53 protein-coding genes (2 of these 53 cut by a window edge) are annotated in these 57,671 nt (G+C 55.3%); 23 read left to right on the plus strand and 30 right to left on the minus strand.

Annotated elements, in window-relative coordinates; all coding sequences use genetic code 11:
- Both kdpA and kdpF read right to left on the minus strand, forming a co-directional pair.
- Window positions 1–600: the start of a potassium-transporting ATPase subunit KdpA gene (gene kdpA, locus FX984_RS22085; protein ID WP_146475742.1), read on the minus strand. Its footprint begins 1,095 nt before the window's first position; the window shows 600 of its 1,695 coding nt (coding positions 1–600); the start codon lies at window positions 598–600; its stop codon lies off the left edge, out of view.
- Between the two features lie 9 nt (window positions 601–609).
- Window positions 610–699 carry a K(+)-transporting ATPase subunit F gene (gene kdpF / locus FX984_RS22090; RefSeq protein ID WP_003218754.1) on the minus strand — a complete coding sequence of 30 codons (90 nt, stop codon included), beginning with the start codon at window positions 697–699 and terminating at the stop codon, window positions 610–612.
- A 412-nt stretch (window positions 700–1,111) separates the two neighbouring features.
- Between kdpF and eat the strand changes: the two genes are divergently transcribed.
- Both eat and FX984_RS22100 read left to right on the plus strand, forming a co-directional pair.
- The gene (gene eat / locus FX984_RS22095; protein ID WP_027604147.1) at window positions 1,112–2,476 is read left to right on the plus strand and encodes an ethanolamine permease; all 1,365 of its coding nucleotides are present in this window, start codon (window positions 1,112–1,114) and stop codon (window positions 2,474–2,476) included.
- A 110-nt stretch (window positions 2,477–2,586) separates the two neighbouring features.
- Window positions 2,587–2,754 (plus strand): DUF2897 family protein, encoded by a 168-nt coding sequence (locus FX984_RS22100; protein WP_003172675.1) that lies wholly within the window; start codon window positions 2,587–2,589, stop codon window positions 2,752–2,754.
- Window positions 2,755–2,760: 6 nt separating this feature from the next.
- On the opposite strand, the gene FX984_RS22105 is transcribed toward FX984_RS22100, so the two are convergent.
- Together FX984_RS22105 and FX984_RS22110 are read right to left on the minus strand one after the other, a co-directional pair.
- A complete protein-coding gene (locus FX984_RS22105; protein WP_027604148.1) occupies window positions 2,761–3,609 on the minus strand; it encodes an urea carboxylase-associated family protein in 849 nt (282 codons plus the stop codon).
- 15 nt (window positions 3,610–3,624) lie between these two features.
- Window positions 3,625–4,269 carry a GntR family transcriptional regulator gene (locus tag FX984_RS22110; RefSeq protein WP_146475743.1) on the minus strand — a complete coding sequence of 215 codons (645 nt, stop codon included), beginning with the start codon at window positions 4,267–4,269 and terminating at the stop codon, window positions 3,625–3,627.
- Window positions 4,270–4,400: 131 nt separating this feature from the next.
- Here FX984_RS22110 and FX984_RS22115 point away from each other — a divergent pair, with 131 nt between their 5' ends.
- Window positions 4,401–4,979, plus strand: coding sequence for a TetR/AcrR family transcriptional regulator (locus tag FX984_RS22115; protein WP_146475744.1), 579 nt, complete (start codon window positions 4,401–4,403; stop codon window positions 4,977–4,979).
- Window positions 4,980–4,996: 17 nt separating this feature from the next.
- Here FX984_RS22115 and FX984_RS22120 read toward each other — a convergent pair whose 3' ends face one another.
- Window positions 4,997–5,329 carry a ComEA family DNA-binding protein gene (locus tag FX984_RS22120; protein ID WP_027604151.1) on the minus strand — a complete coding sequence of 111 codons (333 nt, stop codon included), beginning with the start codon at window positions 5,327–5,329 and terminating at the stop codon, window positions 4,997–4,999.
- Window positions 5,330–5,853: 524 nt separating this feature from the next.
- Here FX984_RS22120 and FX984_RS22125 point away from each other — a divergent pair.
- The 12 genes from FX984_RS22125 to FX984_RS22180 are packed head-to-tail and all read left to right on the plus strand — an operon-like array spanning window position 5,854 to window position 19,111.
- Window positions 5,854–7,284: a mannose-1-phosphate guanylyltransferase/mannose-6-phosphate isomerase gene (locus FX984_RS22125; RefSeq protein ID WP_065947437.1), complete on the plus strand. Its 1,431-nt coding sequence runs from the start codon at window positions 5,854–5,856 to the stop codon at window positions 7,282–7,284.
- Window positions 7,277–8,362 carry a GDP-mannose 4,6-dehydratase gene (gene gmd, locus FX984_RS22130; protein WP_065947436.1) on the plus strand — a complete coding sequence of 362 codons (1,086 nt, stop codon included), beginning with the start codon at window positions 7,277–7,279 and terminating at the stop codon, window positions 8,360–8,362. The genes FX984_RS22125 and gmd overlap by 8 nt, the downstream gene beginning before the upstream one ends.
- A gap of 20 nt (window positions 8,363–8,382) precedes the next feature.
- Complete coding sequence (locus FX984_RS22135) at window positions 8,383–9,312, plus strand: GDP-L-fucose synthase family protein (protein WP_098480028.1); 930 nt, start codon at window positions 8,383–8,385, stop codon at window positions 9,310–9,312.
- Window positions 9,309–10,481 carry a DegT/DnrJ/EryC1/StrS family aminotransferase gene (locus tag FX984_RS22140; RefSeq protein WP_146475745.1) on the plus strand — a complete coding sequence of 391 codons (1,173 nt, stop codon included), beginning with the start codon at window positions 9,309–9,311 and terminating at the stop codon, window positions 10,479–10,481. Before FX984_RS22135 ends, FX984_RS22140 begins: the two co-directional genes overlap by 4 nt.
- The gene (locus tag FX984_RS22145) at window positions 10,481–11,092 is read left to right on the plus strand and encodes a CatB-related O-acetyltransferase (RefSeq protein ID WP_146475746.1); all 612 of its coding nucleotides are present in this window, start codon (window positions 10,481–10,483) and stop codon (window positions 11,090–11,092) included. Before FX984_RS22140 ends, FX984_RS22145 begins: the two co-directional genes overlap by 1 nt.
- Entirely contained in the window at window positions 11,089–12,099 is a 1,011-nt protein-coding gene (locus tag FX984_RS22150) for a glycosyltransferase family 10 domain-containing protein (RefSeq protein WP_146475747.1), read from the plus strand. Before FX984_RS22145 ends, FX984_RS22150 begins: the two co-directional genes overlap by 4 nt.
- On the plus strand, window positions 12,089–13,540 hold the full coding sequence (locus tag FX984_RS22155; protein ID WP_146475748.1) for a lipopolysaccharide biosynthesis protein: 1,452 nt from the start codon (window positions 12,089–12,091) through the stop codon (window positions 13,538–13,540). Before FX984_RS22150 ends, FX984_RS22155 begins: the two co-directional genes overlap by 11 nt.
- A 1-nt stretch (window position 13,541) precedes the next feature.
- On the plus strand, window positions 13,542–14,408 hold the full coding sequence (locus tag FX984_RS22160; RefSeq protein ID WP_154905360.1) for an alpha-1,2-fucosyltransferase: 867 nt from the start codon (window positions 13,542–13,544) through the stop codon (window positions 14,406–14,408).
- A complete protein-coding gene (locus FX984_RS22165; protein ID WP_146475750.1) occupies window positions 14,405–15,361 on the plus strand; it encodes an NAD-dependent epimerase/dehydratase family protein in 957 nt (318 codons plus the stop codon). The genes FX984_RS22160 and FX984_RS22165 overlap by 4 nt, the downstream gene beginning before the upstream one ends.
- The gene (locus tag FX984_RS22170) at window positions 15,351–16,412 is read left to right on the plus strand and encodes a glycosyltransferase family 2 protein (protein WP_146475751.1); all 1,062 of its coding nucleotides are present in this window, start codon (window positions 15,351–15,353) and stop codon (window positions 16,410–16,412) included. Before FX984_RS22165 ends, FX984_RS22170 begins: the two co-directional genes overlap by 11 nt.
- A 32-nt stretch (window positions 16,413–16,444) precedes the next feature.
- Window positions 16,445–17,887: a hypothetical protein gene (locus FX984_RS22175; protein WP_146475752.1), complete on the plus strand. Its 1,443-nt coding sequence runs from the start codon at window positions 16,445–16,447 to the stop codon at window positions 17,885–17,887.
- Window positions 17,888–17,926: 39 nt separating this feature from the next.
- Window positions 17,927–19,111: a glycosyltransferase family 4 protein gene (locus FX984_RS22180; protein ID WP_146475753.1), complete on the plus strand. Its 1,185-nt coding sequence runs from the start codon at window positions 17,927–17,929 to the stop codon at window positions 19,109–19,111.
- A gap of 35 nt (window positions 19,112–19,146) precedes the next feature.
- On the opposite strand, the gene FX984_RS22185 is transcribed toward FX984_RS22180, so the two are convergent.
- The 17 genes from FX984_RS22185 to mtnA form a co-directional block, all read right to left on the minus strand.
- The gene (locus FX984_RS22185) at window positions 19,147–21,147 is read right to left on the minus strand and encodes a polysaccharide biosynthesis protein (RefSeq protein WP_065947430.1); all 2,001 of its coding nucleotides are present in this window, start codon (window positions 21,145–21,147) and stop codon (window positions 19,147–19,149) included.
- Between the two features lie 90 nt (window positions 21,148–21,237).
- Window positions 21,238–22,254 carry an MraY family glycosyltransferase gene (locus FX984_RS22190; RefSeq protein WP_146475754.1) on the minus strand — a complete coding sequence of 339 codons (1,017 nt, stop codon included), beginning with the start codon at window positions 22,252–22,254 and terminating at the stop codon, window positions 21,238–21,240.
- 101 nt (window positions 22,255–22,355) lie between these two features.
- Window positions 22,356–23,318 (minus strand): UDP-glucose 4-epimerase family protein, encoded by a 963-nt coding sequence (locus FX984_RS22195; protein ID WP_065947428.1) that lies wholly within the window; start codon window positions 23,316–23,318, stop codon window positions 22,356–22,358.
- Window positions 23,315–24,514, minus strand: coding sequence for a glycosyltransferase family 4 protein (locus FX984_RS22200; RefSeq protein ID WP_083221176.1), 1,200 nt, complete (start codon window positions 24,512–24,514; stop codon window positions 23,315–23,317). The genes FX984_RS22195 and FX984_RS22200 overlap by 4 nt, the downstream gene beginning before the upstream one ends.
- Window positions 24,515–24,583: 69 nt before the next feature.
- Window positions 24,584–25,714 (minus strand): UDP-N-acetyl glucosamine 2-epimerase, encoded by a 1,131-nt coding sequence (locus FX984_RS22205; protein ID WP_065947426.1) that lies wholly within the window; start codon window positions 25,712–25,714, stop codon window positions 24,584–24,586.
- A gap of 67 nt (window positions 25,715–25,781) precedes the next feature.
- Window positions 25,782–26,900, minus strand: coding sequence for a UDP-2-acetamido-2,6-beta-L-arabino-hexul-4-ose reductase (gene wbjC, locus FX984_RS22210; RefSeq protein ID WP_065947425.1), 1,119 nt, complete (start codon window positions 26,898–26,900; stop codon window positions 25,782–25,784).
- Window positions 26,901–26,903: 3 nt separating this feature from the next.
- Window positions 26,904–27,938 carry a polysaccharide biosynthesis protein gene (locus FX984_RS22215; protein ID WP_065947424.1) on the minus strand — a complete coding sequence of 345 codons (1,035 nt, stop codon included), beginning with the start codon at window positions 27,936–27,938 and terminating at the stop codon, window positions 26,904–26,906.
- A gap of 664 nt (window positions 27,939–28,602) precedes the next feature.
- Window positions 28,603–28,899 (minus strand): integration host factor subunit beta, encoded by a 297-nt coding sequence (ihfB, locus tag FX984_RS22225; protein ID WP_003218804.1) that lies wholly within the window; start codon window positions 28,897–28,899, stop codon window positions 28,603–28,605.
- A 131-nt stretch (window positions 28,900–29,030) separates the two neighbouring features.
- Complete coding sequence (locus FX984_RS22230) at window positions 29,031–29,315, minus strand: hypothetical protein (protein ID WP_027604176.1); 285 nt, start codon at window positions 29,313–29,315, stop codon at window positions 29,031–29,033.
- 151 nt (window positions 29,316–29,466) lie between these two features.
- Window positions 29,467–31,152, minus strand: a complete 1,686-nt coding sequence (gene rpsA, locus FX984_RS22235) for a 30S ribosomal protein S1 (RefSeq protein WP_027604177.1) — start codon at window positions 31,150–31,152, stop codon at window positions 29,467–29,469.
- Window positions 31,153–31,272: 120 nt separating this feature from the next.
- Window positions 31,273–31,962 carry a (d)CMP kinase gene (gene cmk, locus FX984_RS22240; protein WP_003172653.1) on the minus strand — a complete coding sequence of 230 codons (690 nt, stop codon included), beginning with the start codon at window positions 31,960–31,962 and terminating at the stop codon, window positions 31,273–31,275.
- Window positions 31,959–34,169 (minus strand): bifunctional prephenate dehydrogenase/3-phosphoshikimate 1-carboxyvinyltransferase, encoded by a 2,211-nt coding sequence (locus tag FX984_RS22245; protein ID WP_249776266.1) that lies wholly within the window; start codon window positions 34,167–34,169, stop codon window positions 31,959–31,961. The genes cmk and FX984_RS22245 overlap by 4 nt, the downstream gene beginning before the upstream one ends.
- 28 nt (window positions 34,170–34,197) lie before the next feature.
- Window positions 34,198–35,310 (minus strand): histidinol-phosphate transaminase, encoded by a 1,113-nt coding sequence (gene hisC / locus FX984_RS22250; protein ID WP_146475756.1) that lies wholly within the window; start codon window positions 35,308–35,310, stop codon window positions 34,198–34,200.
- Between the two features lie 9 nt (window positions 35,311–35,319).
- Window positions 35,320–36,414 carry a prephenate dehydratase gene (gene pheA / locus FX984_RS22255; RefSeq protein WP_003172650.1) on the minus strand — a complete coding sequence of 365 codons (1,095 nt, stop codon included), beginning with the start codon at window positions 36,412–36,414 and terminating at the stop codon, window positions 35,320–35,322.
- The gene (gene serC / locus FX984_RS22260) at window positions 36,414–37,499 is read right to left on the minus strand and encodes a 3-phosphoserine/phosphohydroxythreonine transaminase (RefSeq protein ID WP_146475757.1); all 1,086 of its coding nucleotides are present in this window, start codon (window positions 37,497–37,499) and stop codon (window positions 36,414–36,416) included. Before serC ends, pheA begins: the two co-directional genes overlap by 1 nt.
- A gap of 110 nt (window positions 37,500–37,609) precedes the next feature.
- On the minus strand, window positions 37,610–40,264 hold the full coding sequence (gene gyrA / locus FX984_RS22265; protein ID WP_092359021.1) for a DNA gyrase subunit A: 2,655 nt from the start codon (window positions 40,262–40,264) through the stop codon (window positions 37,610–37,612).
- A gap of 421 nt (window positions 40,265–40,685) precedes the next feature.
- Window positions 40,686–41,756 carry an S-methyl-5-thioribose-1-phosphate isomerase gene (gene mtnA / locus FX984_RS22270; RefSeq protein ID WP_146475758.1) on the minus strand — a complete coding sequence of 357 codons (1,071 nt, stop codon included), beginning with the start codon at window positions 41,754–41,756 and terminating at the stop codon, window positions 40,686–40,688.
- A 109-nt stretch (window positions 41,757–41,865) separates the two neighbouring features.
- Here mtnA and FX984_RS22275 point away from each other — a divergent pair, with 109 nt between their 5' ends.
- The 4 genes from FX984_RS22275 (at window position 41,866) to FX984_RS22290 (ending at window position 45,565) form a co-directional block, all read left to right on the plus strand.
- Window positions 41,866–43,197: a TRZ/ATZ family hydrolase gene (locus FX984_RS22275; RefSeq protein WP_074844549.1), complete on the plus strand. Its 1,332-nt coding sequence runs from the start codon at window positions 41,866–41,868 to the stop codon at window positions 43,195–43,197.
- 64 nt (window positions 43,198–43,261) lie between these two features.
- On the plus strand, window positions 43,262–43,960 hold the full coding sequence (gene ubiG / locus FX984_RS22280; RefSeq protein ID WP_003172645.1) for a bifunctional 2-polyprenyl-6-hydroxyphenol methylase/3-demethylubiquinol 3-O-methyltransferase UbiG: 699 nt from the start codon (window positions 43,262–43,264) through the stop codon (window positions 43,958–43,960).
- Window positions 43,961–43,964: 4 nt separating this feature from the next.
- The gene (mupP, locus tag FX984_RS22285) at window positions 43,965–44,636 is read left to right on the plus strand and encodes an N-acetylmuramic acid 6-phosphate phosphatase MupP (RefSeq protein ID WP_027604184.1); all 672 of its coding nucleotides are present in this window, start codon (window positions 43,965–43,967) and stop codon (window positions 44,634–44,636) included.
- 188 nt (window positions 44,637–44,824) lie between these two features.
- Complete coding sequence (locus FX984_RS22290; protein ID WP_027604185.1) at window positions 44,825–45,565, plus strand: YciK family oxidoreductase; 741 nt, start codon at window positions 44,825–44,827, stop codon at window positions 45,563–45,565.
- A gap of 121 nt (window positions 45,566–45,686) precedes the next feature.
- On the opposite strand, the gene FX984_RS22295 is transcribed toward FX984_RS22290, so the two are convergent.
- From FX984_RS22295 to FX984_RS22320, 6 genes are read right to left on the minus strand one after another with little or no spacing between them, the layout of a single operon-like run.
- Window positions 45,687–47,201, minus strand: a complete 1,515-nt coding sequence (locus FX984_RS22295; RefSeq protein ID WP_065939299.1) for an ABC transporter substrate-binding protein — start codon at window positions 47,199–47,201, stop codon at window positions 45,687–45,689.
- Between the two features lie 41 nt (window positions 47,202–47,242).
- The gene (locus tag FX984_RS22300) at window positions 47,243–48,202 is read right to left on the minus strand and encodes an ABC transporter ATP-binding protein (RefSeq protein ID WP_146475759.1); all 960 of its coding nucleotides are present in this window, start codon (window positions 48,200–48,202) and stop codon (window positions 47,243–47,245) included.
- Complete coding sequence (locus tag FX984_RS22305; RefSeq protein WP_146475760.1) at window positions 48,199–49,155, minus strand: ABC transporter ATP-binding protein; 957 nt, start codon at window positions 49,153–49,155, stop codon at window positions 48,199–48,201. The genes FX984_RS22300 and FX984_RS22305 overlap by 4 nt, the downstream gene beginning before the upstream one ends.
- Window positions 49,152–50,009, minus strand: coding sequence for an ABC transporter permease (locus FX984_RS22310; RefSeq protein WP_146475761.1), 858 nt, complete (start codon window positions 50,007–50,009; stop codon window positions 49,152–49,154). The genes FX984_RS22305 and FX984_RS22310 overlap by 4 nt, the downstream gene beginning before the upstream one ends.
- Entirely contained in the window at window positions 50,006–50,953 is a 948-nt protein-coding gene (locus tag FX984_RS22315) for an ABC transporter permease (protein ID WP_146475762.1), read from the minus strand. The genes FX984_RS22310 and FX984_RS22315 overlap by 4 nt, the downstream gene beginning before the upstream one ends.
- Before the next feature lie 3 nt (window positions 50,954–50,956).
- Entirely contained in the window at window positions 50,957–51,844 is an 888-nt protein-coding gene (locus tag FX984_RS22320; protein ID WP_027604191.1) for a proline iminopeptidase-family hydrolase, read from the minus strand.
- Between the two features lie 183 nt (window positions 51,845–52,027).
- On the opposite strand from FX984_RS22320, the gene FX984_RS22325 reads away from it, so the two are divergent.
- The gene (locus FX984_RS22325; RefSeq protein ID WP_027604192.1) at window positions 52,028–52,792 is read left to right on the plus strand and encodes a LuxR family transcriptional regulator; all 765 of its coding nucleotides are present in this window, start codon (window positions 52,028–52,030) and stop codon (window positions 52,790–52,792) included.
- A gap of 92 nt (window positions 52,793–52,884) precedes the next feature.
- A complete protein-coding gene (locus FX984_RS22330) occupies window positions 52,885–53,817 on the plus strand; it encodes a proline iminopeptidase-family hydrolase (RefSeq protein WP_065928127.1) in 933 nt (310 codons plus the stop codon).
- Window positions 53,818–53,856: 39 nt separating this feature from the next.
- Here FX984_RS22330 and FX984_RS22335 read toward each other — a convergent pair whose 3' ends face one another.
- Window positions 53,857–55,359, minus strand: a complete 1,503-nt coding sequence (locus tag FX984_RS22335; protein ID WP_154905361.1) for a nucleobase:cation symporter-2 family protein — start codon at window positions 55,357–55,359, stop codon at window positions 53,857–53,859.
- Window positions 55,360–55,518: 159 nt separating this feature from the next.
- Between FX984_RS22335 and FX984_RS22340 the strand changes: the two genes are divergently transcribed.
- Window positions 55,519–56,352, plus strand: coding sequence for a nucleoside-binding protein (locus FX984_RS22340; RefSeq protein WP_092359010.1), 834 nt, complete (start codon window positions 55,519–55,521; stop codon window positions 56,350–56,352).
- Here the strand turns inward: FX984_RS22340 and punC are convergent.
- Window positions 56,349–57,533 carry a purine nucleoside transporter PunC gene (gene punC / locus FX984_RS22345; protein WP_146475763.1) on the minus strand — a complete coding sequence of 395 codons (1,185 nt, stop codon included), beginning with the start codon at window positions 57,531–57,533 and terminating at the stop codon, window positions 56,349–56,351. The two genes, FX984_RS22340 and punC, sit on opposite strands and share 4 nt — an antisense overlap.
- A gap of 122 nt (window positions 57,534–57,655) precedes the next feature.
- Between punC and punR the strand changes: the two genes are divergently transcribed.
- Window positions 57,656–57,671: the start of a DNA-binding transcriptional activator PunR gene (gene punR, locus FX984_RS22350; protein ID WP_146475764.1), read on the plus strand. It continues 905 nt past the right edge of the window; the window shows 16 of its 921 coding nt (coding positions 1–16); its start codon is at window positions 57,656–57,658; its stop codon lies off the right edge, out of view.

Here is a 57,671-nt window from a genome sequence, read left to right on the forward strand (position 1 = left end):
TTGCGGCACGCCCTGCCATACCAGGAACAGCGCCAGCACCAGGCACAACGGCAGCAGGCCGTAGAGCGTGGCGCGGGTCATGTCGACCCAGAAGTTACCCAGGGTCCTGGCGGATTTGCGCCCGATCCCACGGCACAGCGCGACCAGGACGGCCAGGCCGGTGGCCGCACTGACGAAGTTCTGCACGGTCAGGCCAGCCATCTGGCTGAGGTAGCTCAGGGACGCCTCACCGCTGTAGGACTGCCAGTTGGTGTTGGTCATGAAACTGACCGCGGTATTAAAGGCCAGGGTCCATTCCTGGCCCGGCAATTTCTGCGGGTTCAGTGGGAGATAGTCCTGGAACAGCAGGATCGCGAACAACAGCAAAAAGCCCGCGAGGTTGAACGCGAGCAAGGCCAGCATGTATTTCTGCCAGCTTTGTTCCTGATGTTCATCCACCCCCGACAGGCGATAACAGGCTTTTTCGACAGGCCCCAGCACCGGGCTCAGCCACGTGCGCTGGCCTTCCATCACCTTGTAGTAGAACCGCCCCAGGAACGGCGCCGGCACCAGTACCACGGCAAAGAAGGCAATGATCAGCCAATAGTCATAACTGTGCATGGCCAGCTCCTAGTTCCGATCCGCGCGTAACAGCGCAACCAGCAGATAAATGAACAGCGCCACGGCCAATAGCAGTGACACCCCGTCCAGAACGCTCATGGAAGTCTCTCCGTTTAGCGGCGAGTGCCGCGTGTGGGGCAATTGTCCGCAGGAGTGGCGTAAAGGAACGAGAGCGACGGGGTGGGCGGGGCGTAAAGATGGCGTAAAGAGTGGGTTTATGCGGGGTTTACAGGGGGGTATTTGGTGTCTGGGCGGGCGCTATCGGGAGCAAGTCCCCTCCCACACTTGACCGCGTTGTCATGCCGAGCGCCAGTCAACCTATGGCAGGGGGCTTGCTCCCGATAGCGCCGGCACCGTCACCGCCGCACCTAACTGGTGCGACGCCGGCAAATTTCAAACGCCAAACCATCCCCCACACGACAGTTGCGCCGCTTTACGACAATCATTCTCAGGCTGGCATGGCCGCTGCAACACCTTGAATCATTCCAAACCGTTCAGGGAGCGCAGCACAATGAACACACAACTCAAACCCACCTTGGGCACCCTGCATTTATGGGGCATTGCCGTCGGGCTGGTGATTTCCGGGGAATACTTCGGCTGGAGCTACGGCTGGGGCGTGGCCGGGACCTTGGGCTTCCTGGTGACCTCGCTGATGGTCGCCGCGATGTACACCTGCTTTATCTTCAGTTTCACCGAGCTGACTACCGCCATTCCTCACGCAGGCGGGCCGTTTGCCTACAGTCGTCGCGCCTTTGGGGAGAAAGGCGGCTTGATCGCAGGCCTCGCCACCCTGATCGAATTTGTCTTCGCCCCGCCTGCCATCGCCCTGGCGATCGGCGCGTATCTGAATGTGCAGTTCCCGGCCCTGGACCCCAAGCATGCGGCCGTCGGTGCCTACATCGTGTTCATGGGGCTGAATATTCTCGGCGTAAAACTCGCCGCGACCTTCGAGCTGGTGGTGTGCGTGCTCGCCGTCGCCGAGCTGCTGGTGTTCATGGGTGTGGTCGCGCCCGCGTTCAGCTTCAGCAACTTTGCCCTGAACGGTTGGGCCGGTTCCGATACCTTCGGCGCCCCGGCGATTGCCGGGATGTTTGCGGCGATTCCGTTTGCCATCTGGTTCTTCCTGGCCATCGAAGGCGCGGCCATGGCGGCCGAGGAAGCGAAAGATCCGAAGCGCACCATTCCAAAGGCCTACATCAGCGGCATCCTGACCCTGGTGATCCTGGCCATGGGCGTGATGTTCTTCGCCGGCGGCGTGGGCGACTGGCGCACCCTGTCGAACATCAACGATCCACTGCCGCAGGCGATGAAAACCGTGGTGGGCGACAACTCCGGCTGGCTGCACATGCTGGTCTGGATCGGCCTGTTCGGCCTGGTGGCGAGCTTCCACGGCATTATCCTGGGCTACTCGCGCCAGTTCTTCGCCCTGGCCCGCGCCGGTTACCTGCCCTCCTTCCTCGCCAAATTATCGCGTTTTCAGACACCACACCGGGCAATCATCGCCGGTGGCGTGGTCGGCATCGCCGCCATCTACAGCGATGGCCTGATCAACCTGGGCGGCATGACATTGACCGCGGCGATGATCACCATGGCGGTGTTCGGTGCCATTGTGATGTACATCATGAGCATGCTCAGCCTGTTCAAACTGCGTAAGACCGAACCGCTGCTGGAACGTACCTTCCGCGCGCCGGGTTATCCGATCGTGCCCGGCATTGCGCTGGCGCTGGCCGTGGTCTGCCTGGTGGCCATGGCGTGGTTCAACACGCTGATCGGGCTGATCTTCCTCGGCTTTATGGCCGTGGGTTTCATCTACTTCCAAATGACCGCACAGGATCGTGCCGATGCACCGGCAGACGCAATGTTGACCGGGCTCTAAGGTTTCGAGGCAGAACGGGCCTACACTGAACTACTCAGAAAGCCCGTCACTCAAAGTAGTTATTGCCGTGGGAAAATTCTCCGACGGTAATCTGCCTCAAGGAGAGCCTTATGCCGTGGTATGCGTGGTTGATTATGGTGGTTGCGATCGGGTCGATCGTCGGAGGGCTGATGATGCTGCGTGACAGCGCCAACAAGGTGGAACTCACCGACGAACAACGCAAACGCGTGGCCGAACGCAACGCCCAGGCGGATGCCAAGGACGCGCAGGACCGCTAGGACCGCTTACTCCCAATCCGCCTTGGCAATCTGCAACCCGTGCTGCCCTTTATAGGCAGCACGCTCCGGCTGGCTCCAGCCGTCCAGCAACTCGTCCTCCAGCCGATAGATCTCAACCCCCAGCGGACGGCACACCGTCAGCGGGTCCTGCGCATCCGGCCCCCACATCGGCAGCGACAAATCCCCGCCCGGGCACGTCGACAGCGCGCAGAGCAAATCAATCTCGGCAAAGAACTCCAGGTAATCGCCCTTCTGCGCCGGGCAGGCTTTCATGAAATACATGTCGTCGTGATTGAGGCCCGTGCACTGGAAAATATTCAGCACGTCATGCACGTCGAATTCCGTCAGACCGTGGGGTAATACCGCGCGGGTCAGGTTGGAGTGGCAATGGTGATGGAAGTCCTCGCCGGTGAGCATGCGGTTCACATAGGGATCGCACCGCGTCCCCAGCAAGTCATGCAGACGCCCGCCGTGCTCATCGATGCCGTAACTGGCCAGGCTGTCATCGGTGATGGTCACCAGTGGCCTTAGAAATGGCAGATTCGACCATAGCCGGTCATGAGTGCTCACATGCGCCCCCTGCAACTGACGGGTACGTGCAGCCCAAAGACGTTCGCGGGGGTCATTGGCGTTCCACACATTGAAGTCCCCCACCTGCGGGCCCACGGGCGTGGTGACACGAAACACATGCCCGGCGGGCACCTTCCACGCCCTGCCCGTGCGAATCGGCACCTCGAACTGCTCGATCAAGCTGCGCTGATCTTTTCGGTCACGAATGCGCTCGTAAAATGCCGCGTCGACCTGCAACGCCGAACCCTTGCTGACCTGATAAGCGGCCGGATAGTCTTTGTACATGATGCAGATCCTCGATCAGGGGTGGGTAAACAGGGCCAAGGACAGGCGTTCCGAATCATCCAGGTACAGGCTCATCGCCTCCCCTGCCGCCGGTTTGTCCTGCTCGACAAGCCATTGATAAATCTCACGGTCACGCTCCAGCCAGGGCGACTGGAAACGTTGCTCATCAGGCGCGGCGCAAAACACCAGGCGCAACTGGGCGATGACCTGGGCAAAAAACTCATCGAACAACGGGCTGCCCATCAACCCGACGATGTGCTGATGGAACAGCAAACTGTGGGTGGCCACCGCACGCCAATCCTCGCGCTCACGGGCCAGGGTGGTGGCGTCAATGGCGTTTTGCAGGCGCTCGGATTGCTCGGGCGTCAAGGCCTCGCTTCCGGCGATGGCCTGCAACTCCAGGGTACGGCGGACTACAAACAGGTCGCGGACTTCCTCCCGCTCCAACCGCCGCACCATGACGCCCTTGTTACGCACATAACGGGTCAACCCCTCCTGCCCCAAACGGTGCAAGGCTTCGCGAATCGTATTGCGCGACGCACTGTAGGCCTTGACCAGGTCCACCTCGACCAATGCCACGCCTGGCAATAACCGCCCCGCAATAATGTCGGCACGCAACTCCAGGGCAATCTGGTCGGCTAAAGACAAACTGAGCGTCATGACCACCTCACGATTGTTGAACAATCTTCCGTCTAGATGTAATCACATTTCATGCCAACGCCCTGCATGCCGACGAGTGTGTAAAAAAGGTCAAGTTGGTTAAAATGCCCGCCTGTAACCGAGGCTGCCCCATGCGTTATTCACAAAACCACAAAGCCCAAACCCACCAACGCATCATCAAGGAAGCCTCTGCGCGCTTTCGCCGCGACGGCATCGACGCCACCGGCCTGCAGCCACTGATGAAAGCCTTGAACCTGACCCATGGCGGCTTTTACGCGCATTTCAAATCCAAGGGCGAACTGGTGGAGACAGCCCTGCAGGCGGCCGCCGCAGACCTGGGCGCCCATTGCGACATGCTGTTCAGCCAGGAGCAGCCGCTGGGCGCGTTTATCGACAGTTACCTGTCGGAATGGCACCTGACCTCCCCGGACCAGGGCTGCCCGCTGCCAACGATGTGTTCAGAACTGGGGCTCCGAGGCCAGCCCAGTGCGACTACAGACCAGGTACTCAACGCAAGGCTCAAGCAAATAGAAACGGCATTGGGAGAGGAGCGTTGCGATGCAGAGAGCCTGGTGATGATGTCGACACTGGTGGGCGCATTGGTACTGGCCAGGAGTGTTGAAGACCCTCAATTGGCAAGACAGATCATGGCCGTGGTGCGCGAACGCCTGAAAACGCAGAACCCGGAGGGCAAAAAGGCCGATCAATGACCGGCCTCCTGGATGAATCAGTTGATGGCCAGCCTATCGCGATTCTTCTCCAGCAGCGCCTTGCCAATCCCCTTCACTTCCAACAACTCATCCACCGCCGTGAACGGACCATTGCTTTCGCGATAGGCGATGATCGCCTGGGCTTTAGCGGCACCGATACCGAAGAGGTCACGACGCAGGGTTTCGGCGTCGGCGGTGTTCAGGTTGACCTTGGTGGACTGCTCGACCTTGGTCATCTGGGCGGTGATAGGGGTTGGAGCTTCGGGTTTGATGGACGGGGCTGCGGTGGTGGTGACTGAAAGGGTCGTGAGGAAGGCGAAGATTAGGGAGGTGAGGTAGGTGTTTTGCATTGGTGACGCTCCATGACAGTGTGAGAGAAAAGCAGCTTTCCGAGGCTGCTTTTCTAACTTAGGTGACTACAGAGCCATGTCAAAAATGACGAGGTTACAAAGTATGTGATGGCTAGGGTCATAGCGGACATCCGCCCCACAGATCAATGCAGTCACCGCCAATCGAAAACTGTAAGCCTCCAAAAAAACAGCTAAAAAATGACGTCAGAGTCCTTGCATGAGGTAAAACTTGAAGCACGCCAAGCATAAGGTAAACTATTAGGTTAGCGTACCTGATGGCAATATAGAGTTAGTCAAAAAACTGGCAACTCGCCCTTAGAGGGTTTCACAAACGTCCGGCGAAAAGGATTTTTTGACTTGTATGAAACTGAAAAGCTCTTACGGCGTGGAGCCAGGCAGCTACCACAAAAAGACCAAGCATATCAACGCCGCTAGATATCTTTATAGATATTTCAATTCGTCGAGATCCACGTAGGTAATGCCATTTACTGGCTTTTTAGGCTTTTTGTTCAAGTAGACCACTGATGACATCTAACTCAATCACCCCGGTTATTCTCTGTGGCGGCTCTGGATCTCGGCTATGGCCGTTGTCACGCAAAAGTTTTCCAAAACAGTTTGTACCTCTAATCGGGGAGAAAAGCCTGCTACAACTGACACTGGAACGCGTATCTCTCCTCGCGGATCATGTGCTGTTAGTCGCTTCTGAAGATCACCGGTTTCTAGTCTCTGAGGGCCTTCACTCGACACAGTTGAAGGGCGCAGTGATTCTGGAGCCGTCTGCTCGGAACACGGCAGCCGCCATGACACTTGCAGCGCTGAGCAGTGTGAAAGAAGGGCGAGACTTACTGCTGTTTTGCCCAGCTGATCACCACATTCCGGATGCGGAAGCTTTCGCAAGAACCGTGCGGCTTGGCGTTGCTCACGCCCAAGGCGGAGCAATCGTCACCTATGGCGTACTGCCGAGCTTTCCCTCGACCGCTTATGGTTATATCCAGCAAGGCCTTGCTCAAAAGGATGGGTGTAGCCGCGTCGAACGTTTTATAGAAAAGCCCGATGCTGCCACCGCGCAGACCTTGCTCCTGCGGGGCGATGTCTTGTGGAATGCAGGGATTTTCCTGTGCAAAGGCACAGTACTGATTGATGCGATGGAACGCCATGCACCGGACATTCTGGAGGTCTGCCGAGCATCCTTCGATGAGGCAACGTCAGAACGGCTCGCAGGTGGAACATCTTTTATCCGCCCTGCTGCTTCGAGTTTTGCGACCTGCCGTGCAGAAAGCATTGACTACGCCGTAATGGAGCACCATGACCATGTAGTAGTAGCTCCATTCAGCGGGCAATGGAGTGACGTAGGTAGCTGGAATGCGCTGGCTGAAATGACCGAAGCCGATGAATTCGGTAACAGAATCCACGGCCAAGGTCGAATAAGCCAATCCCGAAACACGTTCATCCACGCGCCACACCGACCAGTCGTCGCATTAGGCACTGAAAACCTGTTGATTATCGATACCCCGGATGCAGTCCTGATAACCCACAGAGATCACGTAGAACACGTTAAAAACGTCGTCCTGCAACTGGAAAAAGAAAACTGCAGTCAGGCGATCACCCATCGAAAAGTTTCGCGACCCTGGGGTTGGTACGACAGTATTGATACGGGCGATCGCTTTCAGGTCAAAAGAATTGGTGTGAAACCAGGCGCCTCGTTGTCACTGCAAAAACACCATCACCGAGCCGAACACTGGATCGTTGTAAAAGGGACGGCCGAAGTGACACGCGGCGCTGACACTTTTATTTTGACCGAAAACCAATCCACGTACATCCCCATCGGGGAAATCCATCGCCTGAAGAACCCGGGAATGGTTGAACTTGAGATAATAGAAGTCCAATCCGGTAGTTATCTGGGTGAAAACGATATCGTTAGATTCGAAGACAATTATGGAAGAGCAAATGATTAAGAAAGCACTCATCACAGGCGTAACTGGACAAGATGGCGCCTATCTTGCTGAATTATTGTTGAGCAAGGGCTACGAAGTACACGGCATGAAGCGCCGGAGCTCGTTGTTCAACACCGCTCGCATCGATCATCTATTCCATGACGTACATGACAAGGGCCTGCCTTTTTTCTTGCACCACGGAGATATGACCGACTCGTCCAGCCTGACGCGCATTATCCAAAAAGTGCAACCGGACGAAATTTACAATTTGGCAGCGCAAAGCCACGTAGCGGTCTCTTTTGAAGAGCCTGAATATACTGCCAACTCCGATGCCCTCGGTGCGCTGCGTATTCTTGAAGCCATCCGAATTCTTGGCTTGGAAAAAAAGACCCGTTTCTATCAGGCGTCCACTTCCGAGCTTTACGGCCTCGTGCAAGAAACGCCACAGAAAGAAACCACGCCTTTCTACCCACGCAGCCCCTACGCCGTTGCGAAGCTATATGCCTACTGGATCACCGTCAATTATCGAGAGGCTTACGGGATCTACGCCTGCAACGGAATACTTTTTAACCACGAAAGTCCGATTCGAGGCGAAACCTTCGTCACGCGCAAGATCACTCGCGCACTTGCTCGGATAAAACTCGGCCTTCAAGAATGCCTGTACCTGGGCAATATGGATTCTTTGCGGGACTGGGGTCACGCAAAAGACTACGTAGAAATGCAATGGCTGATGCTGCAACAAGAAACCCCCGAAGACTTTGTTATTGCAACAGGCGTGCAATACAGCGTCCGTGATTTCGTTAACGCAGCGGCCAGCGAACTAGGCATTAATATTACCTGGCAAGGCTCGGGCGTAGACGAAAAAGGGTACAGCGAGGATGGCAAATGCATCGTGGCAGTAGACCCAAGATACTTCCGCCCAACTGAAGTGGAAACACTGCTGGGAGATGCAACCAAAGCGAAAACGAAGTTGGGTTGGACGCCAAAAATCACATTCGAAGAACTCGTCAGTGAGATGGTGCGCGAGGACCTTAAAAGCGCGGAGCGTGATGAGCTTGTCAATCAACACGGCTACACGACGTTCAGCTATAACGAATAATTGAGTTGGCTACCCATCCAATGAGCACGAAACGAATACTGTTGACAGGCGGAGGAGGAATGGTAGGGCGCAACTTGCTCGACCATCCCGAGATTGGCGAGTTTGAAGTATTAGCTCCGCGCAGCAGCGAGCTGGACCTGCGGGATTTTCTCGCGGTGCAGGCTTACGTTGAGCGGCATAAGCCTGACTTCATCATTCACGCGGCAGGAAAGGTAGGAGGGATCCAAGCGAACGTCAGGGAGCCTGTGAACTTCCTTCGAGACAACCTTGATATAGGTCGCAACGTCGTCAGCGCAGCACAGCTCGCAGGCGTGCCCCGCCTGATCAATCTCGGTAGCTCCTGCATGTACCCTCGCAACCATACCGGATCGCTCAGCGAAGATATGGTGCTGACGGGAGAACTGGAGCCGACCAATGAAGGCTATGCCTTGGCCAAAATAGTGACAGCGCGACTGTGCGACTATATTTCACGTGAAGATCAAGGACTTCAATATAAGACGCTGATCCCCTGCAATATCTTCGGACGTTTTGACAAATTCGATCCTGCTCACTCACACTTGTTACCGGCTATTATTCACAAACTCCATATAGCGAAGAAAACGGGGGCGCCCTCAGTCGATGTGTGGGGAGATGGTTCTGCCAGACGCGAGTTCATGTATGGGGGCGATTTGGCAGATGCACTAATACACGCAATTAAGCATTTTGAGTCGGTCCCTCGCTATATGAATATAGGTCTGGGTAACGACCACTCAATAAATGACTACTACCGCACTGCAGCCACAGTAATGGGCTATGAAGGGACGTTCGAGCACGACCTTACTAAACCTGTGGGCATGGCGCGAAAACTTGTGAACATCGAGCGCCAAATATCGTGGGGATGGAAGCCGCGACATAGTTTGCAAGAAGGTATTGAAAAGACTTATAGCTATTATCTGGAGCATCAACAATGAGCATTAAATTTCCGCTGGCTACCTCCTCATGGGAGAAGGAAGAGCTTGAAGCGATGCAGCGCGTCATCGCCACCGGCATGTTTACAATGGGTGAGCAGGTCAAGGCATTTGAACGGGACTTTGCGGAATTTGTAGGCAGTAAGCATTGTGTGATGGTGAACTCCGGATCGTCGGCCAACCTGTTGATTGTCGCGGCACTGTTTTACACGCAAAACGCCTCCATCAAGCTACAAAGAGGCGATGAGATTATTGTTCCTGCAGTTTCATGGAGCACTACCTACTACCCACTTTACCAGTATGGTCTGAAGATCAAATTTGTAGACATCGACCTCCACACGCTCAACTACGATCTCGAACAGCTTGAGCTTGCTGTAACGGATAAAACCCGTGCAATCATGGCGGTCAATTTACTTGGTAATCCAAACGATTTTGGGCGTATTCAAGAAATCATCGGCGATCGGAAAATCGTGCTGATTGAAGATAACTGCGAATCCATGGGCGCAACTTATAACGGCAAACAGGCCGGTACATTCGGCGTAATGGGCAGCTTCAGCTCCTTCTTCAGTCATCACATCTCAACGATGGAGGGAGGCTTGATCGTAACCGACGATGAGGAGTTGTATCAAATCTTGCTGTCGCTTAGAGCGCACGGCTGGACTCGCAATTTGCCCAAGCAAAACCTGGTGTGCAGCGATAAAAGCGATGATCCATTTGAGGAGTCGTTCCGCTTTGTGCTGCCGGGATATAACGTCCGTCCTCTGGAGCTTGAGGGTGCGCTGGGCGTTGAGCAGGTAAAACGCTTGCCTAACCTGATCGAAGAGCGGCGTAAAAATGGATTGCTGCTACAGGCCGCAATGACAGACCACCCAGACATTATTATCCAACGAGAGATTGGAGAGTCCAGCTGGTTCGGGTTTAGCCTAGTGATTCGCCCAGGCAGTAAGTTGACGCGCAAATATCTCGTAGAAAAACTTACTGACCTCGGCTTTGAGTGTCGACCAATTGTAGCCGGAAATTTTGCAAAAAATGAAGTGGTTAAATATTTCGACTCAGAAGTACACGGTGACCTGAAAAATGCTGAGCATATTGACCGATTCGGGTTATTTGTAGGGAACCACCACTACTCCATACCAGAGGCATTCAATCTTCTTAAAAGCATTCAAGCCTAATGCGATTTATTTCGGCATTTAAAAATAAGATTGCAATAACTTGCAAGAATATGCGTGGACGGAACAACGTTCGATCTACGCATGTCTCTACAAAAGCTATAGGGGCCTCAATCGGCATCGAAACACTCTATGAGACTCATGTAGACTCAGAAAGCAGGATTGGCAGCTATACTTATATCGGCGAACACACAAATATTACCAAAAGCAATATCGGACGTTTTTGCTCAATTGCTAACAACGTATCTATCGGTCAGGGCGAGCACGTACTTGATCATATTTCCACATCATCTATTTTTTATAAAACCCCTTGGAAAACACTTACCCAGCATGATTGCAATATTGAGAGTGATGTGTGGATCGGCGTTGATGCGGTAATATTACGAGGTGTTAACGTCGGCTTCGGAGCAGTGATCGCCGCGAACGCAGTTGTGACCAAAGATGTTCCACCCTTCGCTATAGTTGGTGGCGTTCCTGCGCGATTGATCAGGTACCGTTTCTCCGCAGATGATCAGAACCTTATTCTTGCTTCCCGATGGTGGGAACACGAGCACCATGAAGCAAAATCGATAATCCAACAGTTGGAAGTTAGCATAAGCAGGTCCAAGCAATGAAAGTTTCCATACTTCGCGCTCCAGGTATGCGCAACAATACAATCTTTGATCTTGGAAGCCCTCAGAATAGGGACAATTGCTTTGCGCCCTACGCCCTACTGAGAGAAGAACTGCTTAAAAAAAACATACAACTACAAACGTCAGATATCGCAACACAAAGTCCAGTTGCATTTGAATTACATCAAGATGTACAGCCAGACTCATTGAGCGCAGATAAATATTTGATGCTATTTGAAACGAAATTCATCAAACCTGAAAATGGAAATCACAAGCTGTTTTCCAGTTACCGTAAAGTTTTTACATGGGATGAGCGTCTCGTAGACAATGATCACATCATTAAAATAAATTTCCCAAATGAATTACGAGTTAATGACGTAGACGGTATTACTTCAAGGAATCAATTTTGTTGCTTAATCTCCAGCAACAGAGCACTAACGATAGCCAGCACTAATGACCTCTATTCTGAACGGATCATTGCAATAAAATGGTTCGAAAAAAATGCGCCCGCAGACTTCCATCTATACGGGATAGACTGGAATTTACCCGCGGCAAAAGCTGGCTATATCGGAAAAATTCAACGGCGAACGTGGCCACTTATTAACCGCGTTCTGAAATCAGAACCGTTCCCGAGCTACCGAGGGAAAATAGAAAGCAAATATGAAGTTTTGAAAAAAACCAGATTTTCCATTTGTTATGAAAATGTCAAAGATTTACCCGGATATATAACTGAAAAGATTTTTGATTGTTTTTTTGCAGGTTGCATTCCTATTTATTGGGGTGCCAGCAATATAACCGACTATATCCCGGCAGATTGTTTTATAGATCGACGCAAATTTAGCAACATGCAGGATCTCTATAACCTCCTAAAAAAAATGCCAGACTCTGAATACACCGCATATCAACAGCGCATCGCAGACTTTTTAAAGAGCAAGCTGGCTCATCCATTTAGCTCACCGTTCTTCGCGGAGACTATCGTAAATACGATAGTTAAAGACCTTGAACGTTAAAAAAGAATTATTAATAATCAGCTCCGGCCGACTTATCTCAACGTTGATTGCTCTGATTTCAATTCGCGCAGTCACCTCATTCCTTCCGCCCGAGAAATACGGTGAGTTGGCCATATTAATAACGATTCAAATGCTGTGTGGTTTATTTCTTATAAATCCCGTCGGTCAACACATAAATTTGAATACCCACAGGTGGTGGGATGACAAGACGATTATTCCGAGGCTAAAATCGTATCGCTCTTACGTCATTGCCTCCTCTACTTTTGGGGCAATTATTGCTTTAGGAGTCTTTCCCCCTACCAACTCGACGATGATTATTTTTAATATATTCCCTGTCTTTGCTATGGTCGTTGCCGGAACATGGAATGCAACGTTCATCCCAATGTTAAACATGCTTGGGTTTCGAGGGCACTCAGTTTTTTGGTCGATAGTAACGTCTTCTACGAGTCTTGTTACTTCGATATTGCTTGTAGCCATATGGACGTCAGCAACCTCATGGTTTGTCGGCCAAGCGATAGGAATGGCGGTAGGTGCATTGGGAGCACGATACCAGTTAAATAAACAAGTCTCAGTGGAGATTCGTCGCCAGCCGAAAATTCCATTATTATCCAAAGATGTGATTATCAGCTACTGTCTACCGCTATCACTTGCGGCAGGCCTTATGTGGATTCAACTATCGGGCTATCGATTTGCCATTCAATTTTATTGGGGCTTGGCGCAGCTTGGGTTCATTGCTGTCGGGCTTCAATTGGCTGGCCAGATATGGGCCTTGATCGAATCGCTTGCAATTCAATTCCTGTACCCGTTTTTTTTCCGCAGGGTAAGCGAACAATCTGACAACTCGGAGATTGAACTAGCAGTCTCAGACCTACTGAATACTTTGGTGCCAACTTATCTCTTGATCGCAGGCTTGACGATCTTAACGGCACCTTATCTCCTGAAATTACTAGTTGCTCCAGAGTACAGTGATGCTTGGCTCTTTGTAGCTGCAGGAGCGATTGTGGAGCTCTGCAGAGCGTTAGGAAATCTCCTTGGTAACGCCGCGCATGTACGGAGAAAAACAATCTCTCTTGCAACGCCTTACGCACTCGGCGCAACGGTGATTATAGTCTGTATTTTTTATTCTGGTACACGCCAACTTGATATAAAATGGGCCGCAGCAGCCTTAGTGGCAGGTGCGCTAGCCATGATAGTTAGTATGACTGCAAACATGTATACCCAAGTTAAATTCAAACTGGATAAGTTTCGCTGCTTCAGCTCACTCCTTTGCATGCTAGGAATGGCGAGTCTTATCGACAGTATCCCATATGCTTCCAGCTGGATTAGCGCAATAGGATATATCATAATTACGTCACTAATCGTAGCTTGTTTATTATTTATAATGCTATGGAAAAACCCTGCAACCTCTAGATTACTTAGTGTGCAATTGAGGAAAATTTGAAATGATAATTGCGCATATTATAGGCGGCCTAGGCAACCAAATATTTCAATATGCAGCTGCCAAGGCACTTTCTGTCGAAAAAAATACAGAGTTACTCCTAGACGTTACTTCTTTCGATTCATACGCCCTTCATCAGGGCTTTGAGCTCAATAAAATATTTAGCGCCGACTTTAAAACAGCCAGTAGCTCGGACATAAAAAAAATTCTCGGTTGGCAAGCCCCTACTATCGTTCGTAGTGTTCTGCACCGCCCTCGTCTTACCTGGTTGCGCAAAACCACATTGAGTATTGAACCATCATTTCAATACTGGCGGGGTTTTCAGGACTTATCGGACAACACCTATCTGAGTGGATACTGGCAGAGCGAACGCTACTTCAAAAATATTGAATCTATTATCCGAAAAGATTTCTCGTTCAAGCTACCTATGGACAATGAAAATTCGCGCATTGCAAACTTAATCAGCAATACAGAGGCGGTGAGCCTACATATACGAAGAGGCGACTATGTGAATAACTCAGCATATAGCGCATGCTCTTTGGATTACTACCAGGCTGCCATAAGCCATTTTACTCACATGAATAAACCGCCAACATTTTTCATTTTTTCAGATGATATAAACTGGGTCAAAGAACATTTAAAAATAGAGCACCCTCACTGTTACGTAGATCATAACAATGGGGCAGCAAGCTACAACGACATGAGACTTATGAGTCTCTGCAAACACAACATCATTGCGAACAGTTCATTCAGTTGGTGGGGAGCTTGGCTAAATGCGAATAATGACAAAATCGTCATTACACCGAAAAGCTGGTTCAACACTAATAATCATATAGATGATCTTATCCCGCCGACCTGGATCAGCCTATGATCAGTAAATTCTCGCCAGGTCTAACCACACTCGTTATTGGGGGTGGAGGCTACATCGGTCACTTTCTTGTTGCACAACTGGTGGCGTCAGGGAGAAACGTGACGGTCCTTGGGCGAAGCGCTAAGCCGCGCTATGAGGTTCCCCTAGGGGCTAAGTATATAGCCGGAGATTTTGCCCATAAGAATCTTATTTGCAACATATTGAATACGCATCAGGAGGTAATCCATCTCGCTTATGCGACAGTACCCAATACATCTTTTGAAAACCCATTAGCTGATTTGGAGCAAAACCTCCCAGCTACTGTGCAGTTGTTTGCAGAGGTCGCTCGCCGTGGATTAAAGCTGGTACTCGTTTCCTCAGGCGGGACGGTGTACGGTGAAGCGCTATCTCTGCCTATAAGTGAAGAGCATCCCACAAAACCGATATCACCTTACGGTGTGACGAAGCTTACGTTGGAAAGTTATGCTTTTCTTTATGCTATGACCCATAATCTTCGGTTCACCTGTGTTCGCCCTGCAAATGCATATGGTACTGGTCAACGTCCGTTCATCGGTCAAGGCTTTATAGCCACTGCAATCGCCTCATCAATAAAAGGTTCTGCTATCAAAGTTTTTGGCCAGGCTGGAAGCGTGCGAGACTACCTCTACGTCAGTGATGTAGCCTCCGGAATATTTCATGCGTTGGAAAACGGTAAACTGTCGGAGATTTACAATCTAGGATCAGAAGTGGGCCTCAGTAATATGGATGTAATTGAAATAATGAGACCTATAATGAAAGATATCGATTGCGATATCAAGGTTGAACATTTACCAAAGCGGGGCTTTGATGTGAGTACAAATATTCTCAATTCTCAAAAGCTCAAGAGCCACACAGGCTGGGGCCCTAAAGTTCATTTTCTAGATGGCCTTTTAACAACCAGAGATTGGCTATGGAAGCACCGTCATGAATTCTGATGAATGCAATACTGCACCACTTATTTCAGTGATTCTTCCGGTATATAACGGTGCTGCACACCTGGCATCCGCGATCGATTCAGTATTAAATCAGACCGTGTCTAATTTCGAGCTGATAATCATTGATGATGGTTCAACGGATAATTCACTCAGCATCTTACGAGAGTACGAAAAAATAGATCACCGCATTAGACTTTCTAGCAGAGTGAATGCTGGCCTCGCTAATACACTCAACGAATCCATCGCTCTAGCTACAGGCACGTGGATTGCGCGTATGGACCAAGATGATATCGCAATATCGACGAGATTTGAAAAGCAATTAGAGTATTTAAACTACTCAGGTGCCGACATCGTTGGAAGTTGGGTTAAACGATTTGGTACGACTGATAAACGCATTGTCAAACTGCCGGAATCCGACAGTGCAATTAAGATAGCTTTACTCTTCATATCACCTTTTGCACATCCCACAGTCATGATGCGCGCCGACTTTGTCAAGCGACTACAATATAGACACAAGTGGGATAAGGCGGAAGATTATGATCTCTGGGTTCGTGCGGCAATTTGCGGCTGGAAGATGGCTAACGTACCCGAGGTTCTGCTTAAATATCGAGTTCACACCACTCAAATTTCCACCTCCTCTGCTTTGCGGCAATTGAATTTATCAAGAGGTATTCAGGAAAATTATTGGAATCACTTGCTAACGCAATGGGGATGTGACACTTCATGTGTTAGCTCAGTTGTGAACATTTATAACAGTGGGTACAAGGTCTCCGTTGAGGATGTCGACATGGCGCTTACTTATGTCTTACAGCACTCCGAAAAAGAAACCCACGAGATGATATTCAAAAACGCATTTAGAATGTACATCAGGATCGCGGCAGATCACCCAAATTTAGCTGAGCGCTGGAAAAAGCTGTGTAATAATTTCTCAATTGTGCCTTCAAAAAAATCTATGATCACAATAAAAATATTGTGCTTTTTTAGAATTCGTCCGGAAGGAAAGTTTTTTATTGGAGCACGACGGGCGCTGGTCTTTCTAAATTTTAGATAAAAACCTCTTTCTAAATATAGAGACTTCTAATTATGAACGCACTTAAGATCTTCTCTCTCCACCTCCTTGCATGCAAAAAAGCAAAATACATTTTTATATTTTTTCTGGTGCTTTCGTGGTCAACATTATTTCTTTTAGCCACCTTTGAATACCCTGGCAACCAGTATAGTTATATTTTTTTCTCCTTTATATTCTTAGCTCTACTGCTGTCAGGACTATTTTCAAAGGTTAGTTATGGATATACTTTTTTATCAGTCATGTTATGGCTAGGATTTTGGTTGAAAGCCACACTTCATTTATTATTTAAGTATGACTATGTTGAGCCCATTGGCCAATTCAACGGATCAGGCGACGAATGGGACAATATACTGCTTGTAGCCTCTTGTGGTGTAATAGGCGTTTTGGCTGCTCGCTATTTTTATAATTTTGCAAATAAAAACCAGTCTACTTTAATTATAGAAACCCCTCCATTACCGCCAACCTTGTACAAAAAATTAAAACTCCCTCTTTGGATTATACTCATTTCATCAATAATCATACTTTCGGTAATAAATATTTATTTTTCATTCCAACAAATAGGAATAGTCCCGAAGACTATAATCTGGCCTCTGAATGCAATTTTTTCCTGGCTAATGTCTACTGGTTTCGCTATGGCCATAGCCACTTTATTGTGGTGGGAGTTCTCCCTAACCAAAGCAAATATTTACATTTTATTATTATCTTTATTTGAAGCAACTTTCTCATCTATTTCCTTGCTGAGTAGAGGACTCTTTGTTTTTCATATCATACCAATTTTTATGGCAACTTTCTTAAATCGAAAGCTAACAAAAAATCTCAACTTAAAATCCTCTGCTTTAATACTAATCTGCGCGCTCGCACTATACGCCGCCACATTTCCGCTAGTTAATTCCATTCGCGATTATCATTATTCCGGGCTGGTTCAAAAGCCCTCTATAAACTTTGAAATAAGTCTTTTCAAAAATAGTATACTAAAGCTTTCAAAGTTTTCTGTGGATCGATGGATTGGCCTAGAGGGGCTAATGGCAACATCTTCCTACAAGCAAAAAGATCGAACACTTTTCCTTTCAGTTCTAACTGAAAAAGTAGAAATTGGAAAAACTACGCAATTTCAAAATATCGCAAACTCAGATTATAGATTTTCAGATTCAGAAAAGTTCTTATTTGCTAGCTTACCTGGTCCTATTTCACTTTTCTACTTATCAGGCAGCACGCTAATTGTAATATCTTGCATGTTCTTAATCACATATACCGTACTGGTTAGTGAGCTTATAGTTCACAAAATCTTCTCAAACGCTTTTTTAACTGCTCTGTGGGCAAGTATAATATCTACTGCCGCAGCCCAAATGGGTATAAACGTACCAGGTTTATTATTTTATCTTTTTCTATGCTCACTCGGACTTTTCGCCATTTATCTTTCCCAAAAAATACCTTTTCCTAGAAAACAACTTCATTAGCAATTCTTTATTAAAGTGTATAACCATCTCGGACCTAACATGAACAAGTTAAAAATATTAACATTTTCTTCCTATTATGTACCGGGCTATAAAGGTGGCGGCCCCGTCCGCACAATAGAAAATATGGTTGCTCATCTAGATGATTCTCTTGAGTTCTGGATCGTCACTCGTAATCATGACTTGGGCGATACAATACCCTACCATAGCATCCAGCACGAAGTTTGGCAGCGCCAAGGAAACGCCTATGTCTATTACCTACCTGCAGAAAAGCTCAACCTTTTAGGCATCCGTAAAATAATAAAATCCACACCTCATGACATCGTATATTTGAATAGTTTTTTTGATTGCAGATTTACTATCTTCCCACTTCTATACCGTTATTTATCGCGTGATCATTCGACACCTTTCGTTCTTGCCCCTAGGGGAGAGTTTTCTTCAGCAGCTTTAGAAATAAAAAAAATCAAGAAGAAACTCTACATTGCCATTTCTCAATTTTTGCGCCTGAGTAAAAATTTAACTTTCCAGGCGTCCAGTGAATTTGAAGCGAACGATATTGAAAAAGCACTAGGCATTGATAAGAGCGAGATAAAAATCGCCTCAGACTTACCATCTGTTAATTCACCGTCGCCAGCTTCGCTCAACCTCCACCCCCCGCATCAAACAGAAGAAAGCTCTTTACGCGTTATTTTTCTATCGAGAATATCGCCCATGAAAAATCTCGATTTTGCTATAAGCATACTTGCAGAGACTACATGCAGCCTCCAATTTGATATTTATGGCCCGAAGGAAGATTTACCTTATTGGGCGCACTGCGAACAGTTACTTTCGTCCCTACCAGATCACATTCAATACAACTACTGCGGAACAGTAATGCCTGATGATGTTAGAGAAATATTCTCTGCGTACGATTTATTCCTCTTTCCCACACAGGGGGAAAACTATGGCCATGTGATCGCCGAGTCGATTAGCGCTGGAACGCCTGTTCTACTAAGTGATAGAACTCCTTGGCGTTCGCTTGAACAAGATAATCTCGGCTGGGTTTTACCGCTTGGCACGCCCCAGTCATTTGCACGGGTGATAGATGCATTTTCCAAGACAACACCTCAAGAAAAACAAGAAAAGCGCAGGCATATTCTCGACTTCTCTGAGCACAAGTTATGCGCTCCTGAATCAATCATTCAGAATCGTGAGTTGTTTGTCTCCTTGCTACCGCAGAATAAGTAATCTAAAGGCTTAGCAACCGGCGAAGCATCCCGTGATTATGGCTCTCGTCGCCTACGCTGCTGCTCATGCACCCAATCTACAATCTCTCCGTCAGGGGAATATCCACTGACGGACTCACGCAATAACTGACGCACCAGTAAATAATTATCATCGTTCACAGCACTGATCAGTTCGCTCAGTTTATTTTTGAGGGTTTCCCAAGAGAGATAGTCTTCATTTGCACTCATGATCATTGGGTGTCTTGTTGCAACGACGTCATCACCAATGAGAAGCTCCTCATACAGCTTTTCTCCTGGGCGCAGCCCGGTGAATTCGATGGCGATATCGCCGTGCGGATTTTTATCTGAACTAACACTTAATCCCGATAGGTGGATCATCTTTTCTGCCAGTTCCACAATTTTTACGGGCTCACCCATATCCAGGACAAACACATCCCCTCCCATTCCCATAGAACCCGCTTGGATAACCAATTGAGCTGCCTCAGGGATCGTCATGAAATAACGCGTGATTTTTGGATGGGTTACCGTTAGAGGTCCGCCAGATTTAATTTGCTTGTAGAATAGTGGAATCACAGACCCCGAAGACCCCAATACATTTCCGAATCGAACCATCGTAAACCGAGTTTTATTAACCCTTGATACGTTACTCGAATCGCCAAAAAGTACCGGCGCAACTTCTTTACTCAAAGCTTGTAATGTCAGCTCTGCGAGTCTTTTGGTACTGCCCATAATATTCGTGGGTCTGACAGCCTTGTCCGTCGAGATCAAAACAAAATTGGCGACCCCAGCCTCCAGAGCCGCCTGAGCAGTGTTGAGGGTGCCAATCACATTATTTAGAATACCTTCCGCAATATTATGTTCTACCATCGGCACATGCTTATAAGCTGCAGCATGATACACCGTGACCACACTCCAGCGTTTCATGACATCAAGGAGCTTCTCCTGGTTTCGCACAGAGCCGAGAATGGGGAGCAATTTTATTGATCTGGATTCCCTTATTACCCGCTGCTCCAGCTCTGACAAGATGCTATAGAGATTAAACTCACTATGATCAAACAGAATCAGCGATGTAGGTCCTAAAGATAAAATTTGCCGGCATAGTTCGGAGCCAATAGACCCTCCTGCACCCGTAACCATAACAACCTGGCCTTTAATGCAGTGTGCGAGCAGGTCTTCTTGGGGAGGGACAGAATCGCGACCGAGTAGATCGGCAATATCCACCTCTTGAATATCATCAACTTTGACCAAACCACTCGCAAGATCCATAAAACCAGGCACGCTCCGTACATGGAATGGAAACCTTTCGAGGTAACTTAAAATTTCACGACGCCTGGCACGAGAACAAGAAGGAATGGCCAAGAGAACCTCCCCCACTCCCGTCTCATCAATCATGCGTTGAATATTTTTTGGTTTGTATACCTGCAACCCGGAAATCACACGATCGGAGATACTGGCATCATCATCGATAAAGGCTACAGGACGCATAAGTCGCCCCATTCTTAAAGCAGCAACAAGTTGGTTGCCAGCGGCGCCCGCGCCATAGATGGCCACTTTGGGCAAGCCATCCTCACGACTAGTGAAAGGAACGTGCTGTGCGGCCGCGAACCAATCCCCAAGAAAATATTGACGCATGGCTAAACGCAGGCCACCGATCATAACCATGCTCAACCACCAGTAATTGAACACTATCGAGCGTGGGACTACAGTTTGGTGGTTGCTGTACACATACACGGCTAATGCCAGTACCAACGCCGAAAGAGTAACAGCCTTTATTATTGTAATAAGTGCATCATTACCGAAGTAACGCATCACCGCACGATACATTCCAAGTCGCACAAACAAGGGAATCGCTATCACTGGCGCACTGAGAAACAACCAAAGGTGGACTACAAATGGATTACTTAGCTCGTCAATTCCCAAGCGTATGACGAACGCCATCCATAGGGCGAACCAAATCAACAGGATGTCAGTCGCTACCTGGAGAAACCGTTTTTGCCGGCGGGACATTCCCACCAGATATGCTCTTATCTTATCCATAACCCTTTGAATTACCTCAGTCCCTAGTAACGACTCAAAAACCAGCACCCTACGTATAGCTCATCTATTTAAAATCGCAGCCGGCACCTATTATGAAGGCGTTTCCAATTCACCGGCATGAAACTTCACGGCTAATATCACCAACGGCACATACGCTATCACCAGGCCAATAAGCCCGTTAAACCCCATGCCGACACACACAGCAATCGGGAGCAGCCAGAGTAAATTGATGAGCATAACGGTGATTGTAACTGGCATATGACGCCCAACTTTACGTGCAGCATACTGATATGCATGACTGCGGTGGGCCTCGTAGATTTTGTCTCCACGCAGTAAACGCCGGCCCAAAGTAAAGGTCGCATCAACGATAAATACGCCCAGCAAAATCAACCAAACCCAAAGCAACTCATTGGCCACCCATGCGGCCTGTAAAGAAAACACTCCAATCACGACACCTAGAAACCCGCTGCCGGCGTCTCCCATAAAGATGCGCGCGGGCGGAAAATTCCAATATAAGAAACCCAGCACTGCAATTGCCAGTAGGCCAGGAGCCATTATGAGTGCGTCGTGCCCAGCCAGCCAATAGACCAAGCTCGCCCCTGTGCAAGCACAAACTGCCTCAATGCTGGCGATGCCGTCGATTCCGTCCATGAAGTTATAGAGATTGAGCATCCAGACCAAGTACATGGCCGCCAACAGGTGTCCAAGCCAACCAAGGCTCAGATCAACCCCCGCAACGTTTAATGTGGGTAACCCCCCCATCCATAACAGTGCCCATGCCGCCGCTGCAAAATGCGCTAGTAAACGCCAACGCGCAGCGACATGCCCGTGATCATCGAGAAAACCGACCAAGGCAATCAATAATCCACTGCCCAACAAAGGCAGTGCAGTAGCCCAACCTATAAGCCCCATAGATACCATCACACCCAATGCCACCAGGTAAGTAACGACAATGGCGACACCACCACCTCGCGGCGTAGGCACCGAGTGAGAACTGCGACAGTTGGGTATATCCATCAGGCTGCGTGTCAACGCATAGCGGCGTAGAACCCAAGTCAAAAATAACGACGCTATAAGCACCGTTGCGAACACCAACCAAATGGACATGTACGATCAGTTCCTGAAACAGAATGCTGGCAAAAAGAGATGCATCACTCGTCGCCGAGCCAATTCAAGCCGGTAGGGTTATTCGAAAATCGCCTATTTGCCTACTTTTTAACGTGCAAAAAATGCTGAGCAGCCTTTAACAAAGCTTGATCAACACTCACAGGCGCGACCCAGCCCAGAAGTTTCTGGGTTTTACCAATATCGACCTGCAGCGAGCCACAGAGGCGCTGAGAAAGTGCTTTGCGCCCCAGCAACGAGGCCCCGCACTCCAATATCCATGCTGGCACCGGTAATAAGCGTGCCGGAGTCCCCAGTGCAGCAGCCATTCTACGCAACAACTGAGTGGTAGAAAGATCCTCACCGTCACTGACCAGAAACGTCTCATTCGCGGCCAATGGGTGCTCGGCGCACGTCAGGATAAGGTCCACAAGATTATCCAAGGCGACCAGACTGCGCTGGTTATGGATGGCCCCAAAGGGCAGAGGTACACCTTTACTCAACCAGCGCATCATATTGAGAAAGTTGGCCTTCACTCCTGGTCCGTAGACAAGTGTCGGACGGATGATGACAACCTCCATTCCTGTCTGCGCAGCCAATAGCCTAAGAGCCTGTTCAGCCTCCATCTTGGAGATGCCATAAGGATCCACCGGAGCAGGCTCTGCATCAGCGGTGTAAGGCGCGCCCCGTCGCGTGCCTTCACCATTGACCTTGATCGAACTGACAAAGATAAAGCGCTTGGCTCCCGCCTGTGCAGCCTGCCTGGCGAGTTGCAGTGTCCCGTCGACGTTAACCTTGCGAAACTCCGCTAATGGATCAGCACTAGCGTCACTCATCACATGGACGCGCGCTGCACAGTGAACCACAACAGCACAATCGGTTACTGCCTCACTCCAGTCACACGCAGCATCAATCGCGTTTATCTTCACCATCCTCGTCGTACCGGGTAAATCGGAAAGGGCTTTACGGACAGCAATGACCGGCTCGAAGCGCCTATCCTGTACTACACGATCAAGCACGGCTCGCCCGACAAAACCAGATGCACCTGTCAACAACATAATTCTCATGATTTATTGCCCTGTCTCAAAGTGGCTTTTCTGAAAAGCGACTCAAGACGCTCGAACAACTTGGCTTTGGAGAAATGTTCAAGGTAGTAATCCCTACCAGACAGCCCCATACGCTCAAGCTCTGGGGCAGTTAAAGTGCCCATGGTGCGCACGATTTCGGCCAGCCCTCGGGCATCGCCTGAACCACAGGCCATACCGGCACCTGACTCAACAACCACTCTAGCGGCCTCACCATCAATCATCGCAATAATGGGCTTGCCCGAGGCCAGATAGGCCTGAACTTTGCCTGGGATAGTCCTTTCAAAAACCTCGTTGGTTTTTAATGACACCAGCAATGCGTCCGCCACAGAGAAAAGTGCAGGCATTTTTTCGAGTGGATGACGCCCCAACAACAAGACATTGCTCATCTGATGTTCAGATATGTGCTTGGTAAGCCATTCACTGGCCCGGCCATCTCCTACAATCACCCATCGGACCTGAAGATCTCCCTTGAGTGCTTTGGCCGCTTCCAGTATTGCCGGGAAGTCCTGAGCCTCGCCAAGGTTGCCGGCGAACAAGATAGTGAAGACGGACTCATCACGTTGAAGCAGTTCGGAGGCTACTTGTACCTCCCCGGCAAAGTCGTCCTCGGCCCAACTTGGGAAGTACACAAGGCGATCGGCCGAAATCGAGCGGGTACAGTACTTTCTGACGTTTTCATCAAAGGCACGTGACTGCAACAATAGGTAGTCGGTGCGATTGTAGATCCAGGACACCACCTTGCCGACCATGCCAAGCAATTTCGGATGTTTGATAATGCCGACCGCACTCAAGGTTTCCGGCCACAAATCCAAGACCCACACAAATACCGGCACTTTCTTCAGGCGCCCAATCACCAGTGCGGGAATTGCCGCCATAATAGGAGATACGGCATACACGAAGATTGAGTCGAATGACTGACCGCGCAGCTTATAGCTGCCGACTATTGAGGCACTCGTAAAAAAAGAAAAGTAGTTCAAGGCCAGGGTGATGCTGCGCCTGCCTCGCGCCAGCATCGGCACGCGCACAACCCGAGCACCTCGATAATTAGAGAACTGCGCAGGGTCCCCACGGAAATCAGCATAGACCTTGCCTTCCGGATAGTTGGGCACGCCGGTGAGCACAGTCACCTCGTGCCCCATGGCGATAAACCCTTCGACCATGTTGTTGATTCGCATGTTTTCCGGCCAAAAATACTGAGTGACCACCAGAATCTTCAGCGGCTTTTCTTGAGCGAACCTATCCAATCAATATTGCTTCCATACTGTACGCATAACGTAATCACGATAGCTGTGGATAATCCTCACCACTTTTTCGGCAACATTCGGCATGCTGTAATCCGATACGAGGCGAAGCGTGCGCTCGTGACCACTCCCTTGACGTTCCAGGAGTTGCAAGGCTTGCATGACACGGTCCACTTCTAGGCCAACCATCATCACCGCCGCCTCCTCCATGCCTTCAGGCCGTTCGTGGGCTTCACGTATGTTCAGCGCCGTAAAATTGAGGATCGACGATTCTTCATTAATGGTGCCGCTATCTGACAGCACGGCTTTGGAGGTCAACTGCAGTTTGTTGTAATCCTTGAAACCCAGTGGCTTGAGCAGTTGCACGTTCTTGTGAAAAATGACGCCCATTGCGTCTACCCGCTTTTGAGTACGCGGGTGGGTGGTCACAATTACCGGCAGTTCGTAATGGGCTGCAACAGTGTTAAGGACGTCTACCAGCTTTAGGAAGTTCTTGTCCGAATCGATGTTCTCCTCACGGTGAGCACTCACGACAAAAAATTTGCCTGCGTCCAGGCCAAGACGCTCCAATACGCTCGAAGCTTCGATTCCCTCGCGGTAATAATTGAGCACCTCGTACATGGGGCTCCCGGTTTTGATCACCATATCCGGCGGCAGACCTTCACGCAGTAAATAATCGCGGGCAATACTGCTATAGGTCAGGTTTATATCCGCCGTATGGTCAACGATGCGCCGGTTAATCTCTTCCGGCACGCGCATATCAAAACAACGATTACCGGCTTCCATGTGGAACGTCGGGATTTTACGACGCTTGGCTGGAATGACCGCCATGCAACTGTTGGTGTCACCAAGCACCAATAGAGCTTCTGGCTGCTCGTGTTCCAGGACGCGATCTACGGCAATAATCACGTTACCGATAGTCTGTGCACCACTTGCGCCTGCTGCGTTGAGAAAGTGATCGGGCTTACGGATGCCAAGATCTTGGAAAAAAATCTCGTTTAGCTCGTAATCATAATTTTGCCCGGTATGTACGAGGATATGCTCACAGTGCTCGTCCAGCTTCGCCATCACTCGCGACAAGCGAATGATCTCGGGGCGTGTGCCCACAACCGTGACGACTTTTAGCTTTTTCATCTCAACACTCTTCCAAATTCATAAACGTCTGGATCATCAACCTAACCATCGGCTTCACACCTTGACTTCAGGCTTGAGTTCCAACCGGCAGAGCAAAAGTATCCGGTCGCTCGCGGTCGAAAATCTCGTTTGCCCAAAGCATTACGATCATTTCGTCATCACCTACGTTGGTAATATCGTGAGTCCAACCAGGTACAGTCTCTACGATCCGAGGCTCATCGCCGCTAGTGAATAACTCGTAAAAGTCGCCAGAAATGATATGGCGAAAACGGAAACAGGCCAGGCCTTTGATTACCAGGAATTTTTCGGTTTTGCTGTGGTGGTAATGGCCGCCGCGTGTGATGCCAGGATAAGCGGTAAAGTAAGAGAACTGCCCACTGTCTTTGGTCTTCAACATTTCCACAAAAACGCCACGTGGGTCTCCGTACTTAGGAACGTCATAAGCGAACTGTTCGACAGGCAGGTAGCTCACGTAGGTCGAATAGAGTGCCCGCACTAGCCCTGTGCCAACAGCTTCACTGATCAACGTGTCACGGCTTTTACGGAAGGTATGCAACTGATCCGCCAACTCCCCTACGGTAATGCTGTATACCGGACTTACCTGCGGATTTGAGTCAGCGAATGATCCGCCGTCCATAGCACTGACGAAACAATCAATAACATCATCGATGTAGACCAGGCTGATCACTGACTTAGGGTCATTGATCTGAACCGGCAAGCCCCGAGTGATGTTATGGCAAAAAGTTGCGACAGCTGAGTTGTAATCGGGACGTGCCCATTTACCAAATACATTGGGTAAACGCAGCACCTGAATGCGAGAACCGTGACTGGTGTGTAGATCCTGCAATAACTGCTCAGCAGCGAGTTTGCTGACGCCATATGGATTATCTCGATCAGCTTGGATCGACGACGTGTAAAGAACAGGTATTGGCTTGCCGCTCACCTTAATTGCTTCGCAAAGAGCAAGAGTCAAATCGGTGTTTCCAGTTTTGAACTCTTGCGGCAATAGCGGTCGATTGACCCCTGCCAAGTGAAAAATAAAATCGGATTCGGCCACCATGAGAGGTAACTGGGCGATGCTGTTATCTCGGGTAAAGGGCACTACCTCGATATCTTTACGCTCGCTCAAGTGCGCTATCAGATTCTTACCAACAAAACCATTAGCCCCTGTGACCAATACCTTCATTACTTACTCCTCCGGCGTAGCATGCTCGCCACGTTGGATAGCCTGCATAAACTCAAGTTTGAGCAAGAGGCGCTGCATACCTGCCACATCCAACCTTTCGGTATTGTGAGAGTTATAGTCTTCCGTACGAGAGATTTTCTCTTCACCAAGCTCCACAAACTTGGAGTAGTTCAGGTCACGTAAATCTGGCGGAATACGATAGTAGTCGCCCTTATCTTCAGCGCACGCCATTTCTTCGCGACTCAAAAGCGCCTCGAACAACTTCTCGCCGTGACGCGTGCCAATGACTTGAATAGGGTGCTCGGGCTTACCAACCATAGCGGTCAGTGCCTTGGCCAAAGTCTCGACGGTTGCCGCAGGTGCTTTTTGCACGAAAAGATCACCGTTACGGCCATGCGCGAATGCGTACAACACCAAATCGACGGCGTCCGCCAGTGTCATCATGAACCGAGTCATATTCGGATCAGTCAGGGTTAATGCCTGTTCTGAACGGATTTGCTCGATGAACAAGGGAATCACCGAGCCACGCGAAGCCATGACGTTACCGTAACGAGTGCCACAAATAACGGTTCTTTTATCATCGACATTACGGGATTTGGCAACCATTACCTTTTCCATCATAGCCTTGGATATACCCATGGCATTGATGGGATAGACCGCCTTGTCCGTACTCAAGCAAACCACACGCTTGACTGCGTTCTGGATTGCAGCTTCAAGAACATTTTCGGTGCCAATGACATTGGTCTTGACTGCCTCCATTGGGTGAAACTCGCAGGATGGGACCTGTTTGAGCGCTGCTGCGTGGAAAATGTAGTCCACTCCACGGGTGGCAGTGAGCACACTCTGATAATCGCGCACATCGCCAATATAGAATTTCAGCTTGGCATTAGCATAGCGCTTACGCATATCGTCTTGCTTCTTCTCATCGCGGCTGAAGATGCGAATTTCAGCGATATCGCTGCCAAGGAAGCGTTTAAGCACTGCGTTACCGAATGAGCCGGTACCGCCAGTGATAAGGAGCGTTTTTCCGCTGAACATAATGAGTCCTAGGGCAATCCGCACAGCACGACAAGCTTCTAGCCGGCAACTCACCTCAAGACCAGCAGACCGACAAGCCCCCTCGACTCCCCCCTGAAAACACGCTACAGATAAGAGTTAATGGGCTCAAGGAAAACGTCGAAGCTTGCCAGCATGCAGACTGAAAATCAGCGTTGTGTTGTGCAGTTAAAGATGAAGGGGGTGACGAAATTGATGAGTATTTTAAGCTCTACATCCTTAAAGTCAAAAACGAACACAAATAGATTGTGCGCAAGCTCGCACCCTCATCTTGATCGCAAAACAAAAAGGCCTGCCAACTCGAAGAAAATCCACAGAGACGTCTGCTGCACAGTCTTTTGAATAGGAGACTACAGAACTGCCTGACTCCTCCCACCGACAACGAAAATGACTAGTTTTTTCGATCAGATCTCTTGATACGCGCAATTAAACAGAGCACCGGCCCAACGATCAAACCGAGCATTAATGACAGCGCCATGAACACTGACACTGGAAGCTCAGCCGTAGACCAGCCAAAAAACGACAATGACGTACTTCGCTGGTTCTCCAAGACAAATGCAATTATGAGAAATGTTAAAACCAGCACAACGAACGCTATCAAAACGTGCTTAAATCTACGCATAAGCCCCTCCCAACCCAAAACGTCTCAGACCCCCTCCTCCTCATCCTCATTCACCCGATCCCGCAATTCCTTCCCCGGCTTGAAATGAGGCACAAATTTCCCATCCAGGCTCACCGACTGCCCAGTCTTAGGATTCCGCCCTACCCTTGGCGCGCGGTAGTGCAGCGAAAAACTGCCAAACCCACGGATCTCAATTCGATCCCCGGTCGCGAGGCACTGGGACATTTGCTCAAGCATGGTCTTGATAGCCAGCTCCACATCCTTGGATGAAAGCAGCCCTTGATGGGTGACAATTCGTTCGATCAACTCCGACTTCGTCATATTTTTCCCTTCTTTTTCAAGCAGCTAGGAAAAGCGCTTCGAAGGTTTTAGCATGACTTGATGAATTTGAACAGCCCATCTACCAACTTATCTGCCGTTTGAATAACGCCCGCCATGAGCGACCCACACTCTCAATTGCAGATCACGAGCATGGTACGAGTGACCGCTCCTGCAGGGTTCCAACCGAACAAGTAATCACCCTCTTCGTCCTTGGCGTCGCTGGACCTGGTGATGACCTTATAGCCCTGCATCCTGCATTCGCGGGCGGCGCGTTTCTCGCACTTATCCCAGTTGTTGCCCAACCCCGAGCAATCGACCTCAATGCCGCTGACACCGCGCCTCGCGTGAGTTTTGGCGCTGGTAACGGAACAGCCTGCAAGCATTACCACTGCGAACACCACGATAAGCCTGTTCATCGAAATCCTTAAAAACACGGGAGCGCCTTTATCAATACTGTATTCAGCTCTGACACCAAGGCGTCTGCCTTGGTTCTTGCGTGTTGATTCAGCGAATTTCAGGCACAAAAAAGGGCGACCGAAGTCGCCCTTTTTAACAGCCTTACAGAACTTAGTTCTGTTTAGCCATTGCTTCGCGCAGCAGGGAGGCCATGGTGGTCTCGCCTGTTGCAGCTTCCGGAGCCGATTTCAGGCTCTGGATGGCTTCTTTCTCTTCCACTTCGTCTTTCGACTTGATGGACAGCTGGATCACGCGGCTCTTGCGATCGACGCTGATGATCTTGGCTTCTACTTCCTGGCCTTCTTTCAGAACGTTGCGCGCGTCTTCAACGCGGTCACGGCTGATTTCGGAGGCTTTCAGAGTCGCTTCGATATCGTCGGCCAGAACGATGATGGCGCCTTTGGCGTCAACTTCTTTCACAGTGCCTTTAACGATTGCGCCTTTGTCGTTCTCTTGAACGTACTCGGAGAACGGATCGCTTTCCAGTTGCTTGATACCCAGGGAGATGCGCTCGCGCTCTGGGTCAACCGACAGGATAACGGTGTCCAGCTCGTCGCCCTTCTTGAAACGACGAACAGCTTCTTCGCCAACTTCGTTCCAGGAGATGTCGGACAAGTGAACCAGGCCGTCGATGCCGCCGTCCAGACCAATGAAGATACCGAAATCGGTGATCGACTTGATGGTGCCGGAGATTTTATCGCCCTTGTTGAACTGGCCAGAGAAATCTTCCCATGGGTTAGATTTGCACTGCTTGATACCCAGGGAGATACGACGACGCTCTTCGTCGATGTCCAGAACCATGACTTCCACTTCGTCGCCGACTTGTACGACTTTCGAAGGGTGGATGTTCTTGTTGGTCCAGTCCATTTCGGAAACGTGTACCAGGCCTTCAACGCCTTCTTCCAGCTCAGCGAAGCAGCCGTAGTCGGTCAGGTTGGTAACACGCGCGGTGACGCGAGTGCTTTCTGGGTAACGGGCTTTGATAGCAACCCATGGATCTTCACCCAGTTGCTTCAGGCCCAGGGAAACACGGTTGCGCTCGCGATCGTATTTCAGAACCTTGACATCGATCTCGTCGCCAACATTGACGATTTCGGAAGGATGCTTGATACGCTTCCAAGCCATGTCGGTAATGTGCAGCAGGCCATCGACGCCACCCAGATCGACGAATGCGCCGTAATCGGTGAGGTTCTTGACGATACCTTTGACTTGTTGGCCTTCCTGCAGGGATTCCAGCAGAGCTTCACGCTCGGCGGAGTTCTCTGCTTCCAGGACGCTGCGACGGGAAACGACAACGTTGTTGCGCTTCTGGTCGAGTTTGATGACCTTGAATTCGAGTTCTTTGCCTTCCAGGTGCGTGGTGTCGCGCACAGGACGAACGTCGACCAAAGAACCTGGCAGGAACGCACGGATGCCGTTAACGTCGACAGTGAAGCCGCCTTTAACCTTACCGTTGATAACGCCCTTGACCACTTCTTCAGCTGCGAAGGCTGCTTCGAGAACAATCCAGCATTCAGCGCGCTTGGCTTTTTCACGGGACAGCTTGGTTTCACCGAAACCGTCTTCAACCGAGTCCAGAGCAACGTGAACTTCGTCACCGACATTGATTGTCAGATCACCAGCATCGTTGTAGAACTGTTCCAGCGGGATCAGAGCTTCAGACTTCAGACCAGCGTGAACGGTTACCCAGCGAGCTTGGTAATCGATATCAACGATAACACCGGTGATGATGGAGCCTGCCTGAAGGTTCAGGGTTTTTAGGCTTTCTTCAAAGAGTTCCGCAAAGCTTTCGCTCATTTTAATTCCTGTTGATAAGGGCGAAGAATACGCCCATCTCCACACCCCAGACGGTGTGGGTCAGTTTCAGTTAAAAGAAGCCACCGCAGGACTATGACTGGTCCCCTGCGGCCTTCTTGATCACCCGGCGATATCGCGAATGGCGATTTCACTCAAGATGCGTTCCAGCACCTGCTCGATGGACAACTCCGTGGAATCCAGCTGTATGGCATCAGCCGCCGGCTTGAGCGGGGCTACTGCGCGCTGGGTATCACGCTCATCGCGTGCACGGATCTCATCTAGCAGACTCGACAGACTAACACCATCGACTTTGCCCTTCAACTGCAAGTAGCGGCGGCGAGCCCGCTCCTCGGCGCTGGCGGTCAGGAAAATCTTCAGCGGCGCCTCGGGAAACACCACCGTGCCCATGTCGCGGCCATCGGCCACCAGCCCCGGCGGCTCCTGGAAAGCCCGCTGACGCTGCAACAGCGCATCACGCACCGCCGGCAGCGCAGCAACCTGGGAGGCCCAGGAGCCGACCTGCTCGTTACGCAGGTCATCGGTCACATCGTCCCCTTCCAGGATGATGCGCTGGGGATGACCTTCCGTCGCGCCGACGAATTGCACATCGAGATGCGCGGCCAGCAGCTTCAGGGATTCTTCGTTGGTCAGGTCGACGCCATGGTTGCGTGCGGCAAACGCCAGCAGGCGGTACAACGCGCCGGAATCCAGCAGGCACCAGCCCAGGCGCTTGGCCAGGATGCCGGCGATCGTGCCTTTGCCCGAGCCGCTTGGCCCGTCGATGGTAATCACCGGTGCTTTGATATTCACAATTGAGCCTCTTGGGCAACACGGATGCCGACTTGGGCACACAGTGTAAGAAAGTTCGGAAAAGACGTAGCAACATTGGCGCAGTCATGGATACGAATCGGCGCAGCCGCCCGCAGGGAAGCCACGCTGAAGGCCATGGCAATCCGGTGATCGCCATGGGCATCGACTTCACCACCGCCCATCAGGCCACCGTCAATGATAATCCCATCGGCGGTCGGTTCACACTTCACCCCCAACACCTGCAGACCGTCGGCCATGACCTGGATACGGTCGGACTCCTTAACACGCAACTCTTCGGCGCCCCGCAAAATGGTCCGGCCTTCAGCGCAGGCGGCCGCGACGAACAACACCGGGAATTCATCAATAGCCAGGGGCACCAGCGCTTCTGGAATGTCGATACCCTTCAATACAGCTGCCCGCACCCGCAGGTCAGCGACAGGCTCGCCACCCACTTCGCGCGGGTTTTCCAAGGTGATATCGGCCCCCATCAACCGCAGGATATCGATCACCCCGGTGCGGGTCGGGTTGACGCCGACATGCTCCAGCAACAACTCGGAGCCCGCGGCAATCGAAGCCGCCACCAGGAAGAATGCCGAAGAGGAGATATCCCCCGGCACTTCAATATGGGCAGCCGTCAGTACATGACCCGATTCCACCGATGCGGTAGCGCCTTCCACCGCAACCGGGTAACCAAAACCGCGCAACATACGCTCGGTATGGTCACGGGTCGGCGCAGGCTCGGTCACCGCAGTTTGACCTTCGGCATACAGCCCCGCCAGCAACAGACAGGATTTGACCTGGGCACTGGCCATCGGCATTGCATAGCTCATGCCTTTGAGCGCCTGGCCGCCACGAATGGTCAGCGGCGGACGCCCTTCCGGCCCGGTCTCGATCACCGCGCCCATGTCCCGCAATGGCTTGGCCACGCGGTTCATCGGGCGCTTGGACAGGGAAGCATCGCCGGTCAACACGCTGTCAAAGCGTTGTGCCGCCAACAAACCGGACAGCAGGCGCATGGACGTACCGGAATTGCCCAGGTAGATCGGCCCCGGCGCCGGCTTCAGGCCGTGCAAGCCCACACCGTGAATGGTCACGCGCCCATGGTGCGGCCCTTCAATCACCACGCCCATGTCGCGAAACGCCTGCAGGGTCGCAAGGGCATCTTCACCCTCAAGGAACCCTTCCACCTCCGTCACGCCCTCGGCCAACGAGCCGAGCATGATCGAGCGATGGGAGATCGACTTGTCACCCGGCACCCGGATACGCCCGCTCAAGCGGCCGCCCGGGTTGGCGAGGAAAGTCAGGTCATCGGCGTTCACAGCGGTTTCCATATAGGCCCGGCGAGCCAGGATCTTGCTGAAATGCTCACGCGCCACCCGCGCACGGGTGAACACGCCCAATAATTGATGGCCATCCCCGGCATCGACCGCGTCGCGCAAGGCGTCGAGGTCACTGCGGAAGGTGTCCAGGGTGCGCAACACCGCTTCGCGATTGGCGAGAAAGATGTCATGCCACATCACCGGATCGCTGCCGGCAATCCGTGTGAAGTCGCGGAAGCCACCGGCGGCATAACGGAAAATCTCGAGGTTTTCGTTACGCTTGGCCAGGGAGTCCACCAGGCCGAATGCCAACAGATGGGGCAAATGGCTGGTCGCCGCCAGCACTTCGTCGTGGCGCTCGACCTGCATATGTTCCACATCCGCCCCCAGCTCACGCCAGAGACGATCCACCACCGCCAGCGCGGCCGGATCGGTTTGTTCCAGCGGCGTCAGGATCACTTTATGACGGCGGAACAGCTGCGCATTGGACGCTTCCACCCCGCTCTGCTCGGAACCGGCAATCGGATGGCCCGGCACAAAGCGCGACGGCATGCCGCCAAAGGCCTGCTGCGCGGCCCGCACCACATTGCCCTTGGCGCTGCCGACGTCCGTCAGGATCGCCTGGCCCAGGTCCATGCCGGCCAATACCGCCAGCAGTTTCTCCATCGCCAGGATCGGCACCGCGAGCTGGATGACGTCAGCTCCCTGACACGCCAGCGCCAGGTCCGCCTCACAGCGATCCACCACGCCCAACTCCACCGCCAGCTTGCGCGATTGCGGGTCCAGGTCCACACCAACCACTTCGCCGCACAGCCCGCTTTCGCGCAGGCCTTTGGCGAAGGAGCCACCGATCAAGCCCAGGCCGACCACCACGAGGCGACCGATCATAGGCACGGCAGGTTGCAATGCAGTGACATCAACCACGAGCCAGGACCTTGGCCAGCGCCTCCAGGAAGCAACTGTTTTCAGCCGGCAAGCCGATGGTGATCCGCAGGTGGTTCGGCATGCCGTAGTTGGCCACCGGCCGCACGATCACACCTTCGCGCAGCAGCCCCTGGAATACCGGGGCGGCCACTTGACCAAGGTCGACACAGATGAAGTTGCCCTTGGAGGGAATCCAGCCCAGGCCCAACGCACGGAAGCCATCCTGCAACTGCAGCATGCCGCTTGCGTTGATGCGGCGACCTTCTTCCAGGTACTCGGCATCCTTCACCGCCGCACAGGCTGCCGCCAGGGCGAGGCTGTTGACGTTGAACGGTTGGCGCACGCGGTTCAGCACATCGGCCACCACCGCTGTCGACAAGCCATAGCCGACCCGCAGCGACGCCAGGCCATAGGCCTTGGAGAAGGTGCGCGACACCAGCAGGTTCGGGTAGGCCGCCAGGAAATCCAGGCCGTTCGGCAGGTCGCTGCCTTCGGCGTACTCGATATAGGCCTCGTCCAACACCACCAGCACATGCTCAGGCACGTCCTGCAGGAAGTCGTTGAGCGCCTGTGCATCGAACCAGGTGCCGGTCGGGTTGTTCGGGTTGGCGATAAACACAACGCGGGTCTGGGCATCGATGGCAGCCAGCATGGCCGGCAGGTCGTGGCCCCAGTCCTTGGCGGGAATCACGCGGGCGTCGGCACCGACCGCCTGGGTGACGATCGGGTAGACCGCAAACGCGTGCTCGCTGAACACGGCGTTCAGGCCCGGCGCCAGGTAGGCACGCCCGACCAGCTCGAGGATGTCATTGGAACCGTTGCCCAGGGTGACCTGGTTCAGCTCGACCCGGCATGTTTCTGCCAGCAGGGACTTGAGGGCGAAGCCATTGCCGTCCGGGTAACGGGTCAGCTCAGCCAATTCTTCGCGAATCGCCGCCAATACCTTGGGGCTTGGGCCCAGTGGGTTCTCGTTACTCGCCAGCTTGACGATCTTGGAGGGGTCCAGATTCAACTCACGCGCCAGCTCGTCCACAGGCTTGCCCGGAACGTAAGGCGACAGTTGTTGCACGCCCGGCTGGGCCAGGGCGAGGAAGTTGCCACTCATGTTAAAGCCTCACAAAACCGCTTTCGGGTAAGAGCCCAGCACCTTGAGTGCCACGGCTTCCTGACTGATCTTCTCCAGCACGCCCTTGACCAGCGGATCGCGGTGGTGGCCGATGAAGTCGATAAAGAACACGTAAGTCCATTTACCGCTGCGCGAAGGACGCGTCTCGATGCGCGTCAGGTCAATCCCGTTGTCGTGGAACGGCACCAGCAGCTCATGCAGCGCGCCGGGCTTGTTGCTCATGGAGACGATGATCGAAGTCTTGTCGTCGCCGGTCGGCGGCACTTCCTGGCTGCCGATCATCAGGAAACGCGTGGAGTTGTCCGGGCGATCCTCGATTTTCTCGGCCAGGCGCGTCAGGCCATACAGACCTGCCGCCATATCACCGGCGATCGCCGCCGAATTCCATTCACCCTTGACCCGCTTGGCCGCTTCGGCGTTGCTGGACACCGCCACGCGCTCCACATTCGGGTAATGCGCATCCAGCCACTTGCGGCACTGGGCCAGGGATTGGGCGTGGGAATAGATGCGGCTGATACTGTCGGTCTTGGTGTTCTCACCCACCAGCAGGTGATGGTGGATGCGCAGCTCGACTTCGCCGCAGATCACCATGTCGTGCTCAAGGAAGCTGTCCAGCGTGTGGTTGACCGCGCCTTCGGTGGAGTTTTCCACCGGTACCACGCCAAAGTTCACCGCGCCGGCCGCCACCTCACGGAACACCTCGTCGATGGCCGCCATGGGCTTGCTGATCACCGCGTGGCCGAAGTGCTTCATGGCCGCCGCCTGGGTAAAGGTGCCTTCCGGGCCGAGGTAGGCCACTTTCAGCGGCTGCTCGAGCGCCAGGCACGACGACATGATTTCACGGAACAACCGCGCCATCTCTTCGTTGCCCAGCGGGCCCTTGTTACGCTCCATGACGCGCTTGAGCACCTGGGCTTCACGCTCCGGCCGGTAGAACACCGGCACTTCGCCCTCCGCCAGGGACGCCATCTTCACCCGTGCCACTTCCTGGGCGCAGCGCGCACGCTCACTGATCAGCTCCAGGACTTTCTCGTCCAGGCTGTCAATGCGTACACGCAGGGCCTTGAGTTCTTGTTCAGACATTAGCCGTGTTCCTTTTCGAACTCTGCCATGTAGGCAACCAGCGCGTTGATCGCGTGGATGTCGACAGCGTTGTAGATGGAGGCGCGCATGCCACCTACCGAACGGTGCCCCTTGAGGTTCAGCAGGCCACGGGCGTCGGCACCGGCCAGGAATGGCTTGTCCAGGCGGTCATCGGCCAGGCGGAACGGCACGTTCATCCACGAGCGATCGGTGAGGTTGATCGGGTTGCTATACAGGCCGCTGGCGTCGATGAAGTCATACAGGGTGCGCTTCTTCTCTTCGTTGAGCTTGCCCATGGCCGCCACGCCGCCCTGCTCTTTCAGCCACTCGAACACCAGGCCCGACAGGTACCAGGCGAAGGCCGGCGGGGTGTTGTACATCGAGCCGTTGTCGGCCGCGACCTTGTAGTTGAGCATGGTCGGGCACAGTGAACGGGCGCGACCCAGCAGGTCCTCACGGACGATATTGACCAGGATGCCGCTCGGACCGATGTTCTTCTGCGCACCGGCGTAGATCATGCCGTAGCGCGACACATCGATAGGCCGCGAGAGGATGTCCGAGGACATGTCGCACACCAGCGGAACGTCGCCGACGTCCGGCACCCAGTCGAACTCCAGGCCGCCAATGGTTTCGTTCGCGACGTAGTGCACGTAGGCCGCGTCCTTGGACAGCTTCCATTCGTTCTGACCGGGAATGGCGAAGTAGTCGTAAGGCTTGGCGGTGCCGGCCACATTGACATGACCGTAGCGCGAAGCCTCTTCAATGGCCTTCTGCCCCCAGATGCCGGTGTCGATGTAGTCGGCCGTGCCGTCTTCCGGCAGCAGGTTCAGCGGGATCTGGGCGAACTGCTGGCTCGCGCCGCCTTGCAGGAACAGCACTTTGTAGTGGGATGGAATGTCGAGCAAGTCGCGCAGATCCTGCTCGGCCTTGGTGGCAATGGACACGAACTCATCACTGCGATGGCTCATTTCCATCACGGAGAGGCCTTTTCCATGCCAGTCGAGGAGTTCACCCTGCGCGCGCTGCAGGACTGCTTCAGGAAGCGCCGCGGGACCGGCACAGAAGTTATAGGCTCTCTTGCTCACATCCAATCTCACTCTGATCTGGTGGGGTGGTGCAATAAATCGGGTTTCAATACTTTCATAAGGGACAAACAACAAGGGGGCGAATCTTCATCCGCCCCCTGTGTGTCCGCTTATTCCTGCGGTTCTTCTTCGTCTGCGGCAGCATCGAGGGTTGGCTCGTCGACGCTGTCATCGCCGGCTGCGATCACCTCGCCTTCGAACTCCTCACCTTCCAGCTCTTCGCCTTCGACTTCCGACGGCTCCTGGACACGCTCCAGGCCAACCAGTTTTTCGTCCTTGGCCAGCTTGATCAAGGTCACACCCTGGGTGTTACGGCCCAGGCTCGACACTTCGGCCACACGGGTACGCACCAGGGTGCCCTGGTCGGAAATCAGCATGATTTCCTCGCCATCGAGCACCTGGACCGCGCCGACCAGACGGCCGTTGCGGTCGTTGCTGACCATGGCGATAACGCCCTGGCCGCCGCGCTTGTACTCCGGGAACTCGCTGATGGCGGTGCGCTTGCCATAACCACGCTCGGAAGCGGTGAGGATCTGGCTGCCTTCTTCCGGGATCAGCATCGAAATCAGCTTCTGCCCTTCCGGCAGGCGCATGCCGCGCACACCGCGGGCGGTACGGCCCATGGCGCGAACGTCGGATTCCTTGAAGCGGGTGACCTTGCCGCCGTCGGAGAACAGCATGACTTCACGCTCGCCATCGGTGATGGCCGCGCTGATCAGCACGTCGCCTTCGTCCAGCTCCAGGGCGATCAGGCCCACGCTGCGCTGACGGCTGAAGGATTCCAGCGGGGTCTTCTTCACGGTGCCTTTGGCGGTGGCCATGAAGATGAAGTGACCTTCGGTGTATTCCTCGACCGGCAGCATGGTGGTGATGTACTCATCACTGTCCAGCGGCAGCAGGTTGACCAACGGACGACCACGGGCAGCACGGGAAGCTTCCGGGATTTCATAGGTCTTGAGCCAGTACACCTTACCCTTGCTGGAGAACAGCAGCAGCGTGGTGTGGCTGTTGGCGACCAGCAGGTGGGCGATGTAGTCCTCATCCTTCACGCCGGTAGCCGATTTACCTTTACCGCCACGGCGCTGGGCCTGGTACGCAGCCAATGGCTGGGTCTTGGCATAGCCACCGTGGGAGATGGTCACCACGCGCTCTTCTTCCGGGATCATGTCACCCAGGGTCAGGTCGAGGCGAGCATCGAGGATTTCGGTGCGGCGCACGTCGCCGTATTCGGCGCGGATCACTTCCAGCTCTTCGCGGATCACTTCCATCAGGCGCACGGCGCTGTTGAGGATGCGGATCAGCTCGCCGATCTGGTTGAGGATCTCCTGGTACTCGGCCAGCAGCTTCTCGTGTTCCAGGCCGGTCAGGCGGTGCAGGCGCAGTTCCAGGATGGCCTGGGCCTGTTCCGGCGACAGGAAGTACTTGCCGTCACGCAGGCCGTATTGCGGGTCCAGTGTCTCCGGGCGGCACGAGTCGGCGCCGGCACGTTCAACCATCGCCACGACGGCGCTGGATTCCCATGGCATCTTGATCAGCGCTTCCTTGGCTTCCGACGGCGTCGGCGAAGCCTTGATCAGGGCGATGACCGGGTCGATGTTCGACAGCGCTACAGCCTGGCCTTCCAGGATGTGGCCGCGCTCGCGGGCCTTGCGCAGCTCGAACACGGTACGGCGGGTAACCACTTCGCGACGGTGACGTACGAAGGCTTCCAGCAGGTCCTTGAGGTTCAGGATGCGTGGGCGGCCGTCGATCAGTGCAACCACGTTGATACCAAATACGCTTTGCAGCTGGGTCTGGGCGTAGAGGTTGTTGAGGATCACCTCAGGCACTTCGCCACGACGCAGCTCGATCACCACGCGCATACCGTCTTTGTCGGATTCGTCGCGCAGCTCGGTGATGCCTTCGAGTTTCTTCTCTTTAACCAGCTCGGCGATCTTCTCGATCAGACGCGCCTTGTTCAACTGGTACGGGAGTTCGGTGATGACGATCTGCTGGCGGCCACCGACCTTGTCGATGTCCTCGATGATCGAGCGGGCGCGCATGTAAATACGGCCGCGACCGGTGCGGTAGGCTTCGATGATGCCGGCGCGACCGTTGATGATCGCGGCGGTCGGGAAGTCCGGGCCCGGGATGTATTGCATCAGCTCATCGACGGTCAGCTCAGGGTTGTCGATGAGGGCCAGGCAACCGTCGATGACTTCACCGAGGTTGTGCGGCGGGATGTTGGTGGCCATGCCCACGGCGATACCGCTGGAACCGTTGACCAGCAGGTTGGGAATCTTGGTCGGCATGACCGCCGGGATCATTTCGGTGCCGTCGTAGTTCGGCACCCAGTCCACGGTTTCTTTATGCAGGTCGGCCAGCAGCTCGTGCGCCAGCTTGGTCATGCGCACTTCGGTGTATCGCATGGCCGCGGCGTTGTCGCCGTCGACCGAACCGAAGTTGCCCTGGCCGTCTACCAGCAGGTAGCGCAGGGAAAACGGCTGGGCCATCCGAACGATGGTGTCGTACACCGCAGTGTCGCCGTGAGGGTGATACTTACCGATCACGTCACCGACAACACGGGCAGATTTCTTGTACGGCTTGTTCCAGTCGTTACCCAGCTCGCTCATTGCGAACAGCACGCGCCGGTGCACGGGCTTCAAGCCATCGCGCGCATCAGGCAGTGCCCGACCGACAATTACGCTCATCGCGTAGTCGAGGTAGGACTGTTTCAGCTCGTCTTCGATATTGACCGGGAGGATTTCTTTGGCCAGTTCGCCCATGAGAAGCCTGATTCCTTTTTCGGGTGAAACCTCGTCGCATCCATATGGGACGAACGAAGCTCGCCGTCGCCGGCACACTGCCTGACAACGACTTACGACAAATCAACGAGTTATGACACGGATCTGCACGTTATGGGCAACCCCTGGGGGCGGCCCTGGAAACCGCCGGATGTTATCACAATCGCCGCCACGCACCTATCCCCCTGATGCGCATGGAGACTAGTAATTTGACGGATGACAGGCTTGAGGAGGCCGAGAGGGGCTCAGAGATGGGGTGGTGCTTTTTTTTGAGGGTGGATCCGAGGGTTTTATTGACTTTCAGGGCCAATCGGGGGCAAGCCCATTCCACACGTTAATTGTGAACAGTCAAAATGTGGCAGGGGGCTTGCCCCCGATAGCCACTTCACAGACACCAAAGCCTTCAATGCAGCCGCTTACGGCACATCAGCTTGGCCAATTTCGCCGTATCCGGCCGCTCAACCACGCCCTTCTCAGTCACGATCACATCGATCAGGTCGGCCGGGGTCACATCAAATACCGGATTAAACGCATTGACCTCCAAGCGCTGCCCCATGACCTCCAGCAGTTCACCGGGATCGCGCTCCTCCAGGGCCACATCGTCACCAGTGGCCATCATCAAGTCCAGGCTCGAACTCGGCGCCACCACCATGAAACGCACGCCGTGGTGCATGGCGCACACTGCCAATTGATAAGTGCCGATCTTGCTGATCACATCGCCATTGGCGGCAATGCAATCGGCGCCGACGATCACCCAGGTGATGCCCTTGGTCTTGAGGAGATGCGCACCGGCCGAGTCGGCATTCACGGTGACCGGGATCCCCTCGCCCGCCAGCTCCCAGGCGGTCAGCCGCGAGCCTTGCAGCCATGGGCGGGTTTCATTGGCGTAGACGTGCTCGACCAAACCTTCCAGAAAGGCCGCGCGAATCACCCCGAGGGCCGTTCCGACACCGCCGGTGGCCAAGGCGCCGGCGTTGCCATGGGTCAAGATCGCCTGGGCGTTGCCCTGATGCTTGCGAATCCGCTCAACGCCCAACTGGGCCATGACGAGGTTGGCTTCCCGGTCGCTTTCATGGATAGCGATCGCTTCGGCCTCCAGCACCGCCAGCGGATCGGCGTGCTTCTTGACGCGATCCAGGCGATCGCGCATGCGCTTGAGCGCCCAGAACAGGTTCGAGGCGGTCGGACGGGTATCGGCCAGTAGTGCGTAGTCCTCTTCCCAGGCGGCCTGCCAGTCACCGCCCTCGGCGATGCGCTCGCGAGCGGCGAGCACCAGGCCATAGGCCGCGCTGATGCCGATCGCCGATGCGCCACGCACCACCATGGCACGAATGGCCGCAGCCACTGCATCGACCGTGGAGCAGGCCACCCAGCGTTCCTGGGACGGCAGGGCGCGTTGATCGAGCAGGTGCAGCGTGCCATCACGCCAATCGATGGCCTTCACTTTCTCCGCTGCCAACAGTCGATCGCGCATCCATCACCCCATACTCATCAACAAAAGCCGCCGATTATAGCGATCCGCCAGCCAGGACGCTCGGGTATACTTCGCGCTTCTTTTATAGCTGCCCGGGAAGAAGCCTGCGATGACCTCCACTGCCGCCCCGCTCGACTTATTGCTACTGCCAACCTGGCTGGTACCTGTCGAACCCGCCGGCGTGGTGCTCAAGGACCATGGCGTGGGCATCCGCAATGGGCGTATCGCCTTTATCGGTCCACGGGCTGCGGCGTTGAAGCTGTCGGCCACTGAAGTGCGCGAACTGCCGGGCATGCTGCTCAGTCCCGGCCTGATCAACGCCCACGGGCATGCGGCGATGAGCCTGTTTCGCGGCCTGGCCGATGACCTGCCCCTGATGACCTGGCTGGAAAAACACATCTGGCCCGCCGAAGCCAAGTGGGTCGACGAGGCCTTCGTGCGTGACGGCACCGACCTGGCCATTGCCGAGCAGCTCAAGGGCGGTATCACCTGCTTCTCGGACATGTACTTCTACCCCAAGGTCGCCAGCGATTGCGTGCACAACAGCGGCATGCGTGCGCAGATCGCGATTCCGATCCTCGACTTCCCGATTCCCGGCGCCGGCACCGCCGATGAGGCGATCCGCCAGGGCATCGAGCTGTTCGGCGACCTCAAGCACCATCCGCGCATCAAGATCACCTTCGGCCCCCACGCGCCCTACACGGTGTGCGATGCCAACCTGGAAAAGATCCGGGTCATCGCCGAAGAGCTGGACGCCGCGATCCATATGCATGTGCATGAAACCGCTTTCGAGGTACAACAGGCCGTCGAACAGACCGGCGAGCGGCCATTGGCGCGCCTGGGACGCCTGGGCTTGCTGGGCCCGCGCTTCCAGGCGGTTCATATGACCCAAATCAGCGAGGACGACCTGGCTTTGCTGGTAGAAAGCAACACCAGCGTGATCCATTGCCCGGAATCTAACCTGAAACTGGCCAGTGGCTTCTGCCCGGTGGAGCGTCTATGGCAGGCGGGCGTCAATGTGGCCATCGGCACCGACGGCGCCGCCAGCAACAACGACCTGGACCTGCTGGGTGAAACCCGTACCGCCGCGATGCTGGCCAAGGCCGTCGCGGGTTCGGCCACCGCCCTGGACGCCCACCGCGCGCTGCGCATGGCTACGCTCAACGGTGCACGTGCCATGGGCCTGGAGAGCGAAATCGGCTCCCTGGAAGTGGGCAAGGCGGCGGATATGGTTGCCTTCGATCTGACCGGGCTGGCGCAACAACCGATCTACGATCCGGTCTCACAGCTTATATATGCCACCGGACGCGATTGCGTGAAACACCTTTGGGTCGCCGGCAAGCAGTTGCTCGACGACCGGCAACTCACCCGCATGGATGAACAACAGTTGACCGCCACGGCGATTGCCTGGGGAAAACGCATCAGCGGGCACACCGAATAACGCTGGCTCTGAACCCGCGTGTTCAGGACCGACAAACCGATTTATCAGATTCAGAGGATTCACCATGAGCAACGTCGACCACGCCGAAATCGCCAAGTTTGAAGCCCTGGCCCACCGCTGGTGGGACCGCGAAAGCGAGTTCAAACCCCTGCACGACATCAACCCGTTGCGGGTCAACTGGATTGACGAACGCGTCAACCTGGCCGGCAAGAAGGTGCTGGACGTCGGTTGCGGCGGCGGCATCCTCAGCGAAGCCATGGCCCAGCGCGGCGCCACCGTGATGGGGATCGACATGGGCGAAGCGCCGCTGGCCGTGGCCCAGTTGCACCAGCTGGAATCCGGCGTGAGCGTGGAATATCGCCAGATCACCGCCGAAGCCCTGGCCGAGGAAATGCCCGAGCAGTTCGACGTGGTCACCTGCCTGGAAATGCTGGAGCACGTACCAGACCCATCGTCGGTGATCCGCGCCTGCTTCCGCATGGTCAAGCCGGGCGGCCAGGTGTTCTTCTCCACCATCAACCGCAACCCCAAGGCCTACCTGTTCGCGATCATCGGCGCCGAATACATCATGAAGCTGCTGCCGCGCGGCACCCACGATTTCAAGAAATTCATCCGCCCGTCCGAACTGGGTGCGTGGAGCCGCCAGGCCGGGCTGACCGTCAAGGACATCATCGGCCTGACCTACAACCCGCTGACCAAGCACTACAAACTGGCCAGCGACGTTGACGTCAACTACATGATCCAGACCCTGCGCGAGGAGTAAGCCTGTGAAGTTGCGAGCGGTTCTCTTCGACATGGACGGTACCCTGCTGGACACCGCGCCGGACTTTATCGCCATCTGCCAGGCGATGCGCGCCGACCGCGACCTGCCACCGATCAACCCACAGCATATCCGCGATGAAATCTCCGGCGGTGCGCGGGCGATGGTGGCCGTGACCTTTTCGATGGACCCGGAATCCCCCGGCTTTGAAGAGCTGCGCCTGGAATTCCTCGAGCGTTACCTGAAGGGTTGTGCGGTCCACAGCACATTGTTCGACGGCATGGCCGAGCTTCTGGAAGACATCGAGAAGGCCAAGCTGATCTGGGGCGTGGTCACCAACAAGCCACTGCGCTTTGCCGAGCCGATCATGCAGCAACTGGGCCTGGCCGAGCGCTCGGCGCTGCTGATCTGCCCGGACCATGTGAAAAACAGCAAGCCGGACCCGGAGCCGATGATCCTGGCGTGCAAGATGCTCGGCCTGGACCCGGCCAGCGTGCTGTTCGTGGGGGATGACCTGCGCGACATCGAGTCCGGCCGCGACGCCGGCACCCGCACGGCGGCGGTCACCTATGGATACATCCACCCGGACGACAACCCGCGCCATTGGGGCGCGGATGTGGTGGTGGATCACCCGCTGGAACTGCGCACGGTGCTGGATAACGCACTGTGCAGTTGCTGATGGCTCACTCACTCTACTGACTAAGGAAGATCCAATGTGGGAGGGGGCTTGCCCCCGATTGCAGTGTGTCAGTCACTGCATTTGGTGACTGATATACCACTATCGGGGGCAAGCCCCCTCCCACATTTGGATCTTCACTGCGCTCAAGATGGGTGTTTGTAACCCGCTGAATTCTGTCGAGGCTTTTTATGTTTGATTACTCTGCACGTCCAGAACTGCTCAAAGGCCGGGTGATCCTGGTGACCGGCGCCGGTCGCGGAATTGGTGCGGCGGCGGCGAAAACCTACGCCGCCCATGGCGCGACCGTGCTGTTGCTGGGCAAGACCGAAGCCAACCTGGCCCAGGTGTATGACGAGATCGAAGCGGCCGGCCACCCGCAGCCGGTGGTGATCCCCTTCAACCTGGAGACCGCCCTGCCCCATCAATACGATGAGCTGGCCGCGATGATCGAAAAAGAATTCGGCCACCTCGATGGCCTGCTGCACAACGCCTCGATCATCGGCCCACGTACGCCGATCGAGCAGCTGTCCGGCGAGAACTTCATGCGGGTGATGCACATCAACGTCAATGGGATGTTCATGCTCACCAGCACGTTGTTGCCGCTGCTCAAGCTGTCCCAGGATGCGTCGGTGGTGTTCACCTCCAGCAGCGTCGGGCGCAAGGGCCGGGCGTATTGGGGGGCTTACGGGGTGTCGAAATTCGCCACTGAGGGCCTGATGCAAACCCTGGCGGATGAGCTCGAAGACGTGGCTGCAGTAAGAGCCAACAGCATCAACCCGGGCGGCACGCGCACCAGCATGCGGGCCCAGGCATATCCAGGGGAGAACCCGATGGAAAGGCCGGCACCGGAAGAGATCATGCCGGTGTACCTGTACCTGATGGGGCCGGACAGTACCGGCATCAATGGGCAGGCGTTTGACGCGCAGTGAAACCAAATGTGGGAGGGGGCTTGCCCCCGATTGCAAAGTGTCAGTCACTGTATCTGTGACTGACCCACCGCTATCGGGGGCAAGCCCCCTCCCACATTTGTATTGCGGTGTTCTCTGGGCCTTAGTTTTTCACGACATCTTCAAGCGTGAAACGACCCAACGGATTTTGCAGGAAGTTGCTCACATTCTTGCGTGAGATGTTGATGTACGGGCTGTAGTACAGGTCGATCCAGTTCACATCCTGTTTCGCCAGTTTCTGCAACTCGACATACATCTGCTCACGCTTGACCGGGTCAGCCTCGATGCGCGCCGCCGCGACCAGTTCCTTGACCTTATCGTTCTTGTAGCGGGTCATGTAGTTCTGGTTGGTGTCGTGGCCCAGCACGAAGGTGGTCTTCTGGTCCGGGTCGAGGATGTCGTTGGTCCAGTACATCACCGAAATATCGTACTCACCGTCCACCAGCATCTGCCAGCTTTGGGTCGGGTCGACCTTCTGCAGGTTGGCGGTCACGCCGACCTTGGCCAACTGGTCCTTGATGATCACCGCGATCTGCTCGTCGGCTTCGTTGCCGGCGTTGACCACATAGTTGAGCTTCAAGTCCTTCGCGCCAGCCTTTTCCAACAGTTTCTTGGCGGCGGTCGGGTCATACGGGCGTTGCAGGTTGTTGGCGTAGTGGAACAACGAGCCTTTCGGGATGTAGGAATAGGCCACAGTGCCCTGACCGTAGGTCGCGGTTTTCACCAGCGACTGCTTGTCGATGGCCATGTCCAGCGCCTCGCGTACTTCCTGCTTGGCCAGCAGACCGTGGGCGTGGTTGATCAGCAGGTGATCTTCACGGGTGGACGGGTCGGAGTGGATCACCACGTTCTTGTCTTTCTTCAGCTCTTCAACCCGGGAAAACGGTACGAAGATCGCCGTGTCCAGCTCGTTGTTCTGCACCATGCGCATCCGCGTGTTGTCGTCGGTCACGGAGACCCACTCCACGCCATCCAGGCTGACCTTCTTGGCCTGCCAGAAGTTCGGGTTCTTCTTCAGGATGACCCGGTCGCCCTTGCGCCATTCGTCCACGGTAAACGCGCCGGAGGTCACCGGATTTTCCGAGTAGGCGTCTTCACCCATTTTTGTCATGGCTTTTTCCGACAGGATCGACACCGTCGGCGAAGCCAGTTGCGACAGGAAGGCGACTGCCGGGGTCTTCAGTGTGACAACCAGGGTTTTCGAGTCCGTCGCCTTTGCGGTGTCGATCAGGTTGAAGGGATCAGCCCACAACGAAGCCTTGTTATCGCGGATGCGCAACAGGCTGAACGCCGCATCCTCGGCGGTGATCGCCGAGCCATCGGAGAACTTCGCATCGCGCAGCTTGAAGGTGTAGGTCAGGCCGTCCTTGGAAATATCCCAGCTTTCAGCCAGGCCGGGCTCCATCTTGGTCCCCAGGTTGTCCACGCGCACCAGGGTGTCGTAGACGTTGGCAAATACCCAGGTATCGCGGTTCTGCGCGCTTTTGATCGGGTCGAACGTGGTGCTGTCTTCACGGCAACCGATGGTGAGGACGCCGGCGGCTTGCGCCAATCCGGCAGTGAGGGACCACGCGGTCAACGTAGCAGCGGCGAGCAACTTCAAGTGGCGCGATTGCATGTCATAACTCCTTGTTCATGATGGGCAGGAAGGGTCAACGGTTATTCAAGCACGCAACTGTATCGATGCTCGTGCTGGGAATGGGTAGGCGGCAACACCACGGAACACATCGTCCGGGCGTACCGGCAACGCGGGTGGAAGGCACAGCCCGTAGGCAAATTCAGCGGGCTCGGCGGCTCGCCAGGCAACAGCTGCGTCGGCAAAGGCCGGTGCGGATCGATCTCCGGAATCGCCTCGATCAACGCCGCGGTATACGGATGGCGCGGCGCGGTGAAGACCGCTTCCACCGGCCCTTCCTCGACGATCTTGCCCAGGTACATCACCGCCACGCGGTCGCACAGGCGCCGCACGATGGCCAAATCGTGGGCGATAAACAGGATCGCCAGGTTCATGCGCTGTTGCAGTTCCAACAGCAGGTTGATGATCTGGCCCTGGATCGATACATCCAGGGCCGCCACGCATTCATCGGCGATGATCAAGCGAGGCTCCACCGCCAGCGCCCGGGCAATACCGACACGCTGGCATTGGCCGCCACTGAGGGCGCCGGGTTTGCGACTGGCCAGTTCGGGGCGCAGGCCGACCAGGTCAAGCAGTTCGTTGACGCGAGCCGGGATACGCTCTGCCGGGACTTTGCGCTGCACTCGCAGCACCTCGGCGATGGTTTCGCCGATGGTGTGGCGCGGGTTCAACGCAGCGTAGGGATCCTGGAAGATCATCGCCGTTTCCTGGCGCAGGCGCGCGATGTCGATCGCGCTGCCATGGGCCATGTCGATGCCATCGAACAGCACCTGCCCGGCACTGATCGGGTTGAGGTGCAGGATCGCCCGGCCCAGGGTGCTTTTGCCGCTGCCGGACTCCCCCACCAGCCCCAGGGTTTCACCGGCGGCCAGGTTCAGCGACACGCCGTTCACCGCCTTCACCCACTGCTTGTTCAGGCCGAACACCCCCGTGCCGGACGCGGCGAACCGCACCTCCAGGTTCTTGATCTGCAACAGGCTCATGGGCGTGCTCCGAGCGGGTAGTGACAGGCCACGCGCGCGCCTTCGGGCAACCGTTCGGTGCACAACGCGCCGACCTGCGGGCAACGCGGGTTGAAGCGGCAGCCGCCGGGTAATGCATCGAGCAAGGGCGGCTGGCCGGGGATGGTACGCAGCAACCCAGGGCCACTGCCGTGGGCCGGCTGGCAATCAATCAGGCCGGCGGTGTAGGGGTGTTGCGGGTGGGCGAGCACGTCGTACTTGCTGCCGTGCTCGCACAGGCGCCCGGCATACATCACGGCGATGGAATCGCAGGTTTGCGCAACCACGCCGAGGTCGTGGGTGATCATGATGAGCGACAGGCCGCGCTGGTCACGCAGGTCCAGCAACAGGCGCAGGATCTGCGCCTGCACGGTCACGTCCAACGCCGTGGTCGGCTCGTCGGCAATCAATACGTTCGGGTTGCAGCCCAGGGCCACGGCGATCATCGCGCGCTGGCGCATGCCACCGGAAAATTCATGGGGATAGTTGTCGACCCGTGCCTGGGGATCGGGAATGCCCACCTGGCGCAACACTTCGATGGCTTGTCGGCGCGCGTGTTTTTTCGACGCGCCCTGATGCAGGCGGATGCCTTCGGCGATCTGATCGCCGATGCGCATCAACGGGTCAAGGTGGCTGCTGGGGTTCTGGAAAATCATGCCCAACTGCCCGCCACGCACCGCGCGCATGCCGGCGTCATCCAGTTGCAGCAGGTCCTGGCCCGCCAGGCGTACCGCACCGCCCTGCACGCGCAGGCTGGGCGACGGCAACAGGCGCATCAAGCCACGGCAGGCCATGGTCTTGCCCGAGCCGCTTTCGCCCACCAGGCCGAGGATCTCGCCTTCGGCCAGGTCGAAGGACACGCGGTCGACCAGGGTCACATCGCGCCCGCTGTTATTGGCGATCACACTCAGATCCCGCACTTGAAGCAGACTCATGAGCGATCCCCCAGCACTTGCGCCACACCATCGGCCAGCAGGCTGAAGCCCATGGCCAGGGTCACGATGGCCAACCCCGGAAAGGTGCAGATCCACCAGGCCGTGGTGATAAACGCCTGCCCTTCGGCAATCATCGTCCCCCACTCCGCCGTCGGCGGTTGCACGCCCAGGCCCAGGTAGCTCACGGCGGCACCGTTGAGCAGTACCAGCACCGCGTCAGACATGGAAAACACAATCGAGCCAAACATCGCATTCGGCAGCAAATGCCGGAACAGGATGCGCCCATGGCCAAAGCCCAGGCTCTTGGCCGCGAGGGCGAAATCGCTTTCCTTGAGCACCAGGATCTGTGAGCGGATCAGCCGTGCATACGACACCCAGCCCACCAGCGCCATGGCGATATAAAAACTCTTCAAACCCGGACCGAGGATAGCCATGATCGCCAGCATCAACACCAGGAACGGGAACGCCAGGATCACATCGATCACGCGCATGCAGAAACTGTCGAAGCGCCCGCCGATATAGCCGGAAACCGCGCCGACAAACGTGCCGATCATGAACGGGAAAATCACCCCGATAATGGCCAGTTGCAGATCGACGCGCGCACCCCAGATCACCCTCGAAAGGATGTCCCTACCGTAGTTATCCGTACCGAATGGATGGGCGAGACTCGGCCCCAGCAAGCTGATGTCGGTGTTCTGCGCGATCGGGTCATAGGGCGCGATCCACGGCGCGCACAGCGCCAGGACCAACCACACCAGCAGGACCAAAAGCCCCCACGCGGCCGTCAGGCGACCATTGCGAAAGCCAAACCGCAGACACAGGCGCCATGGAGCAATCAGTGGACGGCTGCTCATTGCATTTTCACCCGAGGGTCGAGGGCCACCGTGACCACGTCGGCGATAAAGTTGACCGCCACCGTCGCGCACGCCAGCACCATGGCCACGCCCTGCACCACCATGTAGTCGCGGGTAAAAATGCCGCGCACCAGCAACTGGCCGATGCCGGGAATGGCGAACAGGCTTTCGATCACGACGGTGCCGCTGATCAGCCAGCCAATATTCACCGCCAGCAGGTTGACCGCCGGCACCAGGGAATTGGGCAACACATGGCGACGGAACACCGCTGCTTCCGACAGCCCGCGGGCCCGCGCGGCAGTGACGTGGTCGGCCTGCAGCTCCATCAACATGCTCGCCCGCAGGTTGCGGACCAGCACCGCCGACAGCGCCAGGGCGATGGTCAGGCACGGCAAGACCATATGGTGCGCCTTGTCCAGCCAGGTACGACCGTAGCCGGACACCGGGAACAGGCCCCATTGCACACTGAGCAGCAGGATCAGCATCAGGCCCAGCCAGAACGCCGGCATGCCCAGGCCCACGGTGGTGAACACGCGGATCAGGTTGTCCGCCCACCCGCCTTTATTGCGCGCGGCCCACGTCGCCAGCGGCACCGCGATCAGCAGCGCCAGCACCACGCTGCCGAGCACCAGCACCAGGGTGGGTTCGATGCGGGTGACGATCAATTTCAAGGCGTCGACTTTGTACAGCAGTGATTGGCCGAGATCGCCCTTGAGCAGGTTCTTCAGGAAATAGAAATACTGCTGCCACAAAGGCTGGTCGAGGCCGTACTGGGCGCGGATTTTCAGCAAGGCGTCCGGCGTGCTGCGCGAACCCAGCAGGGCCCGTGCCGGGTCGCCAGGAATCGAGCGCACCAGCACAAACGTGATCAGGCTGATGCCAAACAGTACCGGCAGCAATTGCAGCGGCCGGGACAGTACAAAACGGTAGCGCGCCAGGTTCATCGGTCAGCCTCGGTGGCGAGCGAGAAAGTCCAACAGTACCGGAAAATAAGCCTGTGGCTCTTCATAGAACGGCATATGGCTACTGTTGGGAAATACATGCAGTTCGGCGTGTCTGGCCGCCATCTTCATGCGCATGGCGCAGGCTGGGGTGAGTTCGTCGTGCTGGCCGGTAGTGATCAGGATCGGCATGTTGAAAGCGGCCATCTCGGGGATGCGGTTCCAGTCCTTGAGGTTGCCGACGTAGAGAAATTCGTTGGGGCCCTGCATGGTTTCGTAGGGGCCCATGTTCCAGTCGCCGAGGGAGCGCTTGACCGGCTCGGGCCATTCGTCCAGGCGGCAGACATGGCGATAGTTGAGCAAGGTGATCGCGGCCTGGTATTGCGGGTGATCCAGGGTGCCCATGGCTTCGTGGCGTTGCATCATCGCCACGGTCTCACTGCCCAGCGCGCCGCGCAGGCGTTCGAGTTCTTGAGAAAGATGCGGAATGTCGCCGACGGTGTTCTCGAGGATCAGGCTTTTCAGCCTGTCGGGGTAATGGATGGCGTATTCGATGCCCAGCCAGCCGCCCCAGGAATGCCCGAGCAGGTGCACGCGGCCGAGGCCAAGGGCTTGGCGTACGGTTTCGACTTCTTCGACATAACGGCGGATTTCCCACAGGGAAACATCGGTCGGTCTGGCTGATGCGCCTGTGCCAAGCTGGTCGAATGCAACCACTCGCAGGTCATGGTCCTTGAGCCAGCCATGGGCGTCGCGCAAGTAGTCACACGGCAGGCCCGGCCCGCCGTTGAGACACAAGAGCACCTCATCGCCTTCGCCGAAGCTGTAGACCACGAGGTTGTGGCCATCGACTTGCACGTTGTACTGCTGGTCGGGGGCAATTTCACGCCACATGCATACATTCCTTGTGTTGTTTCGGCCTGGCGGGCAGCGGCCGTTTATCAGGCCAACACTACCGAGGATGCCGCGCGTCCATAACCTGGTATTTCTTATAGGTTTGGCCTGGCAGTCCTTCGCCGGGGCGTGGCATTCTACTTGCAGGAAGTGGAGATTCAAATGAATTCGGGAGCAGAACGGATGCTGGCCAAGCTAACTGCCTTCAATAATCGTCTGATGCCGGGCAGGAGCCTGGATGAGCAGATGGACAACACTTTTATCCTCGCCCAGCAGTTGGGCTTCGATGCACTGGTATACGACTACACCCCGGTGCCGATCGACCAGAATGGTGCGTTGATCACCCCCTCGGTGCTGGAGCTGCGTAACACGCCGACCGATTGGCATGCACTATGGTGCAGCAAGGGTTTCTACCAGATCGACCCGGTGCAACACCTGGCCCTGCGCACGGTATCGCCGTTCGTGTGGTCCTACGAAGCCAAGGCTGACACGGCCCTGCAAACCATCATCGACCCCTGCCACGCCCCCGTTTCATCCTACCTGCACGACCAGCAACTGACCTGCGGCGTCAGCGTGCCGATGCATCTGCCCCGTGGCGGCTTCGCGTCACTGACCGGCTTGCGCACTGGCAAAACGCCTACCGTGTTGCAGGACGCGCAGCAGACCTTGTCGGACTTCAGCCTGATTTCCCACGCTTTGCAGGAAGCGGCCTACCCGCTGTTCGGCAAGGAGCTGCGCACCTACCCGCACATTCACCTGACCAAACGTGAACGCGAATGCCTCAAATGGGCCGCCGACGGCCTGACCGCCGCCGAAATCGCCACGCAACTGAGCCGCTCACTGGCCGTCGTCACCCTGCACCTGGCCTCGGCGATGCACAAACTGGGCGCCAAGAACCGCGTGCAGGCGGTGGTCCGCGCCACCCATTACCGCCTGCTGGAAGACTGATCCCCCGGCAAAACCTAGCTGTTTTGCTAGTTACCTAAATCTCGCCCGCAGACTATCGTGTCCCTGATCATTTTTTCAGGGCAGGGTAGGAAATGGACTTCATCGAAAAAATCCGCGAAGGGTATGCCGCGTTTGGCGACTACCAGACCTGGTACCGCGTCACTGGCGACCTGGCCAGCGGCCGCACGCCGCTGGTGGTCATCCACGGCGGCCCGGGCTGCACCCATGATTATGTCGACGCGTTCAAGGACGTCGCGGCCAGCGGTCATGCGGTCATCCACTACGACCAATTGGGCAACGGCCGCTCCACGCACTTGCCTGAGAAAGACCCGTCCTTCTGGACCGTCGATCTGTTCCTTAAAGAATTGGACAACCTGCTGGACCACCTGCAGATCAGCGATAACTACGCGATCCTTGGTCAGTCCTGGGGCGGCATGCTCGGCAGCGAGCACGCAATCCTGCAACCCAAGGGCCTGCGTGCGTTTATCCCGGCCAACTCGCCGACCTGCATGCGCACCTGGGTCAGCGAAGCCAACCGCCTGCGCAAGCTGCTGCCCCAAGGCGTGCATGAAACCCTGCTCAAGCATGAAGCCGCCGGCACCTACCTCGACCCGGAATACCTCGCCGCCTCGCGGGTGTTCTATGACCAGCATGTATGCCGGGTGAACCCATGGCCGGAAGAAGTGGCGCGCACCTTCGCCCAGGTCGACTCGGACCCCACGGTGTATCACGCCATGAGCGGCCCGACCGAGTTCCACGTGATCGGCAGCCTGAAGGACTGGAAATCCATTGGTCGCCTGTCGGCGATCAAGGTACCGACCCTGGTGATCTCCGGCCGGCATGACGAAGCCACGCCACTGGTGGTCAAGCCGTTCCTGGATGAAATCGCGGATGTGCGCTGGGCGCTGTTCGAAGACTCCAGCCACATGCCCCACGTGGAAGAACGCCAGGCGTGCATGGGCACCGTGGTGAAGTTTCTGGATGAGGCGTGCTCTGTTCCGCACACAGTCCGCAAGGCTGGTTGAGTTCCAAATGTGGAAGGGGGCAAGCCCCCTCCCACATTTTTAGACCTCTGTGGTTTCTGCGTGTGGGGCTTTCCTTGGCTCCTGCGCCACCAATGGAATTTCCTTGCCCTCGGCATCAAATAACTTGCCCCCCCTGAAATAGTCCCCATCACGCAACGCCGCTACGTCGTGGAAACACAAACTGCGCTCAGTCCCCGCCACAAACACCGACTGCTGGTCCGAATTGCCTACGGTGAAATGGTTGAACGCCAGGTTCAACAGGATCGCCATGATCGCCGATGAACTGATACCCGAATGGAAAATGGTCGCGAACCAGCTGGGGAACTGGTCGTAGAAACTCGGTGCGGCAATCGGGATCATGCCAAACCCGATGGACGTGGCGACGATGATCAGGTTCATGTTGTTGCGGTAATCCACCTTGGACAAGGTGCGAATACCACTGGCCGCCACGGTACCGAACAGCACAATCCCGGCACCGCCCAGTACCGAGGTCGGCACCGCCGCGATCACGCGCCCCATGAATGGCAGCAAGCCGAGGATTACCAGGAACAAGCCACCGGTTGCCACCACAAAACGACTCTTCACTCCGGTCACCGCCACCAGGCCAACGTTCTGGGCGAAGGCACTCTGGGTGAACGAACCGAAGATCGGCGCGAACATGCTCGACAGCATATCGGCGCGCAGGCCGTTACCCAGGCGCTTGGAGTCGACCTTGGTATCGATGATTTCCCCCACCGCCAGGATGTCGGCCGAGGTTTCCACCAGGGTCACCATCACCACGATGCACATGGAAATGATCGCCGCGATGTGAAAGGTCGGCATACCGAAATGGAACGGCGCAGGGAAACCGAACATAGGCCCCTGGCTGACCCTGGAAAAATCCGCCATGCCGAGGAACACCGCGATCACCGTGCCGATCACCATCGCCAGCAGGATCGACAGGCGCGAGATGGTCGCGCTGCCGATCTTGCTCAATAGCAGCACCAGCACCAGGGTCAACGCCGCCAGGCCGATATTGGGCATGCTGCCGAAATCCGCCGCGCGGCTGTTACCGCCCATGGCCCAGCGCGCCGCCACGGGCATCAGGGTCAGGCCGATGGTGGTGATCACAATACCGGTCACCAACGGCGGGAAGAACTGGGTGATCCGCGAGAACACCGGGGTGATCAACAGCCCGATAAACGACGCGGCCATCACCGCGCCGAGAATCGCCGGTACCCCGCCGGCGCCATCGCTGCCGACAATCGCCACCATGGTTGCCACACCGGCAAACGACACGCCCTGCACCAGCGGCAACTGACAGCCAAAAAACGGCAGGCCAAGGGTTTGCAACAGGGTGGCAAGGCCACCGGCAAACAGCGACGCGGCGATCAACAGGCCGATATCCGCCGGTGACAACCCGGCCGCCTGGCCCACGATCAACGGTACCGCGACGATGCCGCCGTACATGGTGAGCACATGCTGCAGGCCGTAAGCCATGTTGGCGGCGACGCCTAGATTCTCATCTTCCGGCCGCTGCGGTGACGCCTTCGGGATAGTCATGGTGAGGGGTTCTCTGTTTTTGTTGTGGTGACACTGTATGCAATGTTTAGACTGGATGTCCATAGAGTTGTATACAATCGCTCGAACAAGATACCCTCCATCGGCGTTACAAAAACAACCCGGCCGTGATGAGCCAGAACGCCAAAGGACACTAGAACAATGAAAAAGGCATTACAGGGAGCCACCGTTGCACTCACCCTCCTCGGCGGCGGGGAGGCCGTCGCGGTGGAATGGATGAACAACAGCGTAGGTTTTCGCTACGGCCAGCAGTTCACCAATCCGAATAACCCCGACGAATTCAGCAAGCGCATCTACAGCGTTACCCACGCCAGCGGCTACCGGTATGGCAGCAACTTCCTGAACCTGGACGTGTTCCTGTCCGACAACCGCGACCCGCGCAAGGGCACCGACCACGGCGGCAGCGAGGTGTACGCGGTGTACCGGCATCAGTTGTATGCGTCACGGGTGCTGGATGTGCCCCTGGGCACCGGGCTGGTCAAGGATTACGCGCTGACCCTGGGCTTTGATGCCAACCGCAACAACAACGTCGCTTCGGCGAAAAAACGCGCACTGGTGCTCGGCCCGACATTGAAGTTCAACACCGTGGGCGTGCTGGACCTGAGCCTTCTGTACTACAAGGAGCGCAACCACACCGGCATCCCCGGTGCACGTGAGTCGAACCACACGTTTGACGACACCTACATGCTCAACCTGACGTGGATGCGCCCTTTCGAGATCGCCAACCATGCGGCGAAATTCCAGGGTTTTGTGAACTACGTCGGGGAAAAAGGCGCGGACTACCATGGCCGTGACACGGCACCGGAAACCCTGATGCGCAGCGCGCTGATGGTCGCGGTGCGACCGGGCAGGAGCGTGAAGCCGAACCTGTACCTCGGGGTGGGTTACGAGTACTGGCATAACAAGTTCGGCGTGGACGGCGGCCGGGGCAGCCGTACGTCAACGCCGACGGTGAACATGGAAGTGACGTTCTAGGCGGCGGCCAGTTCCGACTTGTCTGCTTTCGGCCGCGCCAGCCAATAGCCAAAGACGGCCAAGGGCGCGGTCGCCAGCATCACTATCACAGTAATCAGCAACGGCTGTTCGATCATCGACGACACCAACAGGCTGCTGAGAAAGCACAGGCCCAATTGCAGCGTGTTTTGCAGTGCCGCCGCCTTGCCGGAATGTTCTGCAAACGGCATCAGCGCATTCGCCACCACGATCGGGTAGCTGGCGCCGTTGACCAGCGCCATCAGGCAGAACGGAATCAGCAAGGTGGTGAGCGTCGGCACGGTCAAGGTGGCGACCAGGTACAGCGCCACCATGCTGATGCAATAGGCCAGCAGCAACCACGGCAACAGCGTCTTGCCCTGGAAACGCTGCAAAGCGCTACGGCAACTGTAGCCACCCACCAGAAACGCCAATGTCGGCAGCACGTAGCTCAGGCCGATGTCATTCGGGCTATAGCCCATGTCGCCGAGGATGAAGGGTGAAGCGGTCAGCCAGGCGAAGAAACTGGCCGAGCAGGCGGCGAAGATCATCACATTGCCGGTAAACACCCGGGAGGTGAGCAACTGCCAATAGCCAAGGCGCGAAGGTTCGTCTTCCCGCGTCTGAGGTTTCGACACGGAGCGCAGGAACAACGTCGGCAGCAACAACAGCAGCGACACCCCCAGCAATACACCGAAGATGGCCTGCCAACCGAAGTGGTTCAGCACCATCGCGCCCAGCAGTGGCGCCAGCGCCGGTGACAACGACATCAACGGCATGATGCTGGCGAACACACGGTGGGCCTTGTCGGCCGGGTAGCGGTCGATCACCAGCGCCTGCCAGCTCACGGCCGCAGAACACACGCCAATCGCCTGCATAAAGCGCAAGGCCAGCAACTGCGGCGCGGTCTCGACCCAAAACATCCCCGCGCAACCCACGACAAACAGGCTCAAGCCTGCGAGCAGGATCGGCTTGCGCCCCAGGCGGTCGGACAACGGCCCCCACAGCAACTGCCCCACGGCAAAGCCCGCGAGGAAGATACTCAGGCTGGCGCCCACCGCGCCCGCACCAATCTGCAACTGCTCGCCCATGGCGCCGAATGCCGGCAAATACATGTCCATGGCGAGGTAACCGAGCATGCTCAGCCCCGCCAGATACCAGGTGAAACCAAAAGAATTTTTCATTGAAACCTTGTTAATCCTGCCATCAAACTATTTGCTGACTGCCGCCCATTATGAAGCTGACAGTTTTGCTGTGAAGCGATAATAATTGGCGTCTGTTATCAATAATTTTGAAGGCAACCCTCATGTGGTCCGAATACT

It is taken from the genome of Pseudomonas marginalis, from assembly GCF_008692035.1.
GTDB lineage: Bacteria > Pseudomonadota > Gammaproteobacteria > Pseudomonadales > Pseudomonadaceae > Aquipseudomonas > Aquipseudomonas marginalis.

Excerpts from the sequence above, each read along its gene's own strand:
- FX984_RS22205 (WP_065947426.1), bottom strand. The coding sequence starts at position 25,714 with ATGAAAAAGCTAAAAGTCGTCACGGTTGTGGGCACACGCCCCGAGATC.
- FX984_RS22340 (WP_092359010.1), top strand. The coding sequence starts at position 55,519 with ATGAAAAAGGCATTACAGGGAGCCACCGTTGCACTCACCCTCCTCGGC.
- mtnA (WP_146475758.1), bottom strand. The coding sequence starts at position 41,756 with ATGCGCGATCGACTGTTGGCAGCGGAGAAAGTGAAGGCCATCGATTGG.
- FX984_RS22335 (WP_154905361.1), bottom strand. The coding sequence starts at position 55,359 with ATGACTATCCCGAAGGCGTCACCGCAGCGGCCGGAAGATGAGAATCTA.
- FX984_RS22160 (WP_154905360.1), top strand. The coding sequence starts at position 13,542 with ATGATAATTGCGCATATTATAGGCGGCCTAGGCAACCAAATATTTCAA.
- FX984_RS22165 (WP_146475750.1), top strand. The coding sequence starts at position 14,405 with ATGATCAGTAAATTCTCGCCAGGTCTAACCACACTCGTTATTGGGGGT.
- FX984_RS22230 (WP_027604176.1), bottom strand. The coding sequence starts at position 29,315 with ATGAACAGGCTTATCGTGGTGTTCGCAGTGGTAATGCTTGCAGGCTGT.
- FX984_RS22175 (WP_146475752.1), top strand. The coding sequence starts at position 16,445 with ATGAACGCACTTAAGATCTTCTCTCTCCACCTCCTTGCATGCAAAAAA.
- FX984_RS22325 (WP_027604192.1), top strand. The coding sequence starts at position 52,028 with ATGCTGGCCAAGCTAACTGCCTTCAATAATCGTCTGATGCCGGGCAGG.
- FX984_RS22145 (WP_146475746.1), top strand. The coding sequence starts at position 10,481 with ATGCGATTTATTTCGGCATTTAAAAATAAGATTGCAATAACTTGCAAG.
- FX984_RS22200 (WP_083221176.1), bottom strand. The coding sequence starts at position 24,514 with ATGCGAATCAACAACATGGTCGAAGGGTTTATCGCCATGGGGCACGAG.
- gyrA (WP_092359021.1), bottom strand. The coding sequence starts at position 40,264 with ATGGGCGAACTGGCCAAAGAAATCCTCCCGGTCAATATCGAAGACGAG.
- FX984_RS22180 (WP_146475753.1), top strand. The coding sequence starts at position 17,927 with ATGAACAAGTTAAAAATATTAACATTTTCTTCCTATTATGTACCGGGC.
- FX984_RS22120 (WP_027604151.1), bottom strand. The coding sequence starts at position 5,329 with ATGCAAAACACCTACCTCACCTCCCTAATCTTCGCCTTCCTCACGACC.
- rpsA (WP_027604177.1), bottom strand. The coding sequence starts at position 31,152 with ATGAGCGAAAGCTTTGCGGAACTCTTTGAAGAAAGCCTAAAAACCCTG.
- ihfB (WP_003218804.1), bottom strand. The coding sequence starts at position 28,899 with ATGACGAAGTCGGAGTTGATCGAACGAATTGTCACCCATCAAGGGCTG.
- FX984_RS22100 (WP_003172675.1), top strand. The coding sequence starts at position 2,587 with ATGCCGTGGTATGCGTGGTTGATTATGGTGGTTGCGATCGGGTCGATC.
- FX984_RS22320 (WP_027604191.1), bottom strand. The coding sequence starts at position 51,844 with ATGTGGCGTGAAATTGCCCCCGACCAGCAGTACAACGTGCAAGTCGAT.
- FX984_RS22195 (WP_065947428.1), bottom strand. The coding sequence starts at position 23,318 with ATGAGAATTATGTTGTTGACAGGTGCATCTGGTTTTGTCGGGCGAGCC.
- FX984_RS22190 (WP_146475754.1), bottom strand. The coding sequence starts at position 22,254 with ATGTCCATTTGGTTGGTGTTCGCAACGGTGCTTATAGCGTCGTTATTT.
- FX984_RS22215 (WP_065947424.1), bottom strand. The coding sequence starts at position 27,938 with ATGTTCAGCGGAAAAACGCTCCTTATCACTGGCGGTACCGGCTCATTC.
- FX984_RS22150 (WP_146475747.1), top strand. The coding sequence starts at position 11,089 with ATGAAAGTTTCCATACTTCGCGCTCCAGGTATGCGCAACAATACAATC.
- FX984_RS22125 (WP_065947437.1), top strand. The coding sequence starts at position 5,854 with ATGACATCTAACTCAATCACCCCGGTTATTCTCTGTGGCGGCTCTGGA.
- FX984_RS22330 (WP_065928127.1), top strand. The coding sequence starts at position 52,885 with ATGGACTTCATCGAAAAAATCCGCGAAGGGTATGCCGCGTTTGGCGAC.
- FX984_RS22135 (WP_098480028.1), top strand. The coding sequence starts at position 8,383 with ATGAGCACGAAACGAATACTGTTGACAGGCGGAGGAGGAATGGTAGGG.
- FX984_RS22275 (WP_074844549.1), top strand. The coding sequence starts at position 41,866 with ATGACCTCCACTGCCGCCCCGCTCGACTTATTGCTACTGCCAACCTGG.
- FX984_RS22290 (WP_027604185.1), top strand. The coding sequence starts at position 44,825 with ATGTTTGATTACTCTGCACGTCCAGAACTGCTCAAAGGCCGGGTGATC.
- kdpF (WP_003218754.1), bottom strand. The coding sequence starts at position 699 with ATGAGCGTTCTGGACGGGGTGTCACTGCTATTGGCCGTGGCGCTGTTC.
- ubiG (WP_003172645.1), top strand. The coding sequence starts at position 43,262 with ATGAGCAACGTCGACCACGCCGAAATCGCCAAGTTTGAAGCCCTGGCC.
- punC (WP_146475763.1), bottom strand. The coding sequence starts at position 57,533 with ATGAAAAATTCTTTTGGTTTCACCTGGTATCTGGCGGGGCTGAGCATG.
- hisC (WP_146475756.1), bottom strand. The coding sequence starts at position 35,310 with ATGAGTGGCAACTTCCTCGCCCTGGCCCAGCCGGGCGTGCAACAACTG.
- pheA (WP_003172650.1), bottom strand. The coding sequence starts at position 36,414 with ATGTCTGAACAAGAACTCAAGGCCCTGCGTGTACGCATTGACAGCCTG.
- FX984_RS22110 (WP_146475743.1), bottom strand. The coding sequence starts at position 4,269 with ATGACGCTCAGTTTGTCTTTAGCCGACCAGATTGCCCTGGAGTTGCGT.
- FX984_RS22310 (WP_146475761.1), bottom strand. The coding sequence starts at position 50,009 with ATGAGCAGCCGTCCACTGATTGCTCCATGGCGCCTGTGTCTGCGGTTT.
- FX984_RS22140 (WP_146475745.1), top strand. The coding sequence starts at position 9,309 with ATGAGCATTAAATTTCCGCTGGCTACCTCCTCATGGGAGAAGGAAGAG.
- FX984_RS22105 (WP_027604148.1), bottom strand. The coding sequence starts at position 3,609 with ATGTACAAAGACTATCCGGCCGCTTATCAGGTCAGCAAGGGTTCGGCG.
- FX984_RS22245 (WP_249776266.1), bottom strand. The coding sequence starts at position 34,169 with ATGATCGGTCGCCTCGTGGTGGTCGGCCTGGGCTTGATCGGTGGCTCC.
- FX984_RS22185 (WP_065947430.1), bottom strand. The coding sequence starts at position 21,147 with ATGGATAAGATAAGAGCATATCTGGTGGGAATGTCCCGCCGGCAAAAA.
- wbjC (WP_065947425.1), bottom strand. The coding sequence starts at position 26,900 with ATGAAGGTATTGGTCACAGGGGCTAATGGTTTTGTTGGTAAGAATCTG.
- FX984_RS22315 (WP_146475762.1), bottom strand. The coding sequence starts at position 50,953 with ATGAACCTGGCGCGCTACCGTTTTGTACTGTCCCGGCCGCTGCAATTG.
- FX984_RS22115 (WP_146475744.1), top strand. The coding sequence starts at position 4,401 with ATGCGTTATTCACAAAACCACAAAGCCCAAACCCACCAACGCATCATC.
- eat (WP_027604147.1), top strand. The coding sequence starts at position 1,112 with ATGAACACACAACTCAAACCCACCTTGGGCACCCTGCATTTATGGGGC.
- FX984_RS22300 (WP_146475759.1), bottom strand. The coding sequence starts at position 48,202 with ATGAGCCTGTTGCAGATCAAGAACCTGGAGGTGCGGTTCGCCGCGTCC.
- FX984_RS22170 (WP_146475751.1), top strand. The coding sequence starts at position 15,351 with ATGAATTCTGATGAATGCAATACTGCACCACTTATTTCAGTGATTCTT.
- FX984_RS22295 (WP_065939299.1), bottom strand. The coding sequence starts at position 47,201 with ATGCAATCGCGCCACTTGAAGTTGCTCGCCGCTGCTACGTTGACCGCG.
- FX984_RS22305 (WP_146475760.1), bottom strand. The coding sequence starts at position 49,155 with ATGAGTCTGCTTCAAGTGCGGGATCTGAGTGTGATCGCCAATAACAGC.
- gmd (WP_065947436.1), top strand. The coding sequence starts at position 7,277 with ATGATTAAGAAAGCACTCATCACAGGCGTAACTGGACAAGATGGCGCC.